47 protein-coding genes, 1 tRNA gene and 3 pseudogenes (2 of these 51 running past the window's edge) are annotated in these 57,124 nt (G+C 71.9%); 24 read left to right on the top strand and 27 right to left on the bottom strand.

Annotated elements, in window-relative coordinates:
• The 3 genes from GHR20_RS23285 to rbsD form a co-directional block, all read left to right on the top strand.
• Positions 1-1,125: the 3' portion of a substrate-binding domain-containing protein gene (locus GHR20_RS23285; RefSeq protein ID WP_153814277.1), read on the top strand. Its footprint begins 825 nt before the window's first position; only the last 1,125 of its 1,950 coding nucleotides appear in the window; its start codon lies beyond the left edge, outside the window; its stop codon occupies positions 1,123-1,125.
• Positions 1,126-1,289: 164 nt separating this feature from the next.
• The gene (locus GHR20_RS23280) at positions 1,290-2,189 is read left to right on the top strand and encodes a ribokinase (RefSeq protein WP_153814276.1); all 900 of its coding nucleotides are present in this window, start codon (positions 1,290-1,292) and stop codon (positions 2,187-2,189) included.
• Positions 2,186-2,566 (top strand): D-ribose pyranase, encoded by a 381-nt coding sequence (gene rbsD, locus GHR20_RS23275; protein WP_111584508.1) that lies wholly within the window; start codon positions 2,186-2,188, stop codon positions 2,564-2,566. The genes GHR20_RS23280 and rbsD overlap by 4 nt, the downstream gene beginning before the upstream one ends.
• Positions 2,567-2,573: 7 nt before the next feature.
• Here the strand turns inward: rbsD and GHR20_RS23270 are convergent, their stop codons facing one another.
• From GHR20_RS23270 to GHR20_RS23260, 3 genes are read right to left on the bottom strand one after another with little or no spacing between them, the layout of a single operon-like run.
• Positions 2,574-2,789 carry a hypothetical protein gene (locus GHR20_RS23270; RefSeq protein ID WP_275549778.1) on the bottom strand — a complete coding sequence of 72 codons (216 nt, stop codon included), beginning with the start codon at positions 2,787-2,789 and terminating at the stop codon, positions 2,574-2,576.
• Positions 2,790-2,829: 40 nt separating this feature from the next.
• Positions 2,830-3,315 (bottom strand): hypothetical protein, encoded by a 486-nt coding sequence (locus GHR20_RS23265; RefSeq protein WP_153814275.1) that lies wholly within the window; start codon positions 3,313-3,315, stop codon positions 2,830-2,832.
• A gap of 4 nt (positions 3,316-3,319) precedes the next feature.
• Positions 3,320-3,616, bottom strand: coding sequence for a hypothetical protein (locus GHR20_RS23260; RefSeq protein WP_111584506.1), 297 nt, complete (start codon positions 3,614-3,616; stop codon positions 3,320-3,322).
• A 137-nt stretch (positions 3,617-3,753) separates the two neighbouring features.
• Between GHR20_RS23260 and GHR20_RS23255 the strand changes: the two genes are divergently transcribed.
• The 3 genes from GHR20_RS23255 (at position 3,754) to GHR20_RS23245 (ending at position 6,133) form a co-directional block, all read left to right on the top strand.
• Positions 3,754-4,578: a helix-turn-helix transcriptional regulator gene (locus GHR20_RS23255; protein ID WP_153814274.1), complete on the top strand. Its 825-nt coding sequence runs from the start codon at positions 3,754-3,756 to the stop codon at positions 4,576-4,578.
• Positions 4,565-4,774: a DUF397 domain-containing protein gene (locus GHR20_RS23250; protein WP_153814273.1), complete on the top strand. Its 210-nt coding sequence runs from the start codon at positions 4,565-4,567 to the stop codon at positions 4,772-4,774. Before GHR20_RS23255 ends, GHR20_RS23250 begins: the two co-directional genes overlap by 14 nt.
• A 144-nt stretch (positions 4,775-4,918) precedes the next feature.
• On the top strand, positions 4,919-6,133 hold the full coding sequence (locus GHR20_RS23245; protein ID WP_153814272.1) for a hypothetical protein: 1,215 nt from the start codon (positions 4,919-4,921) through the stop codon (positions 6,131-6,133).
• 27 nt (positions 6,134-6,160) lie between these two features.
• Here GHR20_RS23245 and GHR20_RS23240 read toward each other — a convergent pair whose 3' ends face one another.
• From GHR20_RS23240 to GHR20_RS23225, 4 genes are all read right to left on the bottom strand, one after another.
• The gene (locus GHR20_RS23240) at positions 6,161-6,850 is read right to left on the bottom strand and encodes an SDR family NAD(P)-dependent oxidoreductase (RefSeq protein ID WP_153814271.1); all 690 of its coding nucleotides are present in this window, start codon (positions 6,848-6,850) and stop codon (positions 6,161-6,163) included.
• Positions 6,851-6,918: 68 nt separating this feature from the next.
• Positions 6,919-7,716: a sugar phosphate isomerase/epimerase family protein gene (locus GHR20_RS23235; protein ID WP_194859135.1), complete on the bottom strand. Its 798-nt coding sequence runs from the start codon at positions 7,714-7,716 to the stop codon at positions 6,919-6,921.
• A 35-nt stretch (positions 7,717-7,751) separates the two neighbouring features.
• Positions 7,752-8,903: a dihydrodipicolinate synthase family protein gene (locus GHR20_RS23230; protein ID WP_153814269.1), complete on the bottom strand. Its 1,152-nt coding sequence runs from the start codon at positions 8,901-8,903 to the stop codon at positions 7,752-7,754.
• The gene (locus GHR20_RS23225; RefSeq protein ID WP_153814268.1) at positions 8,900-10,054 is read right to left on the bottom strand and encodes a Gfo/Idh/MocA family oxidoreductase; all 1,155 of its coding nucleotides are present in this window, start codon (positions 10,052-10,054) and stop codon (positions 8,900-8,902) included. The genes GHR20_RS23230 and GHR20_RS23225 overlap by 4 nt, the downstream gene beginning before the upstream one ends.
• A 280-nt stretch (positions 10,055-10,334) precedes the next feature.
• Between GHR20_RS23225 and GHR20_RS23220 the strand changes: the two genes are divergently transcribed.
• Positions 10,335-11,381: a LacI family DNA-binding transcriptional regulator gene (locus GHR20_RS23220; RefSeq protein ID WP_153814267.1), complete on the top strand. Its 1,047-nt coding sequence runs from the start codon at positions 10,335-10,337 to the stop codon at positions 11,379-11,381.
• Between the two features lie 559 nt (positions 11,382-11,940).
• On the opposite strand, the gene GHR20_RS23215 is transcribed toward GHR20_RS23220, so the two are convergent.
• Positions 11,941-13,368 carry an alkaline phosphatase family protein gene (locus GHR20_RS23215; RefSeq protein WP_148023658.1) on the bottom strand — a complete coding sequence of 476 codons (1,428 nt, stop codon included), beginning with the start codon at positions 13,366-13,368 and terminating at the stop codon, positions 11,941-11,943.
• A 189-nt stretch (positions 13,369-13,557) separates the two neighbouring features.
• On the opposite strand from GHR20_RS23215, the gene GHR20_RS23210 reads away from it, so the two are divergent.
• Positions 13,558-14,352 carry a sugar phosphate isomerase/epimerase family protein gene (locus tag GHR20_RS23210; protein ID WP_111584497.1) on the top strand — a complete coding sequence of 265 codons (795 nt, stop codon included), beginning with the start codon at positions 13,558-13,560 and terminating at the stop codon, positions 14,350-14,352.
• A 63-nt stretch (positions 14,353-14,415) separates the two neighbouring features.
• Here GHR20_RS23210 and GHR20_RS23205 read toward each other — a convergent pair whose 3' ends face one another.
• The 8 genes and pseudogenes from GHR20_RS23205 to speB all read right to left on the bottom strand — a co-directional run bounded on the left by GHR20_RS23205 (position 14,416) and on the right by speB (position 26,558).
• Entirely contained in the window at positions 14,416-16,338 is a 1,923-nt protein-coding gene (locus GHR20_RS23205; RefSeq protein WP_153814266.1) for a glycoside hydrolase family 3 protein, read from the bottom strand.
• Between the two features lie 119 nt (positions 16,339-16,457).
• A complete protein-coding gene (locus GHR20_RS23200) occupies positions 16,458-16,847 on the bottom strand; it encodes a hypothetical protein (protein WP_111584495.1) in 390 nt (129 codons plus the stop codon).
• 114 nt (positions 16,848-16,961) lie between these two features.
• On the bottom strand, positions 16,962-20,732 hold the full coding sequence (locus GHR20_RS23195; RefSeq protein WP_153814265.1) for an ABC transporter ATP-binding protein: 3,771 nt from the start codon (positions 20,730-20,732) through the stop codon (positions 16,962-16,964).
• 83 nt (positions 20,733-20,815) lie between these two features.
• Positions 20,816-21,900, bottom strand: a pseudogene (locus tag GHR20_RS23190) (esterase-like activity of phytase family protein).
• A 72-nt stretch (positions 21,901-21,972) separates the two neighbouring features.
• A complete protein-coding gene (locus tag GHR20_RS23185) occupies positions 21,973-22,893 on the bottom strand; it encodes a serine hydrolase (RefSeq protein ID WP_153814264.1) in 921 nt (306 codons plus the stop codon).
• 197 nt (positions 22,894-23,090) lie between these two features.
• Positions 23,091-23,627: pseudogene (locus GHR20_RS23180) on the bottom strand (UTRA domain-containing protein); the annotation flags it as partial.
• A gap of 262 nt (positions 23,628-23,889) precedes the next feature.
• Positions 23,890-25,581 carry a thiamine pyrophosphate-binding protein gene (locus GHR20_RS23175; protein WP_153814262.1) on the bottom strand — a complete coding sequence of 564 codons (1,692 nt, stop codon included), beginning with the start codon at positions 25,579-25,581 and terminating at the stop codon, positions 23,890-23,892.
• Between the two features lie 5 nt (positions 25,582-25,586).
• Positions 25,587-26,558 (bottom strand): agmatinase, encoded by a 972-nt coding sequence (speB, locus tag GHR20_RS23170; RefSeq protein WP_148023650.1) that lies wholly within the window; start codon positions 26,556-26,558, stop codon positions 25,587-25,589.
• A 147-nt stretch (positions 26,559-26,705) separates the two neighbouring features.
• Here speB and GHR20_RS23165 point away from each other — a divergent pair, with 147 nt between their 5' ends.
• Both GHR20_RS23165 and GHR20_RS23160 read left to right on the top strand, forming a co-directional pair.
• Positions 26,706-28,331: a PucR family transcriptional regulator gene (locus tag GHR20_RS23165; protein ID WP_153814261.1), complete on the top strand. Its 1,626-nt coding sequence runs from the start codon at positions 26,706-26,708 to the stop codon at positions 28,329-28,331.
• Between the two features lie 89 nt (positions 28,332-28,420).
• On the top strand, positions 28,421-29,215 hold the full coding sequence (locus GHR20_RS23160) for a phosphatase (RefSeq protein WP_153814260.1): 795 nt from the start codon (positions 28,421-28,423) through the stop codon (positions 29,213-29,215).
• A gap of 165 nt (positions 29,216-29,380) precedes the next feature.
• On the opposite strand, the gene GHR20_RS36870 is transcribed toward GHR20_RS23160, so the two are convergent.
• The 4 genes from GHR20_RS36870 to GHR20_RS23140 form a co-directional block, all read right to left on the bottom strand.
• Positions 29,381-29,779: a hypothetical protein gene (locus GHR20_RS36870; protein ID WP_194858967.1), complete on the bottom strand. Its 399-nt coding sequence runs from the start codon at positions 29,777-29,779 to the stop codon at positions 29,381-29,383.
• 307 nt (positions 29,780-30,086) lie between these two features.
• Entirely contained in the window at positions 30,087-30,953 is an 867-nt protein-coding gene (gene tesB / locus GHR20_RS23150) for an acyl-CoA thioesterase II (RefSeq protein WP_148023647.1), read from the bottom strand.
• A 36-nt stretch (positions 30,954-30,989) separates the two neighbouring features.
• A complete protein-coding gene (locus tag GHR20_RS23145; RefSeq protein WP_153816103.1) occupies positions 30,990-32,147 on the bottom strand; it encodes an acyl-CoA dehydrogenase family protein in 1,158 nt (385 codons plus the stop codon).
• Between the two features lie 231 nt (positions 32,148-32,378).
• The gene (locus GHR20_RS23140; protein ID WP_111584486.1) at positions 32,379-32,972 is read right to left on the bottom strand and encodes a TetR/AcrR family transcriptional regulator; all 594 of its coding nucleotides are present in this window, start codon (positions 32,970-32,972) and stop codon (positions 32,379-32,381) included.
• A 97-nt stretch (positions 32,973-33,069) separates the two neighbouring features.
• Here GHR20_RS23140 and GHR20_RS23135 point away from each other — a divergent pair, with 97 nt between their 5' ends.
• From GHR20_RS23135 to GHR20_RS23120, 4 genes and pseudogenes are all read left to right on the top strand, one after another.
• Complete coding sequence (locus GHR20_RS23135) at positions 33,070-34,686, top strand: carboxyl transferase domain-containing protein (RefSeq protein WP_153814259.1); 1,617 nt, start codon at positions 33,070-33,072, stop codon at positions 34,684-34,686.
• 11 nt (positions 34,687-34,697) lie between these two features.
• Positions 34,698-36,610: pseudogene (locus GHR20_RS23130) on the top strand (biotin carboxylase N-terminal domain-containing protein).
• 17 nt (positions 36,611-36,627) lie between these two features.
• On the top strand, positions 36,628-37,551 hold the full coding sequence (locus GHR20_RS23125; RefSeq protein WP_194859134.1) for a hydroxymethylglutaryl-CoA lyase: 924 nt from the start codon (positions 36,628-36,630) through the stop codon (positions 37,549-37,551).
• 5 nt (positions 37,552-37,556) lie between these two features.
• Complete coding sequence (locus GHR20_RS23120; RefSeq protein ID WP_111584589.1) at positions 37,557-38,717, top strand: acyl-CoA dehydrogenase family protein; 1,161 nt, start codon at positions 37,557-37,559, stop codon at positions 38,715-38,717.
• A gap of 49 nt (positions 38,718-38,766) precedes the next feature.
• On the opposite strand, the gene GHR20_RS23115 is transcribed toward GHR20_RS23120, so the two are convergent.
• Positions 38,767-39,198, bottom strand: coding sequence for a hypothetical protein (locus GHR20_RS23115; protein ID WP_243878115.1), 432 nt, complete (start codon positions 39,196-39,198; stop codon positions 38,767-38,769).
• 304 nt (positions 39,199-39,502) lie between these two features.
• On the opposite strand from GHR20_RS23115, the gene GHR20_RS23110 reads away from it, so the two are divergent.
• The 6 genes from GHR20_RS23110 to GHR20_RS23085 all read left to right on the top strand — a co-directional run bounded on the left by GHR20_RS23110 (position 39,503) and on the right by GHR20_RS23085 (position 46,541).
• Positions 39,503-40,549, top strand: a complete 1,047-nt coding sequence (locus GHR20_RS23110) for an ABC transporter substrate-binding protein (RefSeq protein WP_148023642.1) — start codon at positions 39,503-39,505, stop codon at positions 40,547-40,549.
• Between the two features lie 32 nt (positions 40,550-40,581).
• The gene (locus GHR20_RS23105; protein WP_153814257.1) at positions 40,582-41,427 is read left to right on the top strand and encodes a siderophore-interacting protein; all 846 of its coding nucleotides are present in this window, start codon (positions 40,582-40,584) and stop codon (positions 41,425-41,427) included.
• A gap of 108 nt (positions 41,428-41,535) precedes the next feature.
• Positions 41,536-42,978 carry a lysine decarboxylase DesA gene (desA, locus tag GHR20_RS23100; protein ID WP_153814256.1) on the top strand — a complete coding sequence of 481 codons (1,443 nt, stop codon included), beginning with the start codon at positions 41,536-41,538 and terminating at the stop codon, positions 42,976-42,978.
• A complete protein-coding gene (locus GHR20_RS23095) occupies positions 42,962-44,245 on the top strand; it encodes a lysine N(6)-hydroxylase/L-ornithine N(5)-oxygenase family protein (RefSeq protein ID WP_153814255.1) in 1,284 nt (427 codons plus the stop codon). The genes desA and GHR20_RS23095 overlap by 17 nt, the downstream gene beginning before the upstream one ends.
• On the top strand, positions 44,242-44,775 hold the full coding sequence (locus tag GHR20_RS23090; protein WP_153814254.1) for a GNAT family N-acetyltransferase: 534 nt from the start codon (positions 44,242-44,244) through the stop codon (positions 44,773-44,775). The genes GHR20_RS23095 and GHR20_RS23090 overlap by 4 nt, the downstream gene beginning before the upstream one ends.
• Positions 44,772-46,541: an IucA/IucC family siderophore biosynthesis protein gene (locus tag GHR20_RS23085; RefSeq protein ID WP_153814253.1), complete on the top strand. Its 1,770-nt coding sequence runs from the start codon at positions 44,772-44,774 to the stop codon at positions 46,539-46,541. The genes GHR20_RS23090 and GHR20_RS23085 overlap by 4 nt, the downstream gene beginning before the upstream one ends.
• Positions 46,542-46,606: 65 nt before the next feature.
• Here the strand turns inward: GHR20_RS23085 and GHR20_RS23080 are convergent, their stop codons facing one another.
• Positions 46,607-48,208, bottom strand: a complete 1,602-nt coding sequence (locus GHR20_RS23080; RefSeq protein ID WP_153814252.1) for a beta-N-acetylhexosaminidase — start codon at positions 48,206-48,208, stop codon at positions 46,607-46,609.
• Positions 48,209-48,381: 173 nt separating this feature from the next.
• Between GHR20_RS23080 and GHR20_RS23075 the strand changes: the two genes are divergently transcribed.
• Positions 48,382-48,639, top strand: a complete 258-nt coding sequence (locus tag GHR20_RS23075) for a hypothetical protein (RefSeq protein ID WP_153814251.1) — start codon at positions 48,382-48,384, stop codon at positions 48,637-48,639.
• Positions 48,640-48,651: 12 nt separating this feature from the next.
• Entirely contained in the window at positions 48,652-50,469 is a 1,818-nt protein-coding gene (gene glmS, locus GHR20_RS23070) for a glutamine--fructose-6-phosphate transaminase (isomerizing) (RefSeq protein ID WP_111584474.1), read from the top strand.
• A gap of 149 nt (positions 50,470-50,618) precedes the next feature.
• On the opposite strand, the gene GHR20_RS23065 is transcribed toward glmS, so the two are convergent.
• From GHR20_RS23065 to GHR20_RS23050, 4 genes are all read right to left on the bottom strand, one after another.
• Positions 50,619-50,691 (bottom strand) — tRNA-His (locus tag GHR20_RS23065).
• Between the two features lie 173 nt (positions 50,692-50,864).
• The gene (gene orn, locus GHR20_RS23060; RefSeq protein ID WP_111584473.1) at positions 50,865-51,470 is read right to left on the bottom strand and encodes an oligoribonuclease; all 606 of its coding nucleotides are present in this window, start codon (positions 51,468-51,470) and stop codon (positions 50,865-50,867) included.
• A gap of 97 nt (positions 51,471-51,567) precedes the next feature.
• Entirely contained in the window at positions 51,568-52,794 is a 1,227-nt protein-coding gene (locus GHR20_RS23055; RefSeq protein WP_153814250.1) for a helix-turn-helix domain-containing protein, read from the bottom strand.
• 380 nt (positions 52,795-53,174) lie between these two features.
• A complete protein-coding gene (locus GHR20_RS23050; protein ID WP_153814249.1) occupies positions 53,175-53,564 on the bottom strand; it encodes a hypothetical protein in 390 nt (129 codons plus the stop codon).
• Between the two features lie 385 nt (positions 53,565-53,949).
• Here GHR20_RS23050 and GHR20_RS23045 point away from each other — a divergent pair, with 385 nt between their 5' ends.
• Positions 53,950-54,477 carry a universal stress protein gene (locus tag GHR20_RS23045; RefSeq protein WP_111584470.1) on the top strand — a complete coding sequence of 176 codons (528 nt, stop codon included), beginning with the start codon at positions 53,950-53,952 and terminating at the stop codon, positions 54,475-54,477.
• 59 nt (positions 54,478-54,536) lie between these two features.
• On the opposite strand, the gene GHR20_RS23040 is transcribed toward GHR20_RS23045, so the two are convergent.
• Positions 54,537-55,592: a LacI family DNA-binding transcriptional regulator gene (locus GHR20_RS23040; RefSeq protein WP_148023629.1), complete on the bottom strand. Its 1,056-nt coding sequence runs from the start codon at positions 55,590-55,592 to the stop codon at positions 54,537-54,539.
• 348 nt (positions 55,593-55,940) lie between these two features.
• Between GHR20_RS23040 and GHR20_RS23035 the strand changes: the two genes are divergently transcribed.
• A protein-coding gene (locus tag GHR20_RS23035) for an ABC transporter substrate-binding protein (protein ID WP_153814248.1) crosses the window boundary here: on the top strand, positions 55,941-57,124 show its 5' portion. The gene runs 142 nt beyond the window's last position; 1,184 of the gene's 1,326 nt are visible here — the first part of the coding sequence; it begins with the start codon at positions 55,941-55,943; its stop codon lies off the right edge, out of view.

The raw sequence follows: 57,124 nt of genomic DNA, 5'->3' as shown, positions 1-57,124 counted from the left end.
AAGGCGTCCGGCACCCTGGTCGGCGCGCTGATCCTCGCGGTGCTGCGCAACGGCCTGAACCTGCTGAACGTCTCCGCGTTCTGGCAGCAGGTCGTGATCGGTGTCGTCATCGCGCTGGCGGTGCTGCTCGACACGGTGCGCCGCAAGGCGGGTGCCACCCCGGTGACCAGCGGGGGCGGCGGCAACAAGGGCAAGCAGGCGGCGACGTACGGGCTCGCGGCCGTGGTGACGGTGGCGGTCGTCGGCGCGACCTCCTTCCTGCACAACGGCTCCGCGGCCTCGGACAAGCCGAAGATGGGGCTGTCGCTGTCCACCCTGAACAACCCGTTCTTCGTGCAGATCCGCTCCGGCGCGCAGGCCGAGGCGAAGAGGCTGGGCGTGGACCTGACGGTCACCGACGCGCAGAACGACGCCTCCCAGCAGGCCAACCAGCTCCAGAACTTCACCAGTTCGAGCCTTGACGCGATCATCGTCAACCCCGTGGACTCGGACGCGGCGAGCAACTCGGTCAAGGCCGCCGACAAGGCGAAGATCCCGGTGATCGCGGTGGACCGCGGGGTCAACAAGGCTGATGTGGATGCCCTGGTGGCCTCGGACAACATCGCCGGCGGCGAGCAGGCGGCGAAGACGATCGCCGGGAAGCTGGGCGGCAAGGGCAGGATCGTGATCCTCCAGGGTCAGGCGGGCACCTCGGCGGCGCGTGAGCGCGCGCAGGGCTTCGCCAACGGGCTCAAGGCGTACCCGGGCATCAAGGTGGTCGCCCAGCAGCCCGCCGACTTCGACCGCACCAAGGGCCTCGACGTGATGTCGAACCTGCTCCAGGCCCACCCGGACGTGCAGGGCGTCATCGCCGCCAACGACGAGATGGCGCTCGGCGCGATCAAGGCGCTGGGTTCCAAGGCCGGCACGTCGGTGCCGGTGGTCGGCTTCGACGGCACCCCCGACGGCCTGACCGCGGTCAAGGCGGGCACGCTGTACGCCTCCGTCGCGCAGCAGCCGACCCAGCTCGGCCGGATCGCCGTGGACAACGCGCTCAAGGCGTCCCAGGGCAAGAAGGTGGAGCAGACGGTGAAGGTGCCGGTGAAGGTGGTCACGAAGAGCAACGTGGCCGGATTCAGCGGCTGACGAAGCGGGCGGGGCAGGCTCGGGCGGGCGGTCGTCCACCATGGGGGCACCATGGTGGCGGCTGTCCGCCCCGGCTCGTTTCCCGGGTTCGCCAAGTCACAGGGTTCCTGTCGAGGGTTCCCGTTCAGAGGGTTCAGGTTCAAAGGGTTCATGGGAGTCAACTGATGTACGACTACGACCTGTTGGTCGTGGGTTCGGCCAACGCCGACCTGGTGATCGGGGTCGAGCGACGGCCGGCCGCCGGTGAGACGGTGCTGGGCGGGGACCTGTCCACGCATCCGGGCGGCAAGGGCGCCAACCAGGCGGTCGCGGCGGCCCGGCTGGGCGCCCGTACGGCCCTGCTGGCGCGCGTCGGCGAGGACGGCCACGGCCGGCTGCTGCTCGACTCCCTGCGCTCGGCCGGCGTCGACCCGTCGGGCGTGCTGGCGGGCGGGGCGCCGACCGGCGTCGCGCTGATCACCGTCGACCCGTCCGGGGACAACAGCATCGTGGTGTCGCCCGGTGCCAACGCCCGTCTCACCCCGGCGGACGTCCGGGAGTCCGCCGCGCTGCTGCGGGCGGCGCGCGTGGTCTCGGCCCAGCTGGAGATTCCGCTGGAGACGGTGGCGGAGGCCGTACGGCAGCTGCCGTCCGGCACCCGTTTCGTGCTCAACCCCTCCCCGCCGCGCCCGCTGCCCGCCGAGGTGCTGGCGGCCTGCGACCCGCTGATCGTCAACGAGCACGAGGCGCGGGTGATCCTCGGCGAGGACGCCGGGGCGGAGCCGGAGGACTGGGCGCGCGGGCTGCTGGCACTGGGCCCCCGCTCGGTGGTGGTGACGCTCGGCGCCGAGGGCGCGCTGGTGGCCGACGGCTCGGGCGCGGCCCGGGTGGCGTCGGTGAAGGTCGACGCGGTGGACACCACGGGCGCGGGCGACGCCTTCACGGCCGCCCTCGCCTGGAAGCTGGGCGCGGGCGCGTCCCTCGCCGAGGCGGCGGGCTACGCGGCCCGGGTCGGCGCGGCGGCCGTGACGAAGGCGGGGGCGCAGGAGTCGTATCCGACGGCCGGGGAGGTCGAGCAGCTGTGAAGAAGTCGGGCATCCTGAACCGCCATCTGGCGGGCGCGCTGGCCGAGTTGGGGCACGGGGACGAGGTGCTGGTCTGCGACGCGGGCATGCCGATCCCGGACGGCCCGCGCGTGGTGGACCTGGCCTTCCGGGCGGGTGTGCCGTCCTTCGCGGAGGTCTTCGCGGGCCTGGTGGACGAGCTGGTACTGGAGGGCGCCACGGTGGCGGAGGAGCTGCGCGGCGGCCATCTCGACCTGGTGGAGCGGCAGTTCGCCAATCTGGACTTCGTCCCGCACGAGCGGCTGAAGAAGCTCTCGGCTTCGGCGCGGCTGATCGTGCGCACCGGTGAGGCGAGCCCGTACGCCAATGTGCTGCTGCGGTGCGGGGTGTTCTTCTAGGAGGGTCCTAGGAGGCGGGGCCGGCGGTGGCCTTCGCGGCGCGCCGGTAGTGGTCGTACGCCCCCTCGGTGTCACCGGCCCGCTCCAGCAGGTGCGCCCGGACGGACAGCAGCCGGTGGTGGCGGGCCATGCGGTCGTCGCCGTCCAGGACCGTCGTCTTCTCGTCGTCGGTCAGCGCGTCCAGCACGGCGGGGTTGATGTGCAGGCAGATCAGGAACCGCATGGGGTACTCCTCGTGGTCCACGGACCCCTGCGAGGGCCCCTCACCTTGTAGTCGGAGCGGGGCCGGACTTCTTGACATCCGTCGGTTCGGGATTCACGAGCACGATTCCCCAGGTGTCGTGCTCGCCGATCCGCACCATGAGTTGCTGGGTGCGGTCGGGGCCCGTGAAGTGCAGGGCGACAACCTGACGCACGGAGCCCTCTTCGTGGAAGTCGGCGGTCACCTCGTCGCGGGCCGCCGCCTTGCCGTACGCCTTGATCCAGGCGCGGGCCGCGGGTCGCGCGTCGCCGCCCTCGGTGTCGAGGGCGGCGAGACCGTCGACGTCTCCGTCGGCGAGCCGCCAGACGACCCTCTGGACCGCCTCCAGGCTGCCCGTGCTCGGGTGGCCGGTGATGCGCAGGGGGCGGTGGTTCGAGTAGTCCGTCTGATAGTCCAGGTGCTTGTCGGCACAGCCGGTCAGGGCGGCACCGAGCACCAGCGGGATCGTGAGTGCGGTGGTGCGGCGGCGGGTCGATACCGTGATCATCCGGTCAAGTCTCCACGATCGGCTGCCCGGCCGTCCCGGTGAGCCGCGCGCCCCTGCTCTCCGCGATGCGCTTGATCTCCCTCAGGGACTCGATCAGGCGCCGGACCAGGTAGTGCAGTTCCTCCTTGGTCAGCCCCTCGCCCGAGAGGAGTTCGGCGGTGTGGTCCAGCAGCGAGCCCGCCATGCCGAGCTGTACGCCCTCGACCTGGTCGGCGATCCGGGAGACGTACCCGTCGCCGTCCCCGATGAGATAGCAGGGCTTGTCGTCGGAGCCGGTCCAGGGAAGCAGACGTTCGTTCATACGGAGCTCTCCACGAGGTCGGGGTAGGGGCGGTGACTGCGGTGTGTGTTGAACTGGTCACAGCGTGGCGCGGAGATGGCTAGGCTTTCTAGAGGTGGGGGGTTGACACAGCCCACGTCAGCAAGGGAGTTGGCCGGATGGACATTGCCCGCAGGCCGAGGACACCGCGCGAGAAATACGGGGAAGAGCTGAGGCTGCGGCGAATCGCGGCCGGGCGCACCCAGGATCAGCTGAGTGAACTCATCGTGTGCTCGCCCACGTTGATCAGCCACTACGAGTCGGGCAGGCGGCTGCCCAAGCCGGACGACGCGCGGCGGATCGACCAGGCGCTCGGAACGGACGGATTCTTCGAGCGGTGGCTGGAGGATCTGGAATCGAAATACAGCGACTACTTCGCCGTCGCGGCCGAGCTTGAGCAAGAGGCGAGACTGATCCAGCTGTTCGGACTCACGCTGGTCCCTGGTGTGCTTCAGACCGAGGACTACGCAAGTGCTGTGTTCCGCGCTTACTGGCCGAACTACACGGCCGAGGAACTTGAAGAGTTCCTCGTCAACCGAACGAAACGCCGTCGCATCTTCGAAGGCTCCGAGCAGCCGGTCGTCTGGACACTGCTCGACGAATCGGCGCTGCGACACCGCGTCGGCGGCCCCAAAATCATGGCCTGTCAGCTGCACAAGATCGCCGACATGGCTGAGGCTGGACGGCTGCGGCTCCACGTGCTTCCGCATTGCGGCGGAGCGCATGCCCTCATGCAAAGCGACCTCACGCTCATGAGCTTCGCGGACTCCGCCCCGGTCGCCTATGCCGAAGGCATTCTCACTGGCAACTTGATGGATGATCCAGCGCTAGTGAAGGCCAGCCAGACCGCCTACGCTCTGGCTCTGAGCGACGCGTTGTCGCAACAGGAATCACATGCCCTCGTCAGAGCGGCCGCGGAGGAACACGCACATGCTGAGCAATGAACACACCGTCTCCGACGCCTCCACCCTCACCGGGTGGTTCAAGTCCAGCTACAGCGGCGGCAACCACGACAGCTGCGTGGAGATCGCCTCCGGCCACTCCACCGTCCCCGTCCGCGACAGCAAGAACAGCGGTGGGCCGGCGCTGGTCTTCTCCGTGGGCTGCTGGGCGGCGTTCGTCGGGGCCGTCAAGGGCTGAACGCACGTGCCGGGCGGATCAAACAGTCCCCCGGCACGTTCCATCCCATCTGATGAACCCGCAGGCCACCCGCCCGGTGCGACCTGAACGCGGCTCCACCATGACGGTGTCTTGCCCTCCGCGACGACACCTAGGAGCACCACCATGTCGCCTCAGGACTCGGCCGAACCGGAACTCGCCGGACTGACCATCAGCGACCCGCTCGACCAGCGGGTGCACCACCCCGTCGACGTACCGGAACCGGACAACGAATGGAGCCTGCCGGAAGGCTTCGCCTGGGTCTTCCACAGCCAGGGGAACCATGCCCTCACCCGGCCCGTGATCATCTCCGACGGCTTCAGCCTGGGGCGGAGCGAACTCGACAAGCTCTACCAGTTCCTGGAGAGCGACTACTCCCTCGTCAGCGAGCTGCGCCGTCGCGGCAAGGACGTCATCCTGCTCGGCTACAACGAGCGGACCGCCGCCATCCAGACCAACGCCCAGGCGGCCACCGCGGCAATCCTGCGCGCCAACGCCGAGAAGCTGGGCGGCGAACGGCTGGTCGTCGGCGGGTTCAGCATGGGCGGCCTCGTCACCCGGTACGCGCTCGCCAGGCTGGAGACGCAGCGGATCGACCACCAGACGGGCATCTACTTCTCGTTCGACACCCCGCATCGGGGCGCCACCATCCCCGTCGGCGTCCAGGCGTTCTCGTACTTCATCCCGGTCCCGGACAACGACTTCGCCCGGCAGATGAACAGCCCGGCCGCCCGCCAGATGCTGTGGCAGCACTACGACAAGGACACCGGCAAGATCGGCGTGGCCCAGGAGCGCAAGGATCTGCTGGACGAGCTGGCGCGGCTGGGCGGCTGGCCCCGCATCCCCCGGCTGCTCGGCGTGGCCAGCGGCCGCGGGGACGGCGTGGGCCTGCCCGAGGTGCGGCCCGGGGAGACCGCGCTGCGCGTGGAGCGGATCTACCCGGGCACCACCTTCTACACCCAGGCCCAGGGCGCCGACGTGACCGCCGCCTATCTGAACCGGCGCTTCCCGAAGGCCGAGAAGACGATCACCACCAACGGTTTCCCGGAACTCGACGGCGCCCCCGGCGGCACGCTCAACACGTACCGCATCCTCGCCAACGCGATGGAGAAGGGCGGCGGCACGGTGGACCTGCGGCACCCGGACATCTGCTTCGTGCCGACGATCAGCGCGGTGTCCGTACGGGACATCGGCCGACAGGAGGACCTCTATGTGAAGGTGGACGACCTCCCGCCGGACGAGAGCGACCTGGACGACTTCATCTGCTCGTCCACGACCACCACGCACACCGCCGTCACCGAGGAACTGGGCGCCTGGCTGATCGACCGACTCGGCTACTGACCAGGCGGCAGGGGCGTCGGGCCCGGCCTACCAGGGCAGCGGGCCCGACGCGTCGAAGTAGCCGCCGGTCGGGCCGTCCGGGCCCACCTGGGCCATCCGGACGATGATCTCGGCGCCCTGCTCGACGGTCTGCATGCCCGCGTGCTGGTTCAGGTCCGTCGCGGTGTAACCGGGCTCCACGGAGTTGATCCGCATCCGCGGGAACGCCTTGGCGAACTGCACGGTGAGCATGTTGACCGTGGTCTTGGAGGCCGGGTAGGCCACCCCCGGATATCCCTTCCCGGCCTGGGCCAGCGAGGCCAGGCTGCTGCTGACGTTGACCACGACCGGGGCGGCGGAGCGCTCCAGCAGCGGCAGGAAGGCGTGGGTCACCCGGACCACGCCGAAGACGTTGGTCTCGAAGACCTCCCGCATCACGTCGGCGGTCAGGTCCGCGGCGCCGATGATCTCGCCCTCCGGGGACCGCACCTCGATGCCGGCGTTGTTGACCAGGACGTCCAGGCCGCCCTCGGCCTCGATGGTGGCCGCCGCCGCGGCGACCGACGCGTCATCGGTGACGTCGAGCCGCACGAACCGGGCACCGAGCCCGGCCGCGGCCTTCGTGCCCCGCTCGATGTCACGCGCTCCCAGGTAGACGGTGTGGCCCGCGGCGATCAGCCGGCGGGCGGTCTCATGGCCGAGGCCCTTGTTGGCCCCAGTGATCAAAGTTGTCGTCATGAGGGACAGCCTCTCTCCGGGACGACGCGATCGCCCAATGGTTTACGGCGTGTCCGGGCCACGACCCCTCAGACGGCGTGTTCCAGGTAGCGCGCCACCGTCTCCCTCAGCACCTCCCGTCCGTCCCGCGCCCACAACTCCTCGTTGAACAGCTCGACTTCGATGGGGCCGGTGTATCCGGCGGCCTCCACGCGGCCCCGCCACTCCCGCATGTCGATCGCGCCGTCCCCGAGCTGCCCCCGGCCGTCGAGGACGCCCGCGGGCAGCGGTGTCGTCCAGTCGGCGAGCTGGAAGGCGTGGATACGGCCCCCCGCGCCCGCGCGGGCGATCTGTGCCGCAGCCCGGTCGTCCCACCAGACGTGGTACGTGTCCACGGCCACCCCGACCTGGTGCGCGGGGAAGCGTTCGGCGAGGTCCAGGGCCTGGGCCAGGGTCGACACCACGCAGCGGTCGGCGGCGAACATCGGGTGCAGGGGCTCGACGGCGAGGCGGACGCCGTGGGTCTCGGCGTAGGGGGCCAGTTCGGCGAGGGCGTCGGCGACGCGGTCGCGGGCCGCGCCCAGGTCCCTGCCGCCCGCCGGGAGTCCGCCGGAGACCAGGACCAGCGTGTCGGTGCCGAGTGCCGCCGCCTCGTCCACCGCGCGCCGGTTGTCGGCCAGGGCGGCGGCCCGCTCGCGGGGGTCGGCGGCGGTGAGGAACCCGCCCCGGCACAGCGTGCTCACCGCCAGCCCCGCCGCCCGGACCAGCGCGGCCGCCTCCCGGACGCCGTACGCCTGGACCGGCGCGCGCCACAGGCCGACCGTGCCGATGCCGGACTCGGCGCAGGCGGCGACCAGTTCGGGCAGGGACAGCTGCCGCACCGTCATCTGGTTGATGGAGAAGCGGTCGAGGGCACCACCGGTCACTGCTGCACTCCGTACAGGGTGAGAAGGGTCTTCATGCGGTCCTCGGCGAGCCCGGGATCGGGGAACAGGCCCAGTGTGTCGGCGAGTTCGTAGGCGCGGGCCAGGTGCGGGAGCGAGCGGGCCGACTGGAGACCGCCCAGCATCGTGAAGTGCGACTGGTGGCCGGCCAGCCAGGCGAGGAGGACGACCCCGGTCTTGTAGAAGCGGGTGGGGGGCTGGAACAGATGACGGGACAACTCGACCGTGGGATCGAGGAGTTCGCGGAACCCGGTCACGTCGCCGGTGTCGAGGTGGCGTACCGCCCGGGCCGCCAGCGGGGCGAGCGGGTCGAAGACGCCGAGCAGGGCATGGCTGAAGCCCCGCTCGTCGCCCGCGATCAGCTCGGGGTAGTGGAAGTCGTCGCCGGTGTAGCAGCGCACACCCTCCGGGAGCCGGCGGCGCAGCTCGACCTCCCGGCGCGCGTCCAGGAGGGAGATCTTGACGCCGTCGACCTTGTCCGGGTGGGCGGCGACGACCTGGAGGAACACCTCGGTGGCGGTGTCCAGGTCGGCCGAGCCCCAGTAGCCGTCGAGCGCCGGGTCGAACATCGGGCCCAGCCAGTGCAGGACGACCGGCCCGGCGCACTGGCGGAGCAGGCGGCCGTAGATCTCCTGGTAGTCCTCGGGCCCGGCGGCCGTCGCGGCCAGGGCGCGCGAGGCCATCAGGACGGGCTGGGCGCCCGCCTCCTCGGCGACGGCGAGCTGCTCCTCGTACGCGGCCCGGATGTCGCCGAGGGTGCCGCCGGTGATCTGGTCGGTGCCTACCCCGCAGGCGAGGCGCCCGCCGACCGATCGCGCCTCGGCCGCGCCGCGCCGGATCAGCTCGGCGGCCCCCGCCCAGTCCAGGCCCATCCCGCGCTGGGCGGTGTCCATCGCCTCGGCGACCCCGAGGCCGTGCGCCCACAGATGGCGGCGGAAGGCGAGGGTCGCGTCCCAGTCGACGGCGGCGGGCGAGCCGGGCGAGACGTCGGCGTACGGGTCGGCGACGACATGGGCCGCGGCGAAGACCGTACGGGAGGTGAGGGCCGTACCGGGGGCGGCCCGGAAGGGCTCGGGGCGCGGCTCGTAGGTCCGCAAGGCGCCGTCACAGGACGGGAGTCGGATGGTCACAGCGCGATCTCCGGCACCGCGATACGGCGGCCCTGTGCCGCCGACCTCAGCCCCAGCTCGGCGAGTTGGACGCCCCGGGCGCCGGCCAGCAGGTCCCAGCGGTACGGCGCGTCCGCGTACACATGCCGGAGGAACAGCTCCCACTGCGCCTTGAAGCCGTTGCCGAACTCCCCGTTGTCCGGGACCTCCTGCCACTGCGCGCGGAACGCCTCGGTGGCGGGGAGGTCCGGGTTCCAGACCGGCCTGGGGGTCGTGGCGCGGTGCTGGACACGGCAGTCGCGCAGGCCCGCCACCGCCGAGCCCTCCGTGCCGTCGACCTGGAACTCGACCAGTTCGTCGCGGTGGACGCGCACCGCCCAGGAGGAGTTGATCTGCGCGATCGCGCCGCCGTCGAGCTCGAAGATGCCGTACGCGGCGTCGTCGGCCGTCGCCTCGTACGGCTCGCCGCGTTCGTCCCGGCGCCGCGGGATGTGGGTGGCGGTCAGGGCCTGCACGGAGGTGACACGGCCGAACAGTTCGTGCAGCACGTACTCCCAGTGCGGGAACATGTCGGCGACGATGCCGCCGCCGTCCTCGGCGCGGTAGTTCCAGGAGGGGCGCTGGGCCCGCTGCCCGTCGCCCTCGAAGACCCAGTAGCCGAACTCGCCGCGCACGGACAGGACGCGGCCGAAGAAGCCGTCGTCGATCAGCCGCTTCAGCTTCAGCAGGCCCGGCAGGAACAGCTTGTCCTGGACGACGCCGTGCCGGACGCCCTTCTCCCGGGCCAGCCGGGCGAGTTCGAGGGCGGCGTCGAGGCCGGTGGCGGTGGGCTTCTCGGTGTAGACGTGCTTGCCCGCGGCGATCGCCTTCCGGATCGCCGCCGGGCGGGCGGCGGTGATCTGCGCGTCGAAGTAGATGTCCACGGACGGGTCGGCGAGCACGGCGTCCAGGTCGGTGGCGATGTGCTCCAGGCCGTGCCGTTCCGCGATCTGTCTGAGCGCGTGCTCGCGGCGGCCGAGCAGGATCGGCTCCGGCCGCAGCACGGTGCCGTCGCCGAGGTCGAGGCCGCCCTGGTCGCGCAGGGCGAGGATCGAGCGGAGCAGGTGCTGGCGGTAGCCCATGCGCCCGGTCACGCCGTTCATGGCGATGCGCACCGTCGTCTCGCGTGTCACGTCGGTCCCCTCCACGGGCCCGCGCCGGGCCCTCTGCCGTGGCGCCGTGCGCCGTACGTCCCTGCGACAATCGTCATAGCAAGCGCTTTCTACAGGAGAGGAAGCTAGCCTCGGCACGGCGGGCGGCACAAGACCTCTCCGGGTCCCGGGCCCCTTTCGGCCGGGCGGCGCACCGGCGGGGCGCGGGCGGGGCACCGGCGGGACGCGGGAACCGCAGCCCTGTTCAGGCCGTCTACCAGCCCTGACGAGACCACGAGCCGCGCGACCGGAGGACGACGAGATGACCGTGACCCTGGCGGACGTGGCCGCGCGCGCCCAGGTCTCCCCCGCGACGGTGTCGCGGGTGCTGAACGGCAACTACCCGGTGGCGGCGCCGACCCGCGATCGGGTGCTGCGGGCGGTGGACGAGTTGGACTACGTCCTCAACGGGCCCGCGAGCGCGCTGGCCGCCGCCACGTCCGACCTGGTCGGCATCCTCGTCAACGACATCGCCGACCCCTTCTTCGGGATCATGGCGAGCGCGATCCAGGCGGAGATCGGCGGCACCGGGGGGCGGGCGGGCGGTGAGCGGCTCGCGGTGGTCTGCAACACGGGGGGCTCGCCGGAGCAGGAGCTGAAGTACCTGACGCTGCTGCAACGGCAGCGGGCGGCGGCGGTCGTGCTCACCGGCGGCGCGGTCGTGGACGCGCCGCACGCGGCGGCGGTCGCGGCGAAGCTGCGCAAGCTCGGGGAGGGCGGCACGCGGGTGGTGCTGTGCGGCCGGCCCCCGGTGCCGGAGGCGCGGGCGGTCGCGCTCACCTTCGACAACCTCGGCGGTGCGCGGGCGGTGACGGAGCATCTGGTGGGGCTCGGGCACCGGCGGCTCGGACATCTCGCCGGGCCCGAGGAGCGCTCCACGACCCGGCACCGGCTGGAGGGGCATCGCGCCGCGCTGGCCGCGGCGGGCATCGAGGACGATCCGCGGTGGACCGTCCACGGCCGGTTCGACCGGCGCTCCGGGTACGAGGGCGCGCGCGAACTCCTGCGCCGGGAACCGGCGTTGACGGCGCTGGTCGCCGCGAACGACTCCGTCGCGGCGGGTGCGTGCGCCGCCCTGCGGGACGCCGGCCTGCGCGTCCCCGAGGACGTGTCCGTCACCGGCTTCGACGATCTCCCGGTGGCCGTGGACGTCGTCCCCGGCCTGACGACGATCCGCCTGCCCCTGACCGAGGCGGGAGCCCGGGCCGGACGCATCGCCATGGCCCGCGAGGAGGCCCCGGCCGGCGGAATCGGTGCGGTACGGGGCGAACTGGTGGTCCGGGGGTCGACGGGGGTGGCACGGGGCTGAGGGGCGGGACCGAGAGGGCGCGAGGCCGAGAGGCTGAGGGGGCGCGTGACGGAGAGGCGCGAGGCCGAGGGAGCCCGGGACCGAGAGAGCACGGGGCTGAGGGGGCGCGGGGCTGAGGGAGCGCGGGACCGACAGGGCGCGGACCGACGGAGCGCGGGACCAACAGGGCAAGGGACCGACAGGCGCGAGGCCGAGAGAGCGCGGGCCGACAGGCGCGAGGCCGACAGGGCGCGGGACCGACGGAGCGCGGGGCCGACAGGGCGCGGGGCTGAGGGGGCTTGGGTGGCCGGGGAGGGGCGTCGAGGGGGTGGAAGGGCGTCTGGCGGGCGGACCTGCCCTGCCGGTGCGGGCACAGACCCGGCATGCCGGTCCGGCATGGCAAGGCCCGGCACGCGGGCACACCAGCGGCCGGCGGACTGCGGAGACGCCGGGGCGGGACGGTGGGCGAAGGGCGGCGCCGGATGTCCGTGGCGGTGGGTCGCGCCTCCTCATGCGGGCGTGGGAAGCGGGGCGGGCCGGGGCGGGGGACGAGTCCGGCCGTCCCGGGCCGCCTCCGTTCTCAGACCTGCGGGCGGTGGCCCCGTTCCTGGTGGGGGAATGTCTGGTCGGCGTCGGGCAGGCGCGGCGCGGGCAGCGTCGCCACCTCCTCCTTCGCCTTCTCCAGCTGCTCCGCCGTGTCATCGGGCAGCCGGGGTGCGCGCGGGACGGTCCGGGAGAAGCGGAAGGCACTGGCGAGGTCGCCGAAGGTGTCGCGCCGCCAGTCGCTCACGTTCGGCTCCTCGACCCCGGTGAAGCGCTCCAGGAACTGGAGGGCCGAGGTGTGGTCGAAGGCTTCGGTGGCGACCCAGCCGCCCACGGTCCAGGGCGAGATGATGATCGCCGGGACCCGGAAGCCGCCGCCGATCGGCAGCCCGCCGATGAACTCGTCCTCGGTCCCGGCGGGCGGGGTGGGCGGCACGACATGGTCGAACAGGCCGTCGTTCTCGTCGTAGTTGAGGATGAAGGCCGTCTTGCGCCACACCTTCGGGTTGGCGGCGATCGCCTCGATCTTCGACGCCACGAAGTCCGCGCCCGCGGCGGGCAGATAGTCCGGGTGCTCCGACTGGTAGCTGGTCGGCATGATCCAGCTCACCGCCGGCAGCCGGTCGTTGCGGGCGTCGTCCTCGAAGGTGCCCTCGGGCTGCGGACGCACCCCGCGCTCGTAGAGGTCGGAGCCGGGCTGGGCGTTCTTGAAGGTGGCGAACTGCTCCAGCAGGTTGCAGCCGTAGTCGTCGTCCTGCTGGTAGACCTTCCAGCTGACCCCGGCCGCCTGGAGGCGCTCCGCGTACGTCGTCCAGCGGTACGGCGTCGGGGCCGAGTTGCTGATGATCGGGCCGCCCTGGGTGCCGCCCGGGTCGATCGAACCGGTCATCCACATCAGGCGGTTGGGCCAGGTGGGGCCGAGGACCGAGCAGAAGTAGTTGTCGCAGATGGTGAAGGTCTCCGCGAGCGCGAACTGGAACGGGATGTCCTCGCGCGTGTAGTACCCCATGACATAGGGGCCGTTGACCCCGTCGGCCTTGCGGTGGGCGGGCAGCCACTGGTCCATCTTGCCGCCGTTCAGCGCCTGGTGCTGCACCGACCAGGCGTGGCTGGTGGACGGGATGGCCTGGGCGCTGGACTTGTGGGTGTCCAGGTGGAAGGGGAGCAGATAGCCCTTCGGGTTCTCGGCGTCCGGCTGGTAGAAGACGCTGCGTCCGGTGTCGAGCCGCCGCGCGCGCGGGTCGGCGAAGCCGCGTACGCCGGAGAGCGTGCCGAAGTAGTGGTCGAAGGACCGGTTCTCCTGCATCAGCAGGACGACGTGCTCGATGTCCCGCAGCGAGCTGTGCCTGGGCGCGTCGGCGGCGACCGCCTTCTGGACGCTCGGCGGGAGGAGCGAGAGGGCCGCCGCGCCGCCCAGCGCGCCGGCGCCCGAGCCGATGAGTCTGCGTCGAGTCAACTCTGCCATGAATTGCCCTTCTTGAGGGGTTCTCGTGGACCAGACCAGCAGACACTCTCTACCCAAGCCGATCGGTACGGCAGAGCTCGGTGGTGAAAACACGGCCAACACCTGGGGTCCCTTTAGGGAAGTCATGACATTGCGGCTTATGCCGAGACGGGGCGGGCGGCGCGGGCCCGTCGAGTAGGGTGCCGAGGCATGAAGCTGGCGTTCTCCACTCTCGGTGTCCCCGGCCTGCCCGTCCCGGACGTCCTGGCGCTCGCGTCCGAGCACGGCTACCACGGCGTCGAACTGCGCGCCCACCCCGAGGAACCGGTCCACCCCGGCCTCTCCCCCGCCGAACGCGCCGACACCGCCGCCCTGTTCAGGAATTCGGGCATCGAACCGCTGTGCGTGGCCGGGTACGCGCGGGTCGCCGCGCCCGGTGACGACGCGCCCGTGCTCGGCGAGCTGCGGGAGCTGCTCCGGCTCGCCCACGATCTCGGCGCGCCCTTCGTCCGCGTCTTCCCCGGCGGGGAGGGCGGTCACGAGGAGGCCGACGCGATCGCCGCCCGGCGGCTCGGGACCGCCGCCGAGGACGCGTCCGCGCTCGGGGTGCGCATCCTGCTGGAGACCCATGACTCGCACCGCACCGGCGCCGACGCCATCCGGGTGCTCGGCCCGGTGGGGCATCGGCGGGTGGGGGCGCTGTGGGATGTGATGCACACCTGGCTGGGCGGCGAGCAGCCCGCGCAGACATACGCGGCGCTCGCCCCGCAGCTGGGATATGTGCAGGTCAAGGACATCGCCTCGGCCGAGGACAGCACCCCGCTGCCGCTCGGCGCGGGCGTGCTGCCGCTCACCGAGTGCGTGGAGGTGCTCAGCCGGGGCGGCTGGGACGGCTGGCTGTGCTGGGAGTACGAGAAGCGGTGGTACGAGCGGGCCGCCCCGCTGCCCGGCCTGCTCGCCGCGGGCCGCGAGCACCTCGTACGACTGCTCGGCGAGGCGGCGTAGCCGGCGGGCCGGCGGGTGCGGCCCGGCGGGGCGCACCCCGGTGGAGGCCCGCCCCCGTCCGTCCTAGTACGTCAGGCCGTGGCCGATCGGGTACAGGATCTTCGTCGGGTCGTCGGCCCGCTGCACCGGCACCGGGAGCTTGCCGCGCGGTGCGACACGGCCCGCGATCACCCGTGCGGCGGCCCGGAGTTCGACGTCGGTCCAGCAGTACGACGCCAGGAAGGCCCGGACCGACGGGAGTTGGGCCACGTCGTACGGATTGCGCACGGCGAGCGCCACCACCGGCCTGCCGGTCGCCAGCAGGCGTTCCACCAGGGTCCGCTGGGAGCTGCCCGCGCTCACGTTGTAGGTGCCGACCACCACCGCGTCCGCGTCCTGGGCGGCGGCCACCGCCTGGTCGATGACCGCCGCGGAGGGGCTCGTACCGGTCGGCAGCGCGGTGGCGGTGAAGCCCGCCTCCGTGAGGGCGGCGGCCAGAACGCGGGTCGGCGGGCCCGTGGTGCCGGACGGGGAGTCCGGGTCGGCGCCGACCACCAGCAGGCGGGGTTCCCGGTGCCGGTCGAGGGGCAGGATCGCGCCCTCGTTGACCAGCAGGGTCGTCGTGCGCTCGGCGATCCGGTCGGCCGCGGCCAGATGGGACTTGGCGCCGACCAGGCGGTCCACGCCCCTGCGGTCCACGAAGGCCCGGTCGAACAGGCCCAGCCGGGACTTCAGCCGCAGGATGCGCAGGATGGACTCATCGAGGCGGGCCTCGGTCAGCTCGCCGTCCTGGACGGCCTTCAGGACCGCGTTCCAGGCCGTGTCGATGGACGGCGGGTTGAGCAGCTGGTCCACGCCGGCCTTCAGCGCGAGCACCGGCACCCGGTCGTCGCCGTACTTGGTGCGCACGCCCTCCATGCCGAGGGAGTCGGTGATCACCACGCCGTCGTAGCCGAGTTCGCCGCGCAGGATGCCGGTGAGGATGGGCTTGGAGAGGGTGGCCGGGTCGCCGGAGTCGTCCAGGGCCGGGAACTCGATGTGCGCGGTCATGACCGAGTCGATGCCCGCCGCGATCGCCGACCGGAACGGCACCGCGTCCAGCTTCTCCCACAGCTCCCGGCTGTGGGTGATGACCGGGAAGCCGTAGTGGCTGTCGACGGCGGTGTCCCCGTGCCCCGGGAAGTGCTTGGCGGTGGCGGCGACCCCGGCGGACCGGTAGCCCTCCACCTCGGCCGCGACCAGCTCCGCTACCGCCGCCGGGTCGGCGCCGAAGGAGCGGACCCCGATCACCGGGTTGGCCGGGTTCACGTTCACGTCGGCATCGGGCGAGTAGTCCTGGTTGATGCCGAGGGCGCGCAGTTCGGTGCCGGAGATCCGGCCCAGGGTGCGCGCGTCGGCGGCCGGACCGCCCACCCCTCTCCCGCCGCCACCCTGCCGGGCAAGCGCTTCGCGCCCTTTCGCTCCCGCGCCGATCGCCATGGCGCCGGGGAACAGCGTGGCGGGTTCGCCCACCCGGCACACCGCGCCGTGCTCCTGGTCGGTGGCGATCAGCATCGGCAGGCCGCGCGGCTGGTCCAGGGACGCCTTCTGGATGCCGTTGGAGAGGTCCGCGATCTGGTGCGGGTTCTGGGTGTTGTGGGCCCAGGTGAAGTAGATGATCCCGCCGACCCGGTACTTCCGGATCAGCTCGGCCGCGGTGCGCACGCCCAGCTCGCCGAGGTTGGCGTCGATGTCGGCCTGGTCGGGGGCGGTGGCGGAGGCGCCGTAGACCCGCATCACGAAGAGCTGGCCGACCTTCTCCGGCAGCGACATCCTGGAGATCAGGGCCTTGAGGCGGCGCTCGTCGGGGGTGGCGGCGCGGGCCGTGGCCGGCACGGTCAGCGCGGCGGTGAGGCCGGCCCCCGCGGCGAGGACGGTACGCCGGGACAGCCGGGCCCCGCCGCCCTCGCCCCCGGTGTTTCCTGTGCCTCTCTTGCTGGTGTCGCTTCCCGTGCTGGTGTCGGGCACGTGCGCTCCTTCCCAGAGGAGAACTGCTGAAGGAAACTTCCAAGGAGTCACCAATATCCGGGAAGTTTCTTTCCGTCAAGGGAACGCACAGCGGTCAGCGTGTCGACGCGGGCGGCGGTTCAGCAGAGGATCCAGCCCGAGCTGACGCTGTTCTGGCCGACCGTGCCGCGGATCCAGACGCAGCGGTGCCCGGCGTGCACGGTCACCGGCCCGGCGTGGCTCAGGAAGTGGCCGGCGTCCCTGGCCGGACGGCTGCCGCGGGCCTGGACGCTGACCGACATCGCACGGACGGTGCCGGGGCTGCGGGCGAGGGTCATGGCGCAGACGTAGTCGCCCTGCCGGTAGACGCGGGTGACACCGGAGCCGAAGGAGAGGGTTCTGACCTGGTCCCCCGAGCAACTGCTGGGCGCCGCCTGCGCGGTGCCGGAGGCCGCGAAGGCCAGCAGTCCGGCCGCGGCCAGCAGGGCCGGGCCGAGCGTGAGACGCCGGCGTATCGCACCACTATCCACGTGTTCGTCCTCCCCGAAAATGCGTCCAGGCCGTCCCCCGGCGGCCGTACGCATGTACGACGCAGGGGGTATGCCGGATGGTTGCACGATCGTCATCTTCACGGACCGGCGGGCTCAGCGGACCGCGCCGACCGGCTCCTCCGGCTCGGCGCGCCCGGCGAAGGTTCGCCACAGCTCGGCGTAGCGGCCGCCCAGGGCGAGCAGTTCCTCGTGGGTGCCGTCCTCGGCGACCCGGCCGCGGTCCATCACCACCACCCGGTCGGCGCGGGCGGCGGTGGTCAGCCGGTGGGCGACCACCAGCGTGGTACGACGGCCCGCCAGACGGTCGGTGGCCTGGTTGACCTGGGCCTCCGTGGCCAGGTCCAGCGCGGCCGTGGCCTCGTCCAGGAGCAGGATGTCCGGGTCGACCAGTTCGGCGCGGGCGAGCGCGATCAGCTGGCGCTGGCCCGCCGAGAGGTTGCGGCCGCGCTCGGCGACCTCGTGCAGATAGCCGCCGTCGAGGGTGGCGATCATCTCGTGCGCGCCGACCGCCCGCGCGGCCGCCTCCACCTCGGCGTCGGTGGCGCCGGGGCGGCCGTAGGCGATGGCGTCGCGGACGGTGCCCGGGAACAGGTACGCCTCCTGCGGCACCACGCCGAGCCGGTGCCGGTAGGCGGTCAGGTCCAGGTCGCGCAGATCGGTGCCGTCGACCGTGACCCGCCCGTCCGTCGGGTCGTAGAACCGGGCCACCAGCTTGACCAGCGTGGACTTTCCGGCGCCGGTCTCGCCGACGAAGGCGACCGTCTGGCCCGCGGGGATCGTCAACTCGACGTCGGCGAGGGCGGCTTCGTCGTCGCCGTACGCGAAGCGCACGCCCTCGAAGGCGATGTCACCGCGCAACGACGTGACGGCACGCGGCTGTTCGGCCTCCTTCGTGGACGTCGGCTCGCGCAGCAGTTCCTGGATGCGGCCGAGGGAGACGGTGGCCTGCTGGTAGCCGTCGAAGACCTGGGACAGCTGCTGCACGGGGGCGAAGAAGAGGTCGATGTAGAGGAGGTAGGCGACCAGCGCGCCGGTGGTGAGGGTGGCGGCCTCCACCCGGCCCGCGCCCGCGATCAGCACGGCGGCCGCGGCGAGGGAGGACAGCAGCTGCACGAACGGGAAGTAGACCGATATCAGCCACTGGCCGCGCAGCCGGGCGGCACGGTAGCCGTCGCTGCGCCCGGCGAACCGCCGCCCGCCGTCCCGCTCGCGGCGGAACGCCTGCACGATCCGCAGCCCGGACACCGACTCCTGGAGGTCGGCGTTGACCGCCGAGACCCGCTCACGGGCGAGCTCGTACGCCTTCACGCTGGCCCGGCGGAAGAAGAAGGTGGCGATGATCAGCGGGGGCAGCGTGATGAAGACGACCAGGGCGAGCTGCACGTCGATCACCAGCAGGACGACCATGATGCCGAAGAAGGTGACGACCGAGACGAACGCGGTGACCAGGCCGGTTTGCAGGAAGGTGCTCAGCGCGTCGACGTCGGTGGTCATGCGGGTCATCACCCGGCCGGTCAGCTCGCGCTCGTAGTAGTCGAGGCCGAGCCGCTGGAGGTGCGCGAAGATCTTGAGCCGGAGCGTGTAGAGGACGCGTTCGCCGGTACGGCCGGTCATCCGGGTCTCGCCGATCTGCGCGGCCCACTGCACCAGCACCACCAGCAGGGCGAGCAGCGAGGCCGACCAGACGGCGCCGATGGCCAGCTGGGTGACGCCCGCGTCGATGCCGTGCCGGATCAGCACCGGCAGCACCAGGCTCGCGCCCGCGTCGACGGCGACCAGCGCCAGGCTGACCAGCAGCGGCAGCCCGAAGCCGTGCAGCAGCCGGCGCAGTCCGTAGGAGTCCTCGGGGCGCACCGCCTTGTCCTCGTCGACATCGGGGGTGTCGGTGGCCGGGGGCAGGGCGTCGACCTGGGCGAGGAGTGCGGGGGTGGCGGGGGTCCCGGCCAGCGCCATGTCCTTCGGCGCGCGGTCGCCGGTCCACAGATGGGGGGTGACGCCGCGCTCGGCGTCGTACTCCGCGTCCAGCTCGGCGCGCAGGCTGTCGTCCTCGACCGGCTCGTCCGGGAGCGTGTGGCCCGGGGAGACGCCGCCCAGTTCGTCCGGGTCGGTCAGCAGCCTGCGGTAGAGGGCGGAGCGCCGCTGGAGCTCCTCGTGGGTGCCGAGGTCGGCGAGCCGGCCACGGTCGAGGACGGCGATGCGGTCCGCGAGGTTCAGGGTGGAGCGGCGGTGGGCGATCAACAAGGTGGTGCGCGCGCCGGCGCTCGTTGAGGGGTGGTGGTCGGGCGAGGGGCCGGCCGTGCGGCCGCGCATGACCTCCCTCAGCGCCTCGTGGATCTCGTGTTCCACGCGGGCGTCCACGGCGGAGGTGGCGTCGTCCAGGACCAGCAGGCGGGGGTCGGTGAGCAGGGCGCGGGCGAGCGCGACGCGCTGGCGCTGGCCGCCGGAGAGGGTGAGGCCGTGCTCGCCGACCTTGGTGTCGTAGCCCTCGGGAAGTTCCCGGATGAAGCGGTCGGCCTGGGCGGCGCGGGCGGCGGCCTCGATCTCGTCCTGGGTGGCGTCGGGGCGGCCGTACGCGATGTTCGAACGGACCGTGTCGGAGAAGAGGAACGAGTCCTCCGGGACCAGTCCGATCGCGGCGCGCAGCGAGGAGTGGGTCAGCTCGCGGACGTCGTGGCCGCCGATCAGGACGGCGCCGTGGGTGACGTCGTAGAAGCGCGGCAGGAGCAGGGAGAGGGTGGACTTGCCGGAGCCGGAGGAGCCGACCACGGCCAGCGTCTCACCCTCGCGTATCTCGAAGCTGAGCCCGTCCAGGACCTTGGTGTCCTCGGCGTACCCGAAGGACACGTCGTCGAACTCGACGGTGGCGGGCGCGTCGGCGGGCAGCTCCCGGGTGCCGTCCTTCATGGTCGGCTCGGTGTCGATCAGTTCCAGGACGCGCTCGGTGCCGGCGCGGGCCTGCTGGCCGACGGTGAGGACCATCGCGAGCATGCGGACCGGGCCGACCAGCTGGGCGAGGTAGGTGGAGAAGGCGACGAAGGTGCCCAGCGTGATGTGCCCGCGCACCGCGAGCCAGCCGCCGAGGGCGAGCATGGCGACCTGGCCGAGCGCCGGGACGGACTGGAGGGCGGGGGTGTACCTGCTGTTCAGGCGGATGGTGCGCAGCCGGCCCGCGAACAGCTTGCGGCCGACCTCGCGCAGCTTGCCGGTCTCCTGCGCCTCCTGGCCGAAGCCCTTGACCACGCGGACGCCGCTCACCGCGCCGTCGACCACGCCCGCGACGGCGGCGGCCTGGGCCTGGGCGTACCAGGTGGCGGGGTGCAGTTTGCTGCGGCTGCGCCGGGCGATCCAGCCGAGCGCGGGGGCGACGGCGAGGGCGACCAGGGTCAGCGGCAGCGACAGCCAGGCCATGATCACCAGGGAGACCAGGAAGAGCAGCACGTTCCCGATGGTCATCGGGAGCATGAAGAGCAGGCCCTGGATCAGCTGGAGGTCGCTGGTGGCGCGGCCCACGACCTGTCCGGTCGACAGCTCGTCCTGGCGGCGGCCGTCGAGGCGGGTGATCGTGTCGTACATCTCGGTCCGCAGGTCGTGCTGGACGTCGAGGGCGAGCCGGCCGCCGTAGAAGCGGCGGACGTAGGTGGCGGCGTACACCAGCACCGCGGCGACGACGAGGGCGCCGGCCCAGGGGGCCATGGAGCGGGTGTGGGCGCCGATCACATCGTCGATGATCACCTTGGTGATCAGGGGGACGACGGCGGTGACGGCCATACCGGCGAGCGAGGAGCCGAGGGCCAGGACGACGTCCTTCGGATACCGCCAGGCGTAGCCCGCGAGCCGCCGTGCCCATCCCCTTTGTGGTCCCACGCCGGTGCCTCCCGTTCGTCGTACTTTTCCGGAAGGCACCAACACGGGCGGGGGTGATTTCATCCCGCCGTAACAATCGGCTGTCAGGCGCGCACCCGCAGGTAGTAGAAACGCGTCGTCTGGACCGGGTTCTGGTTGTCGTCGCTGACCAGGAGGACCTTCAGGCGGCCGGTGTGGTCGCGGCCCGTGATGACCATGCCCTCGATGTTGTCGAGGAGGGGGTTGGGCTGCGGCTGCCTGGCGGTGGCGCCGAGGGAGGGGCAGGCGGCGATGTCGGCCAGCAGCGTCTTCCTGATCGGCCGGACGCCGCTCTGGCCGGTGAGGTTCTCGATGCCGCTGGTGTCCGTGGCGTGGCGCGGGTCGGCCAGGTAGAGGCGGACGGTGTTGCCGACGCCGGCGGTGAAGCCGCGCTCCAGGACGAGGAGCCGGCCGTCGGGGGTGGCCTGCACCTCGGGGACGCCGAGCCCGGCGTCGATGCGGTACGCGTACTGCGCGGCAAGGCGGAAGTGGTCGCCCTTGGTCCGGGTCCAGGTCTGGAAGCGGACGAGGTCGGCGGCGTCGCCCGCGATCGGGTCCTCCATGGACGCGAGGAGGGTGTGGCCGCCGGGCAGCAGGGTCAGGCCCTCGAAGGTCTGGTTGAAGGTGGCGCGGCCGGCGGGGGCGACGAGCAGGGAGGACGGTACGGGGAGCCGGTCGAGGATCTTGCCGTCCCGGGAGTAGCGCCGGATGGAGGGCTCGGTCTCGGAGGTGACGAGGAGGGTGCCGGTGGGGGTCCCCCGCGCGAGCGAAGCCGAGCGTGGGGGAGGTCGATGGCGAGGCCCTCGGAGTCGAGATCGGCGCCGTTCTCGTCCGCGAGGTGCACGGCGGACCTGGGAGCGAGGGTCTTCGCGTCCAGGTCGAACAGCTGGGACCGGTCCTCCAGGGCGACGAGCGATCCGTCGCGGTCCACGGCGAGGGCGGAGAAGTTGCCGACGAACGTGCCGTCGTACGTCGTCTTGTCGAGCGCGTCGGAGAAGCGGTCGATGGAGACGGTGGACGAACAGGCGTGGCCCGCGCGCGGGTTGGAGCCGAGGGCGGCGGGCCGGGCCGCGGCGGGCCCGGCGGCGGTCAGTGTGGTGGCGGCCGCCAGGCCGGCGGTGACGGTGGCGATGACATGTCTCAGGCGCATGGTCGATCACCGTAGCCGCGAGTCAACTCCGCGCGGGAGACTTTGTGTTGACTTCGTGATGAAGGTTCGCGGCTACCGTGCGGGCGTGGCGACGAACGCCTCGCTGGGCCTGCTGGTGGGGACGTAGCGCGTCGTCTTGGCGGTGGCCGGCACCAGGTCCTTGTGGATGGCCTGGGCGACGTCCTGGATGGTGGTGACGCCGTAGTCCATGGTGCTGTCGTCCTGGGTCAGCACGGACATCATGTAGTCGTGGCCGGCGCCGTTGAAGGTGCCGAGGCTGTGCACGCGCCAGCCGTGCGTGGAGCGCTCCAGCCAGCCGTTCTTGACGTGCACGGAGACGGTGGACGGCGCGCCGGCGGGCGTGCCCCAGCGCTGGTCGGCTTCGACGTTCCCCATCAACTGCTGGATGTACGCGCGCGCGTTGTCGCTGAGCACGCTGTTCTTGGCGGTGATCAGCTGGAGCAGCTTCTGCTCGTCGGTGACGTTCTCCTGGGTCAGGCCCCAGTAACCGTCCGGCCCCGGCACGGTCTTGGTCATCTGGGCGGCGGCCAGGAAGCCCTTGATCTTCGCGAGGCCCAGCTGCTTCCACAGCGCGCTGGTGGCGTCGTTGTCCGACTGGGTGATCATGGCAGTGGCGAGCGCGGCCTCGTCGTCCGTCAGGTACCGGTTGTTCTTCTTGGCGTCCCACAGCAGGGCGGCGAGCACGGTGACCTTGACGGTGCTGGCCGAGTCGAACGCGGTGGTGCCGCCCAGGGTGCAGGTGGTCTTGGTGCTGCGGTCGTACAGGCCGATGGCGACGGTGCTCTTGCGGTCGGCGAGCGCCGCGGTGATGTCCTTGGTCAGCTGGGCGGCGAGGCCGGCCTTGCCCGATGTGCAGCTCACGGCGGGCGGCGTCGCGGCGGCCGGGGTGGCCGCCGCGACGGTGGGTATGAGCAGCGCGGCACCGAGCGCCGCGGCCGACGCCTTGGCGCGCCGGCTGAAGCGGTGGGTCATATCGGGGTCCCCCTGGGAACGACGTGTGGACGCACCCCTGGTGGGCACGTAAGTCCCTTTGACGCGCAGGGGTGATCGGAAGTTGCACACATGTTCTCAAGACGAGTGTTCAAACTGACCAACATCCGGTCATGCTTCGTCCATGCCTGAGCAGAACGAGTCCCATGTCGACCGGCTGAGGCGGAGGCGGGGCCGGTTCACGCCTCGAAGTCGTACTCCAGGACGTACGCGGCGGAGTCGAGGACCATCTCGTTGACCTCGACGACCCGCCCCGCCGCGTCGAAGGCGGTGCGGGCGAGCTGGATCACGGGGACGCCGGGCGGCAGGGAGAGCCTGTCGCTCTCGTCCTGGCTCGGCATCCGGGAGCGGAGTTCCTCGCGGAAGCGGGCGGGGGCGTGGCCGAGGTCGGCGAGGCGGGCGTAGACGCCGCCGGGCCCGGTGTCCGGCTGGGTGATCGGGGTGCCCGTGACGAGGTCGGCGGGCAGGTAGGACGTGGACAGCAGGACCGGCTTGCCGTCGAGGACGAAACGGCGGCGGCGGACACAGAGGATCGCGGCCTCGTCCAGGCCCATGACCCCGGCGACGGCATCGGGCGCGGGCTCGTGCGTCACCTCGACGGAGTCGACGGCGAGTTCACGTTCCCCGATGTCCGCCGCCCAGACGGACCGCCCCTCACCCCACCCCGCCCGCGCGAGCCGCTCGACACCGCGTCGCCGGATCGGCCGGAAGTCCTTTGTCGGCGACGTCCGTTGCCCGTCCTGACCGTTCACACGACTCACCCCGCATGTGCCCATGGCCGGTGCTGACCACACGACGATACGGCGTGGGCCGTGGACACGGCCCACGCTGTGGAAAGGGGTGTGTGACCGTCTTCCACTGCTCCAGGTGCGGGGCCGAGCCCACCGGGAATCTGGTGGCTCTGCCCGCCGTCCCCCCATGAACTCCACCTCGACCCCGTCCGCGTCTACGCCGGGTGAGCGGGAGTCGACGCGCGTCCTAGCCCAAGTGCGTCGGCGCGAACATCCTGAGTACCGCAGGCAGTACGACCACCGAAGGGCCCGGAGTCGACAGGGCCCGGGTCAGGTCGGATTCCAGGGATTCCGGGGTCGTCCGTACCGCCGGGACGCCGAAGGATTCCGACAGGGCCACGTAGTCGGGGCGGGTCAGTTCCGTTGCCGTCGCCGCCGGCTCGCCGAAGGCGTCCGTCATGTATGCGCGCAGGATGCCGTAGCCGCCGTCGTCGATGATCAGCCAGGTGACGGGCAGGTCGTGCTGGCGGGCCGTGGCCAGTTCGGCGACGGAGTAGAGGGCGCCGCCGTCGCCGGAGACCGCGAGGACCGGGTGGGTCGGGTCGGCGACCGCCGCGCCCAGGGCCGCCGGGAAGGCGTAGCCGAGGCCGCCCGAGCCCTGCGCGGAGTGCATCAGGTTCGCGCCCCGGGGGTCGAAGCCGCACCAGGCCCAGTAGGACAGGATCGTCATGTCCCAGAAGGACGGGGAGCGGGCCGGCAGCGCGCGGCGGACGGCGGTCAACAGCGACTGCTCCAGGGTGAGTTCCTGGGACGCGATGCGGTCCGAGACGCGCGAGAGCACCGCGCGCACCCGCTCGGCCGCCCCGGGATCGCGCCGCTCCGTCGCCGTCTCCAGGAGGGCCTGAAGCGCCAGGCGGGCGTCCGCGTGGATGCCCAGCGCGGGGTGGTTCGACTCCAGTTTGCCGAGGTCCGCCTCGATCTGGACGACTTGGCCGCGAGGCTTGAACGTGTGGTAGTTCGAGGAGAGTTCGCCGAGACCCGAGCCCACGACCAGCAGGACATCGGCGTCCTCCAGGAAGTCCGTGGTGTGGCGGTCCTCCAGCCAGGACTGGAGGGACAGCGGGTGCCCCCAGGGGAACGCGCCCTTGCCGCCGTACGTCGTCACCACCGGGGCGTCCAGCAGTTCCGCCAGCCGGCGCAGCTTGCCCGAGGCGTCCGAGCGTACGACGCCGCCGCCCGCGATGATCGCCGGGCGGGCGGCATGCGACAGCAACTCGGCCGCCACAGCGGTGAGTTCCGGGCGGGGCGCCAGATCCTCCGGTGTCGCGTCCACCGCCGTCACCACCGGCAGCGAGGTCGGGGCCAGGAGGACGTCCTGGGGGATCTCGACCCACACCGGGCCGTGCGGGGCCGCCAGCGCGGACTTCCACGCCTCGGCGATCGCCGAGGGGATCTGGGACTGGGTGCGGGCCGTGTGCACCGACTTCACCACTCCCCGGAACGACGCGGCCTGGTCGGGGAGTTCATGCAGATAGCCGTGGCGCCCGCCGCCCAGGCCCGCCGACGGGATCTGGCTGCTGATCGCGAGGACGGGCGCGGAGGCCGAGGCCGCCTCCTGGAGCGCGGCCAGCGAGGTCAGCGCCCCGGGGCCGGTGGACAGCAGCAGCGGGGCCGCCTCGCCGGTGATCCGGCCGTACGCGTCCGCCGCGAAGCCCGCGTTGTTCTCCACCCGCAGACCGACGTAGCGCAGAGCGGACCTGCGCAGGGCGTCGAACACGCCCAGCGCGTGCTGGCCCGGCAGGCCGAAGACGGTCGTCGCGCCCAGCCCGGCCAGGGTCTCCACGACCAGGTCTCCGCCGTTGCGGCCGGGGGGAGGGTTCAGCGCGGCCTCCCGCTGGGCGGCGGTCGGGCGGAGTACCAGGTCGTGGTCGTGGGTCACGTCGGTTACGCGTCCTTCCGGGCCGCCGCGATCTGGCGGGACATGAGGGTGGTCAGTTCGTACGCCGTGTGGGAGGCCGCCACGGACGTGATCTCGGCGTGGTCGTAGGCCGGGGCGACCTCGACCACGTCCGCCGAGACCAGGTTGCAGGACGCCAGGCCGCGCAGGATCTCCAGCAGCTCGCGCGAGGTCATGCCGCCCGCCTCCGGCGTGCCGGTGCCGGGGGCGTGCGCCGGGTCGAGGCAGTCGATGTCGATGGAGATGTACAGCGGGCGGTCGCCGATGCGCTGGCGGAGCTGGTCGGCCACCTCGTCGGCGCCCCGGCGGTAGACGTCCGCCGAGGTGACGATGCCGAAGCCCATCTTCTCGTCGTCGGTGAGGTCCTGCTTGCCGTACAGCGGGCCGCGGGTGCCCACGTGCGAGAGGGCGGAGGTGTCGAGGATGCCCTCCTCCACCGCGCGGCGGAACGGCGTGCCGTGCGTGTACTCGGCGCCGAAGTACGTGTCCCAGGTGTCCAGGTGGGCGTCGAAGTGCAGCAGCGCGACCGGGCCGTGCTTCTTCGCCACCGAGCGCAGCAGCGGCAGCGCGATGGTGTGGTCGCCGCCCAGGGTCATCAGGCGGGCGCCGGTGCCCAGCAGGTCGTCCGCCGCGGCCTCGATCGTCTCGACGGCCTCGTTGATGTTGAACGGGTTCACCGCGATGTCGCCGCCGTCCGCGACCTGCGCGAGCGCGAAGGGGGAGGCGTCCTGCGCGGGGTTGTAGGGGCGCAGCAGCCGGGACGCCTCGCGGATCGCGTTGCCGCCGAAGCGGGCGCCGGGCCGGTAGGAGACACCGGAGTCGAAGGGCACGCCCACCACGGCGACGTCGGCGGTGCCGACCTCGTCCAGGCGGGGCAGTCGGGCGAAGGTCGCGGGGCCGGCGTACCGGGGGACGCGGGAGGAGTCGACGGGGCCGCGGGGCGTCTCGTTGCTGCTCATCGGGGGTGCCTTCTTTCCTGCGTCCTGGCTGCGTCTCGTCGCGCTCTCGGCGCGCGTTCCTGTGCATCGACAGTAGGTGGCCGCGCAGCCACTACGAAGTGTACGTTTTATCCACACAGGGGACCTGGAGTGGAGGAAGTGCACACCATGGCCGACATCAGGGCCGATACGGGCCCGAGCTCCAAGGCCCCGGGCCCGGCCGCCGCCGCCCCGCCGACCCCGCCGACCCCGCCGGTCCCCCTCTCCGCCCTCCTCGCCCGCGAGGACCTCGCGCTGCGCCAGCTCGCCGGGCCCGTCGGCCCGGACGTCGTCGTCCACTGGGCGCACACCTCCGAGATGGCCGACCCCTTCCCCTACCTCCTCGGCGGCGAACTGCTCCTCACGGCCGGGGTCCAGATCCCCGACACGCCGTCGCCGGACACCTTCTTCGACGCCTACGTGGCCCGGGTCGTCGCCGCCGGCGGTGCCGCCCTCGGCTTCGGGCTCGCCCCGGTGCACGACACGGTGCCGGACGCCCTGGTCACCGCCTGCGACGCCCATGGGCTGCCGCTGCTGGAGGTCCCGCCGGGCACCACCTTCTCGGGCGTGGCCCGCGCGGTGTGGCAGCTGATGGCGCAGGCCCGCCTCGCCGAGCTGCGGCGGGTCACCGAGGCCCAGCAGAGCCTCGCCGCCGCCGCGGCCCAGCCCGACCCGGTCCCGTCCGTGCTGCGCCGCCTCGCCCAGCGGCTCGGCGGGCACGCGGTGCTCTACGGCCCCGACGGCACCGGGATCGCGACGGCCGGCCGGCATCCCGCGCCCGCCGTCGCCGAGGCCCTGCGGAACCTCGCGGCGGTGGTCCGCCCGATCCCCCCGGCCGGCCCCGCGCCCGCCGCACCGACCGGCCCCGCCGCGGCCGGCCCGGCCGACCCGGGCTCGCCCCCTGCCCCCACCACCCCGCCAAGACCCGCCTCCGCCACCGACACCGCCTACGGCATCCACCTGTCCGCCTACGCCCTCGGCTCCGGTGAGGGCTTCGTGCTCGGGGTCGCCGCCGGGCGACGCGAGGGCGGGGACCACACCATCGCCTCCGTCGGCGCGGTGCTGCTGTCGCTGCTCACCGGGGAGCATCACAGCGGGGCCGGGGCCGCCCGCTCCTCCGCGCTGGTACGGCTGCTGCTCGGGGCCGCGCCGCAGGAGGTCGCGCCGCTGCTCGGCACGGGCGCGGGCACCGGCGAGGACGACGGCGAGCGGATCGTCGTCCACGCGCGCCCCGAACGGCAGACCCCGGACACCGTGGCCGCCGCCGCCCTCGGCACCGCCCTGGGCTCGCCCCTGGTCGACCTCGACGGGGAGGTCGTACGGGTCCTGGTGCCCGCCGGCCAGGAACCCGCCCCGGTGCCCGGCTGGACCCTCGGGGTCAGCGCGCCCGCGGGACCCGGCGGATGGCCGGCCGCCGACACCCAGGCGGCCCGCGCCCTGGCCCGCGCCCGCGCCACCCGCGTCCCGCTGGTCCGGCACGGCGCCCGCGCCGGGCTGTCCGGGCTGGTGCCCGAGGCGGAGGCCCGGGCCCGGGCCCGGGACCTGCTCGCACCGCTCGCCGCGCGGCCCGCGCTGGTGGACACCCTGCGCACCTGGCTCTCCCTGCACGGCAGTTGGGACCGCACCGCGGTCGCCCTCGGGGTGCACCGCAACACCGTGCGCCAACGCGTCGCCCGCGGCGCCCGGCTGCTCGGCGCCGACCTGGACGACCCGGACGTACGGATGGAGTTGTGGTTCGCGCTGCGGCACTGCTGACACCGCGCACCGCCCGCGCGAAGGTGACGCCCGTCCCAGCGGGCGAAACCCCTGGGACGCCCGCGCCGGGCTGCCCCACAATGGATGCCATGCCGATATCCGGGACACCCAGCCGCGCCCAGCTCGTCGACCACCTGGTGAGGACCCGTATCGCGGGGGACGTCGCCACCCCCCGCGAGAACAACCTCTCCCACTACCGGCTGCTGGCCAACGGCGACCGCAACTTCTGGCTCGGTCTGGAGCTGGGCGACCGCTGGGCGGACGAGCAGGACGTGCTCGCGGTGATGGCCGAGCGGGTGGGGGTCAACGACGACCCGGAGTACCGGTTCGGCCAGGACACCATCGACCCGGAGCTGACCGTGGACGGCCTGGAGCGGCTCGCGGCGCGGCTGCGCAAGGCTGCCGAGGGGCGCGAGCGGGTGCTGTTCGCGACCGGTCACCCGGGCGGGCTGCTGGACGTGCACCGGGCCACGGCCGCCGCGCTGCGCGCCGCCGGCTGCGAGATCGTCGTCATCCCGGACGGGCTCCAGACGGACGAGGGGTACGTCATGCAGTTCGCGGACGTGGCCGTCCTGGAGCACGGGGCGACGCTGTGGCACACCCACTCCGGGGCCCCGATGCGGGCCATCCTCACCGGATTCGAGCGGGCCGGGCGGCCGCTGCCGGACCTGGTCGTCGCCGATCACGGCTGGGCCGGGTACGCCGCGCAGCACGGCCTGGACTCGGTGGGCTACGCCGACTGCAACGACCCCGCGCTGTTCCTCGCGGAGGCGGAGGGCACCCTCCAGGTCGCCGTGCCGCTGGACGACCATGTGGTCAGCCCGCGCCACTACGACCCGATGACCGCGTATCTGCTGGCCGCGGCGGGTCTGACCGACGCCTGACCCGGGTCCGGCCGGCGCCTGACCCGACTCTCACCGAGGTCTGAACCAGATCTCACCGAGCCCTCGGACGAGGGACCCGGCACCGGTCAAATCGCCTGGGGACAAAGGGATGTGCGGCCCCGCGTACGGAGCCGCACATCGTGTCACATCGGGTCGGGACCCGGCTCAGCGACCGTGGCCTCCGCCACCGCCACCGTGGCCGCCACCGCCGTGGCCACCGCCACCGTAGCCGCCGCCACCGTGACCACCGCCGCCGTAGCCACCATGACCGCCGTAGCCGCCGTAGCCGCCGTGACCGCCATAGCCGCCGTGACCGCCGTAGCCCCAGCCGCCGTAGCCGCCGTAGCCCCAGTCGTCATCGTCGTTGCCCCACCAGCCGCCGTGTCCTCCGCGGCCGTGGTCGCCGTGACCGCCGTGGCCGCCGCCCCAGCCACTGCTGTAGGAGCTGTGAACGTTGGACGGGGTGGCCGATGCGGTGCCCGCCGCGCCGATCGCGGCTCCGCCTGCCAGCAGCAGGCCAGTGGCGGACAGCGCGACGAGGCGCCGCGCGCGTGTTGCTCGCATGGGAATTACCTTCCATCGTCTCTCGCGGCCCCCAGGGGAACGGCGAGGTGGATGGCCGCCGCCGCGCTCAACGACGCGCGGCGCGGTCTTCGGATGTCACCGCGAGATCAATGTGGGGCACGATACGTCTGTACGGTCGACGCCTGCGGTCCACCCGGACGCTGGCGCGCCATCAGGTGCCGCGGCTGAGGTCAGAGGTTGTCCCGAAACCTCGCCGGCCGCTCATACCGTGCACTCGCGGCTTTCACTCAGAGAGCCTAGTACCCCACACGTCACTTGGCACCTCAGGAAACCAGTCCGCGTCCGGCTAGCGCGGGACGCGGACGACACCCTCCTGGATGACGGTGATGGCCAGCTGCCCGTCCTGGGTGTATATCCGGGCCTGGCCGAGGCCGCGGCCGCCGTGCGCGGAGGGCGACTCCTGGTCGTACAGCAGCCATTCGTCGGCGCGGAAGGGGCGGTGGAACCACATCGCGTGGTCCAGGGAGGCGCCCACCACGTCGCCGACCGCCCAGCCGCCGCGGCCGTGCGCGAGCAGCACGGAGTCGAGGAGGGTCATGTCGGACACGTAGGTGGCGAGGACGACGTGCAGCAGGGGGTCGTCGTCCAGCTTGCCGTTGGTGCGGAACCACACCTGGCTGTGCGGCTCGCGCGGCTCGCCGTAGCGGCCGTAGGGCGGCTCGTCCACGTAGCGCAGGTCGACCGCCTCGCGTGCCTCCAGGAAGCGTGCCACCACGTCGGGGGCGAGATGGCCGTAGCCGCGCAGCCGCTCGTGGGAGGTCGGCAGGGTCGCCGGGTCGGGCGCCGAGGGCATCGGCGCCTGGTGTTCGAGTCCCTCCTCGTACGTCTGGAAGGACGCCGAGAGATGGAAGATCGGCTTGCCGTGCTGGACGGCGACCACGCGGCGGGTGGTGAAGGACCGGCCGTCGCGGATGCGGTCGACGGTGTAGACGATGGGCGCGCCGGGGTCGCCGGGGCGCAGGAAGTACGCGTGCAGGGAGTGGGCGGGACGGTCCGCGGGGACCGTGCGCCCGGCGGCGACCAGCGCCTGCGCCGCGACCTGCCCGCCGAAGACGCGGGGGACGACGGCGGAGCGGGACCGGCCGCGGAAGATGTCCTCCTCGATCTGTTCGAGGTCGAGCAGATCGAGGAGGTCCTGGAGTGCCTGGCTCATGGCGATCAGTTGTACCGGGCCGTGAGGGCCGGGTCCTTACAGGCCCATGTCCTTGGCGATGATCGTCTTCATGATCTCGCTGGTGCCGCCGTAGATGCGGTTGACGCGGTTGTCCGCGTACAGGCGGGCGATCGGGTACTCGTTCATGTACCCGTAGCCGCCGTGCAGCTGGAGGCAGCGGTCGATGACGCGGTGCGCGACCTCGGTGCAGAACAGCTTGGCGGAGGCGGCCTCGGCCGGGGTCAGCTCGCCGGCGTCCAGGGCCTCGGTGGCGCGGTCGGCGACGGCCTCGGCGGCGTCCACCTCGGCCTGGCAGGCGGCCAGCTCGAACTTGGTGTTCTGGAAGTGGGCGACCGGCTTGCCGAAGACGGTGCGCTCCTGCACGTACTGCTTGGCGAACCGGACGGCGGCCTTGGCCTGCGCGTAGGCGCCGAACGCGATGCCCCAGCGCTCGGAGGCGAGGTTGTGGCCGAGGTAGGAGAAGCCCTTGTTCTCCTCGCCCAGCAGGTCCTCGACGGGGACCTTGACGTCCACGAAGGCCAGCTCGGCGGTGTCGGAGGTCTTCAGGCCCAGCTTGTCCAGCTTGCGGCCGACGGAGTAGCCCTCGGACTTGGTGTCCACCGCGAACAGGGAGATGCCGTGGCGGCGGTCCTCGGCGGTGGGCGCGGCGGTGCGGGCGCACACGATCACGCGGTCGGCGTGCACACCGCCGGTGATGAAGGTCTTGGCGCCGTTGAGGACGTAGTGGGTGCCGTCCTCGCTGAGCTTGGCGGTGGACTTCATGCCCGCGAGGTCGGAACCGGTGCCCGGCTCCGTCATCGCGATGGCCCACATCTCCTCGCCGGAGACGAACTTCGGCAGGTAGCGCTTCTTCTGCTCGTCCGTGGCCAGCATCTTGATGTACGGCAGGGCGAGCAGCACATGCACGCCGGAGCCGCCGAACTGGACGCCCGCGCGGGCGGTCTCCTCGTAGAGGACGGCCTCGAACTTGTGGCTGTCCAGGCCCGCGCCGCCGAACTCCTCGGGCACGTTGATGCCGAAGATGCCCAGCTCACCGAGCTTGTAGTAGAAGTCGCGGGGCGCCTGGCCCGCCGCGAACCACTCGTCGTACACCGGTACGACCTCGGCCTCGATGAAGGCGCGCAGGGTCTCCCGGAACGCCTCGTGATCCTCGTTGAACACCGTACGGCGCACGCCGTCCACCTCCACGTACCTCGGGCATGCCGGACCGGGCATGTCTAAGCGCTTGCTCAGCTTCGAAGATACCGGTGGGTACGGGAGGCGTCCAGGGTGAGTTGCGCCACGAGGCGGGCGGCACTCGGACAGACGGGCCGGTTCCGGCCAGTTCCGGTGCGGGGGTCGACGATCAGGCAGTGCGCGATACCCATGGCCGGGTAGTCCACGACCCGATCCCAGTGGCCCACGTCACTCCCCCGCCGCCGCGAACGCCCCCCTCGCCATCCGGTGCAGCAGCTCCGAGGTCGCCCCCCGGCCGGGGAGGGTGCCCGCGCGGCCCAGGTGGGGGGTGGAGTTGAGGAGGCCGAAGACGGAGTGGACGGCGGAGCGGGCGGTGGGTTCGGTCAGGGCCGGGTAGACCTCGCGGACCACGCCCACCCAGAGCTCCACGTACTGCCGCTGGAGCTGGCGCACCAGCTTGCGGTCGCTGTCGCGCAGCCGGTCCAGCTCGCGGTCGTGCAGGGTGATCAGCGGCCGGTCGTCCAGGGCGAAGTCGATATGGCCCTCGATCAGGGAGTCCAGGACCGCGGTGGCGCGGGCGTCCCCGTCGGCCTCCGCGAGCCGCCGCCTGGCCCCGGTGAGCAGCTGGCCGCTGATGCCGACGAGCAGCTCGGCGAGCATCGCGTCCTTGCCCGGGAAGTGCCGGTAGAGGCCGGGGCCGCTGATGCCGACGGCCGCCCCTATCTCGTCCACACCGACGCCGTGGAAGCCGCGCTCGGCGAAGAGGCGGGCGGCCTCCTTGAGGATCTGCTCGCGGCGGGTCGGGGCGTCGGTTCTGGCCATGAGGACGATTCTAGACAGCGCGGTTAGCGGTCGTTAACCTGAGGGAAATGGTTAACGCTCATTAACCGGTTCGAGCACCGGGTGAGGGGACCGCAGGATGCAGGAGGCACCGGAGCTCCGGAGCGCGGCAGAGCCCGCGTCGGAAGCCTGGCGGGCCAATGAAGGGGCCCATCTCGCGCTGGTCGAGGAGCTGCGCGGCAAGCTCGCCGCGGCGGCGCTCGGCGGCGGGGAGCGGGCGCGGGCCCGGCACACCGCGCGCGGCAAGCTGCTGCCGAGGGACAGGGTCGACACACTCCTCGATCCGGGCTCGCCGTTCCTGGAACTGGCCCCCCTCGCGGCCGACGGGCTGTACGAGGGGCAGGCGCCGGCCGCCGGCGTGATCGCCGGGATCGGCCGGGTCAGCGGGCGCGAGTGCGTGATCGTCGCCAATGACGCGACCGTCAAGGGCGGCACGTACTACCCGATGACGGTGAAGAAGCACCTGCGCGCCCAGGAGGTGGCCCTCGACAACCGGCTGCCCTGCGTCTACCTGGTCGACTCCGGCGGCGCCTTCCTGCCGATGCAGGACGAGGTCTTCCCGGACCGCGAGCACTTCGGGCGGATCTTCTACAACCAGGCCCGGATGTCCGGCGCGGGCATCCCGCAGATCGCGGCCGTCCTCGGCTCCTGCACGGCGGGCGGCGCGTACGTCCCGGCGATGAGCGACGAAGCGGTCATCGTCCGCAACCAGGGCACCATCTTCCTGGGCGGCCCCCCGCTGGTGAAGGCGGCCACCGGCGAGGTGGTCACCGCGGAGGAGCTGGGCGGCGGCGAGGTCCACTCCCGGATCTCCGGCGTCACCGACCATCTCGCGGAGGACGACGCGCACGCCCTGCGCATCGTCCGGAACATCGTCGCCACCCTCCCGGCCCGCCGGCCGCTGCCCTGGGAGGTCACCGCGGCCGTCGAGCCGAAGGTCGACCCGGCGGGGCTGTACGGCGCGGTGCCGGTCGACCCCCGCACGCCGTACGACGTCCGGGAGATCATCGCCCGCGTGGTCGACGGCTCCCGGTTCGCCGAGTTCAAGAGCGAGTACGGCCAGACGCTCGTCACCGGCTTCGCGCGCATCCACGGCCACCCGGTCGGGATCGTCGCCAACAACGGCATCCTGTTCGCCGAGTCCGCTCAGAAGGGCGCGCACTTCATCGAGCTGTGCGACCAGCGCGGCATCCCGCTGGTGTTTCTCCAGAACATCTCCGGCTTCATGGTGGGCAAGGACTACGAGGCGGGCGGCATCGCCAAGCACGGCGCCAAGATGGTGACCGCGGTGGCCTGCACCCGGGTGCCCAAGCTGACGGTCGTGGTCGGCGGTTCGTACGGCGCGGGCAACTACTCGATGTGCGGCCGGGCCTACTCCCCCCGCTTCCTGTGGATGTGGCCCAACGCCAAGATCTCCGTCATGGGCGGCGAGCAGGCCGCCAGCGTCCTCGCCACGGTCAAGCGCGACCAGCTGGAGGGCCGCGGCGAGAGCTGGTCCGCCGAGGACGAGGAGACGTTCAAGGCGCCGGTCCGCGCGCAGTACGAGACCCAGGGCAGCGCCTACTACGCGACCGCCCGGCTGTGGGACGACGGCGTGATCGACCCGATGGAGACCCGTCAGGTGCTCGGACTCGCCCTGACGGCCTGCGCCAACGCGCCACTGGGAGAGCCCCAGTTCGGCGTCTTCCGGATGTGAGGAGGGGAACCGTGTTCGACACAGTGCTGGTCGCCAACCGGGGCGAGATCGCCGTACGGGTCATCCGTACGCTCCGCGAGCTGGGCGTGCGCTCGGTGGCGGTCTTCTCCGACGCCGACGCGGGAGCGCGGCACGTCCGGGAGGCCGACACGGCGGTCCGGATCGGCCCGGCGCCCGCGGCGGAGAGCTATCTGTCGGTGGAGCGGCTGCTGGAGGCCGCGGCCCGCACCGGCGCGCAGGCCGTCCACCCGGGCTACGGCTTCCTCGCCGAGAACGCCGCCTTCGCGCGCGCCTGCGAGGAGGCGGGCCTGGTCTTCATCGGCCCCTCGGCCGACGCCATCGCGCTGATGGGCGACAAGATCCGCGCCAAGGAGACGGTGGCGGCCGCCGGCGTGCCGGTGGTCCCCGGCGGCCGCGACCCCGAACTCGCCGACGCCGCCCGCACGCTGGGCCCGCCGGTGCTGCTGAAGCCGTCGGCCGGCGGTGGCGGCAAGGGCATGCGCCTGGTGCGGGACCTCGCCGTGCTGGACGAGGAGATCGCCGCCGCCCGCCGCGAGGCCCGCGCCTCCTTCGGCGACGACACCCTGCTGGTGGAGCGGTGGATCGACCGCCCCCGGCACATCGAGATCCAGGTGCTGGCCGACGGCCACGGCAATGTCGTGCACCTCGGCGAGCGCGAGTGCTCCCTCCAGCGCCGCCACCAGAAGATCATCGAGGAGGCGCCGAGCGTCCTCCTGGACGAGGCCACGCGCGCGGCGATGGGCGAGGCGGCCGTGCAGGCGGCCCGCTCCTGCGGCTACCGGGGCGCGGGCACGGTCGAGTTCATCGTGCCGGGCAGCGACCCCGCGCAGTACTACTTCATGGAGATGAACACCCGGCTCCAGGTGGAGCACCCGGTCACCGAGCTGGTGACCGGCCTGGACCTGGTCGAGTGGCAGCTGCGGGTGGCCGCCGGCGAGCCGCTGGGCTTCACCCAGGACGACGTGACGCTGACCGGGCACGCGGTCGAGGCCCGGATCTGCGCCGAGGACCCGGCCCGCGGCTTCCTGCCCTCCGGCGGCACGGTCCTGCTGCTGGACGAGCCGCGGGGCGACGGCGTGCGCACCGACTCCGGGCTCAGCGAGGGCACCGAGGTCGGCAGCCTGTACGACCCGATGCTCGCCAAGGTGATCGCGTACGGCCCCGACCGCGCGACCGCGCTGCGCAGGCTCCGGGCGGCGCTCGCGGAGACGGTCACGCTGGGCGTGCAGACGAACGCGGGCTTCCTGCGCCGGCTCCTCGCCCACCCGGACGTGGTGGCGGGCGAGCTGGACACCGGTCTGGTGGAGCGGGCGGTGGACGACCTGGTCACGACGGACGTGCCGGAGGAGGTGTACGAGGCGGCGGCGGCCGTACGCCTGGAGGAGCTGAGGCCCGCGGGCGGGGCTGGACCGACCCCTTCTCGGTGCCGAGCGGCTGGCGGCTCGGCGGCACCCCGAAGCCGCCCGCCTTCCACCTGCGGGCCCAGGACCCGGTGTCGTACACCCCGCGCGGCACCGCCACCGTCACCGGCGACACGGTCGCCGTCACCCTCGACGGGCTGCGGCACACCTTCCGCCGCGCCGGTGACTGGATCGGCCGGGACGGCGACGCCTGGCAGGTGCGCGACCACGACCCGGTGGCCGAGTCGCTGTCCCAGGCGGCGCACGCGGGCGCCGACTCGCTGACCGCGCCGATGCCCGGCACGGTGACCGTCGTCAAGGTCGCCGTCGGGGACGACGTGGCCGCCGGGCAGAGCCTGCTGGTGGTGGAGGCGATGAAGATGGAGCACGTCATCTCCGCCCCGCACGCGGGCACGGTCGCCGAGCTGGACGTCACACCGGGCACCACGGTCGCCATGGACCAGGTGCTGGCCGTCATCGCGCCGACGGAGGAGACCCCGTGAGCACCGAGCGACTGCCCATGGTCGTACCGGCCTCGGACCTGCCCGCCCGGGTGCGGATCTACGAGGTCGGCGCGCGCGACGGGCTGCAGAACGAGAAGGGTGCCGTACCGACCGAGGTGAAGGCGGAGTTCATCCGCCGCCTCGCCGAGGCGGGCCTGACGACCATCGAGGCGACGAGCTTCGTGCACCCCAAGTGGGTGCCCCAACTCGCGGACGCGGAAGAGCTGTTCCCGCGGGTGCGCGAGCTGCCCGGCGTCGAGCTGCCCGTCCTGGTGCCCAACCGGCGCGGCCTGGACCGGGCGCTGGCCCTCGGCGCGGACCGGATCGCGGTGTTCGCCAGCGCCACCGAGTCCTTCGCCAAGGCCAACCTCAACCGCACGGTGGACGAGTCCCTCGCGGTGTTCGAGCCCGTGGTGCGCCAGGCCAGGGACGCGGGCGCGCGGGTGCGCGGCTATGTCTCCATGTGCTTCGGCGACCCGTGGGAGGGCGCGGTCCCGCTGCACCAGGTCGCCCGCGTGTGCACCGCCCTGCGGGACATGGGCTGCGACGAGCTGAGCCTCGGCGACACCATCGGCGTGGCCACCCCCGGGCATGTCCAGGAACTCCTGAACCTGCTCAACGAGGAGGGCGTGCCGACCAACGAGATCGGCGTGCACTTCCACGACACCTACGGACAGGCGCTCGCGAACACCTACGCGGCCCTGGAGCACGGCGTGACGACGGTCGACGCGTCCGCCGGCGGGCTCGGCGGCTGCCCGTACGCCAAGTCCGCCACCGGCAACCTCGCCACCGAGGACCTGGTCTGGATGCTGCACGGCCTCGGCATCGAGACCGGCGTCGACCTCGGCCGGCTGACCGCCACCAGCGTGTGGATGGCCGCCCACCTGGACCGGCCCAGCCCCTCGCGTACCGTCCGCGCCCTCTCCCACAAGGACCAGTGATCAGCATGGACCACCGCCTCAGCCCCGAGCTGGAGGAACTCCGCCGTACGGTCGAGGAGTTCGCGCACGACGTCGTGGCGCCGAAGATCGGCGACTTCTACGAGCGGCACGAATTCCCGTACGAGATCGTGCGCGAGATGGGCCGGATGGGACTGTTCGGGCTGCCGTTCCCGGAGGAGTACGGCGGCATGGGCGGCGACTACCTGGCGCTCGGCATCGCCCTGGAGGAGCTGGCCCGGGTGGACTCCTCGGTGGCGATCACCCTGGAGGCCGGTGTCTCGCTGGGCGCGATGCCGATCCATCTCTTCGGCACCGAGGAGCAGAAGCGCGAGTGGCTGCCCCGGCTGTGCGCGGGCGAGATCCTCGGCGGCTTCGGCCTGACCGAACCGGACTGCGGCTCGGACGCGGGTGGTACGCGGACGACGGCCCGGCTCGACCCCGACACCGACGAATGGGTGATCAACGGCACCAAGTGCTTCATCACCAACTCGGGCACGGACATCACCGGGCTGGTCACGGTCACCGCGGTCACCGGCCGCAAGCCCGACGGCAAGCCGCTGATCTCCTCGATCCTCGTGCCGTCCGGCACCCCGGGCTTCACGGTCGCGGCGCCGTACTCCAAGGTCGGCTGGAACGCCTCGGACACCCGTGAACTCTCCTTCGTGGACGTCCGCGTGCCCGCCGCCAACCTGGTCGGCCAGGAGGGCCGGGGCTACGCCCAGTTCCTGCGCATCCTGGACGAGGGCCGCATCGCCATCGCCGCGCTCGCGACGGGTCTGGCGCAGGGCTGTGTGGACGAGTCGGTGAAGTACGCCAAGGAGCGGCACGCCTTCGGCCGCCCGATCGGCGCCAACCAGGCGATCCAGTTCAAGATCGCCGACATGGAGATGAAGGCGTACACCGCCCGTCTCGCCTGGCGCGACGCCGCCTACCGGCTGGTCGCGGGCGAGCCCTTCAAGAAGGAGGCGGCGATGGCCAAGCTGTACTCGTCGACGATCGCGGTCGACAACGCCCGCGAGGCCACCCAGGTCCACGGCGGCTACGGCTTCATGAACGAGTACCCGGTGGCCCGCATGTGGCGCGACTCCAAGATCCTGGAGATCGGCGAGGGCACGAGCGAGGTCCAGCGGATGCTGATCGCCCGGGAGTTGGGCCTGGCGGGCTGATCCTGCCGGGAGGCCGACCGAGGGGGCGCGTCCACGGGGGCGCGCCCTCTCACCCGCGGCGGCGGTCCGCCGGTTCGGCGTACGGGCCAGAGCGGCGCCCGCGCGTCGACGGCACGGACGCCCACAGCTCCACCCCGGCCGTGAGCAGGTCCAGCGCCGCGCGCCGCTCGTCGGGGGTCCAGTCGGCGCACTCGTCCGCGCAGAGCCTCTCGTACGCGCTGTCGTGCGCCGCGCCCTGCCGGGGCAGCCGACGGGTCGCGCCGAGGCCGCGCGCCAGGTCCTCGAAGAAGTTCCACGCCTCCAGCGCCGCCCCCGCGGGCACCCGGCGGCGCACCGGGTCCGCCAGCCAGCGCTCCACCCGGACGAGCTCCAGCGTGTCCGGGCCGGACGCGGCCAGGCTCCAGCCCCGCCGCGCCGCGAACGCCCGCGCCTGCCGCCCCGTCACGAAGACCGGCACCCGGCGACGCCCGCCCTCTGCCACCGCCAGCACCCGATCGGGTTCGTCCCCCGCCCGCCGGCCCACAGCACCACCCCGCCGCGCCCGGCCCCGCGCACCCGGTACGCGTAGAGCTTCCCGCCCCCGGCCACTCCCATGAACCCCGCCTCTCCCGAGTGAGCTTCACAGTCAACGCAGTTGAGCGGGTGGGCGCAATGGCGTTCCGCGCCGCGGGGGCCCCCGCCGCCGGGAATCCGGGCCGCCCCCTGGACAGAGGGAAAGGTTAGGCTAACCTAAGCCTCGCACTTGTCCGGCGGGCGCTGCGCCCCGTTCGAAAGCGGTCCTCCCCATGTCCCATGCCCGTGCCATCCACCTCTCCCGCCGCGGTCTGCTCGCCGCGGGCGGCGCCGCAGGGCTCGGCGTCGCGCTCGCGGCCTGCGGGGACGACAAGGGCAAAGCCAAGGACTCCGGCAACGGGTCGACCGCGGCGAAGTCGGGCCCCTGGTCCTTCAAGGACGACCGCGGCAAGACCGTGAAGCTCGACAAGGTGCCCGCGAACATCGTCGCCTTCACCGGCGTCGGCGCCGCCCTCTTCGACTACGGCGTCCAGGTCAAGGGCGTCTTCGGCCCCACCACGACCACCGGCGGCAAGCCCGACGTCCAGGCCGGCGACATGGACGTCAGCAAGGTGACCGTCCTCGGCAACGCCTGGGGCCAGTTCAACGTGGAGAAGTACGCCGCCCTCGCCCCCGACGTGCTGATCACCACGATGTTCGACGGCGCCGGCACCCTCTGGTACGTCCCCGAGCAGTCCACCAAGCAGATCGCCGAACTCGCGCCCAGCGTCGGCATCTCCGTGTACGACCGCCAGATCACCCAGCCGCTCCAGCGGATGTGGGACCTCGCCGAGTCGCTCGGCGCCGACATGAAGGCCGCCAAGGTCACCGACGCGAAGAAGCGGTTCGAGGCGGCCGCCGCCCGGCTGCGGGCCGCCGCCAAGGCCAAGCCGCACCTCAAGGTGATGGCCGGCAGCGCGAGCGACCAGCTCTTCTACGTCTCGGGCACGCATCTGTCCATCGACCTGGAGTACTTCAAGGCCCTCGGCGTGAACTTCGTGGAGCCGCCGGAGAGCGCCAAGAAGCAGGGCGGCGGCTGGTACGAGTCGCTGAGCTGGGAGAACGTCGACAAGTACCAGGCCGACATCATCATGATGGACGACCGGTCCTCCGCGATCCAGCCCGCGGACATCACCAAGCCGACCTGGAAGAAGCTGCCGGCCGTCAAGGCGGGACAGGTCATCGCCCGCTCCCCCGAGCCGATCCTGTCCTACGACAAGTGCGTTCCGCTCCTGACGAGCCTCGCCGAGGCGCTGGAGAAGGCGAAGAAGGTCAGCTAACCCCCCCACCCCGTCCGACAGGAGGAGCCCCCATGACCACGGTCGCCGTCGAACCCTTCACGCTGTTCTCCCTCCAGGTCGCCCGCACCAGAAGGCTCGGGCCCTCCCTGGTGCGGGTCACCTTCGACGGGGCCGCGCTGAGGGGCTTCCACTCCGACGGACGGGACCAGTCCCTCTCCCTGTTCCTGCCGCACCCCGGGCAGAAGGAGCCCGTCGTGCCGCTCGACCTGGGCGAGAACTGGTGGCAGGAGTACCGCGAACTCCCGGAGGACGTACGGGCCGTGATGCGCTCGTACACCCTGCGGGAGCTGCGGCGCGAGCCGGACGAGATCGACATCGACTTCGCGCTGCACGGGGTCGAGCCGGGCGCCGCCGCCCCCGCGGGGCCCGCCTCCCAGTGGGCCGCGCGGGCCGTTCCCGGGGACCGGGTGCTGGTCCTCGGGCCCGTGCTCGCCGACAACCGGGCCATCCGGTTCCGCCCGCCCGAGGACACCGACCTCGTGGTGATGTGGGGCGACGAGACCGCCGTCCCCGCCGCGACCGCGATCCTCGAATCGCTCCCGGCGGGCACCCGGGTAAGCGCCTGGCTCCAGGTGCCGCACGCCGCCGACATCCAGGACGTGCGCACGGACGCCGACGCGGAGATCACCTGGCTGGTGCGCGGCGAGGGCGCCCCCGAGCCCCTCGCCGCCCTGCGGGACGCCCGGCTTCCCGGCGCGGCGCACCCGTACGTCTGGATCGCCGGCGAGTCCGGCCAGGTGAAGGCGCTGCGGCGGCACTTCGTGGGGGAACGCGGGGTGGACCGGCGCCGGGTGACCTTCGTCGGGTACTGGCGGCGCGGACTGACCGAGGAACAGCTCCGGGCGACCGGCGAATAGCCGCCTCCCGTTCCGCGGGAGTTCCCCGCACACGTGTGTCTTGACCCAGAAAACTTAGGTTAGGCTAACCTAAGTTAATCCCCACGGACTTCCCCCGGAGGACCCCCCATGCGCTCCCACCTGCTCAATGGCCTCACCGCGGAGCACTACCGCCGCTCCGTGACCGAAGGAGTCGAGCGGGTGGCGGCCAAACTCGTCGCCACCGAGCGCCCGTTCACCGGTGTCGCCGTGGACGACCTGTCCCCCCGCGTCGACGCCATCGACCTCGACCGCCCGCTCGGCGACACCGCCGCCGTCCTCGACGAGCTGGAGGACGTCTACCTGAAGGACGCGGTCTACTTCCACCACCCGCGCTACCTCGCCCACCTCAACTGCCCGGTCGTCATCCCGGCCCTGCTCGGCGAGGCCGTGCTCACCGCGGTCAACTCCTCGCTGGACACCTGGGACCAGTCGGCCGGCGGCACGCTCATCGAGCGCAAGCTGATCGACTGGACCACCGCGCGGATCGGCCTCGGGCCCGCCGCCGACGGCGTGTTCACCTCCGGCGGCAGCCAGTCCAACCTCCAGGCGATGCTGCTGGCCCGCGAGGAGGCCAAGAGCGACGACCCCGCGAAACTGCGGATCTTCGCCTCCGCGGCCGGCCACTTCAGCGTGCAGAAGTCGGCGAAACTGCTCGGGCTCGGCCCGGACGCGGTTGTCACCGTCCCCGTCGACCGCGACAAGCGGATGCAGACCGTGACCCTCGCCCACGAGCTGGAGCGCTGCCTCGCCGAGGGCCTGGTGCCCATGGCCGTCGTCGCCACCGCCGGGACCACCGACTTCGGCTCCATCGACCCGCTGCCCGAGATCGCCGAACTCTGCGACCGCTACGGCGCCTGGATGCACGTGGACGCGGCCTACGGCTGCGGGCTGCTCGCCTCGCGCAAGTACCGGCACCGCATCGACGGCATCGAGCGCGCCGACTCGGTCACCGTCGACTACCACAAGTCCTTCTTCCAGCCGGTGAGTTCGTCCGCCGTGCTGGTGCGCGACGGGGCCACGCTGCGGCACGCCACCTACTACGCGGAGTACCTCAACCCGCGCCGGGCGGTGCGCGAGCGCATCCCCAACCAGGTCGACAAGTCCCTCCAGACCACCCGCCGCTTCGATGCCCTCAAGCTGTGGCTGACGCTGCGCGTGATGGGCGCCGACGGCATCGGCGAACTCTTCGACGAGGTCTGCGACCTGGCCGTCCAGGGCTGGGACCTGATCGCCGCCGACCCGCGCTACGACGTCGTGGTGGAGCCGTCGCTGTCCACCCTCGTCTTCCGCTACATACCGGCCGCCGTCACCGACCCGGCCGAGATCGACCGCGCCAACCTCCACGCCCGCAAGGCCCTGTTCGCCTCCGGCGACGCCGTGGTCGCGGGCACCAAGGTGGACGGCCGCCACTACCTGAAGTTCACCCTGCTCAACCCCGAGACGACGCCGTCCGACATCGCCGCCGTCCTCGATCTCATCGCCGGCCACGCCGAGCAGTACCTGGGAGAGTCCCTTGACCGCGCTTCCTGAATCCAGCCGTATCCACGACCTCGTGGGGATCGGGCTCGGCCCCTTCAACCTCGGCCTCGCCTGCCTGGCCGAGCCGATCGCCGAACTGGACGCCGTCTTCCTGGAGTCGAAGCCCGACTTCGAGTGGCACGCCGGGATGTTCCTGGACGGCGCCCACCTCCAGACCCCGTTCATGTCGGACCTGGTCACCCTCGCCGACCCGACCTCCCCGTACTCCTTCCTCAACTACCTGAAGGAGAAGGGCCGGCTGTACTCCTTCTACATCCGCGAGAACTTCTATCCGCTGCGGGTGGAGTACGACGACTACTGCCGCTGGGCCGCCGGCAAGCTGAGCAGCGTCCGCTTCGGCACGACGGTCACCGAGGTGTCGTACGAGGACGACCTGTACGTGGTGCGGACCGAGGCCGGTGACACCCTCCGCGCCCGGCACCTCGTCCTCGGCACGGGCACGGTGCCCTACCTCCCCGAGTCCTGCCGGGAGCTGGGCGGGGACCTCCTGCACACCTCCCAGTACATGCACCGCAAGGCGGAGCTCCAGCGGAAGAAGTCCGTCACGGTCGTCGGCAGCGGGCAGAGCGCGGCCGAGATCTACTACGAGCTGCTGTCCGAGATCGACGTCCACGGCTACCAGCTCAACTGGGTCACCCGCTCCCCCAGGTTCTTCCCGCTGGAGTACACCAAGCTGACCCTGGAGATGACCTCCCCGGACTACATCGACTACTTCCGCGCGCTGCCCGAGGAGACCCGCTACCGGCTGGAGAAGCAGCAGAAGGGGCTGTTCAAGGGCATCAACTCGGAGCTCATCGACGCGATCTTCGACCTGCTGTACCAGAAGAACGTGACGAGCGGCGGCCGCCCGGTGCCCACCCGGCTGCTCACCAACTCCTCGCTCAACAGCGCCGGTTACGAGGACGGCGCGTACACCCTCGGCTTCCGCCAGGACGAGCAGGGCAAGGACTACGAGATCCGCACCGAGGGCCTGGTGCTGGCCACCGGCTACCACTACGCGCCCCCGGCCTTCCTCGCCCCGCTGCGCGAGCGGCTGCGCTTCGACGGCAGCGGCCGCTTCGACGTCGCCCGCAACTACGCCATCGACGTCACCGGGCGCGGTGTCTTCCTCCAGAACGCCGGAGTCCACACCCACAGCATCACCAGCCCCGACCTCGGCATGGGCCCGTACCGCAACGCGAGCATCATCCGCGAAGTGCTCGGCAGCGAGTACTACCCGGTCGAGAAGTCCATCGCCTTCCAGGAGTTCGCCGTATGACCGACCCGACCTTCACCTTCCGGCCCGTCGACCCGCTCGCGGACGCCGAGCTGCTGCACTCCTGGATCACCCATCCGAAGGCCGCCTTCTGGATGATGCAGGACGCCAGGCTGGAGGACATCGAGCGGGCGTACATGGAGATAGCCGCCGACGAGCACCAGCACGCACTGCTCGGGCTCCGGGACGGCGTCCCCGCCTTCCTCCTGGAGAAGTACGACCCCGCCCACCGGGAACTGGTCGGCCTCTACGAGCCCCGGCCGGGCGATGTCGGGATGCACTTCCTGACCCCCGCGACCGACACCCCCGAGCACGGGTTCACCAAGGCCGTGATCACCGCCGTCATGGCCCACCTCTTCGAGGACCCGGCCGTGGAGCGCGTCGTCGTGGAGCCGGACGTGCGCAACAAGGCGGTGCACGCCCTGAACGCGGCCGTCGGGTTCGTGCCCGAACGCGAGATACAGAAGCCGGAGAAAGAGGCGCTGCTGAGCTTCTGCACCCGCGAGCAGTTCACGAAGGCGGTGTCCGCATGACCCCCGCCGAGTCCGTGGCGCACCTCTCCCCCGAGCGCTGGGCGCAGGCCAACCGGCTGCTGATCCGCAAGGCGCTCGCCGAGTTCGCGCACGAGCGCCTGCTCACCCCCGAGCGGGACGGCGAGGGCTACGTCGTCCGCGGCGACGACGGGCTCACCGCCTACCGGTTCACCGCCGTGCGCCGCGCCCTCGACCACTGGGAGGTCGACGCCGGCTCGATCACCCGGCATCGCGACGGCGCGGAACTCCCGCTCGCCGCACTGGACTTCTTCATCGAGCTGAAGGAATCCCTGGGCCTGAGCGACGCCATCCTGCCCGTGTACCTGGAGGAGATCTCCTCCACCCTGTCCGGCACCTGCTACAAGCTGGCCAAACACCAGGTCACCTCGGCCGATTTGGTGTCCGCCGGCTTCCAGGCGATCGAGACCGGGATGACCGAGGGCCACCCCTGCTTCGTCGCGAACAACGGGCGGCTCGGCTTCGGGGTCCACGAGTACCTGTCGTACGCCCCGGAGACCGCGCACCCCGTCCGGCTGGTGTGGCTGGCCGCGCACCGCTCCCGCGCCGCCTTCACGGCGGGCACCGGCATCGAGTACGAGGGCTTCATCCGGGCCGAGCTGGGCGAGGAGACCGTCGAGCGGTTCGGCCGGACGCTGACCGCGCAGGGCCTCGACCCGGCCGACTACCTCCTCATCCCCGTCCACCCCTGGCAGTGGTGGAACAAGCTGTCCGTCACCTTCGCGGCGGAAGTGGCCCGCAGGAATCTCGTGCCGCTCGGCGAGGGCGACGACGAATACCTCGCCCAGCAGTCCATCCGGACCTTCTTCAACACCAGCGCCCCGCACAAGCACTATGTGAAGACGGCCCTGTCCGTGCTCAACATGGGCTTCATGCGCGGCCTCTCGGCCGCCTACATGGAGGCCACCCCCGCCATCAACGACTGGCTCGCCCAGCTGATCGAGGGCGACCCGGTGCTCAAGGACAGCGGTCTGACGATCATCCGCGAGCGCGCCGCCGTCGGCTACCGGCACCTGGAGTACGAGCGGGCCACCGACCGCTACTCCCCCTACCGCAAGATGCTGGCCGCGCTGTGGCGGGAGAGCCCGGTGCCCTCGCTGGAGGACGGCGAGACGCTCGCCACCATGGCCTCCCTGCTCCATGTCGACCACGAGGGCGCGTCGTTCGCGGGCGCCCTGATCGAGCGGTCGGGGCTCGCGCCCGCCGCGTGGCTGCGCCGGTACCTGCGGGCGTACTACACCCCGCTGCTGCACAGCCTCTACGCCTACGACCTGGCGTTCATGCCGCACGGCGAGAACACCATCCTGGTGCTGCGGGACGGGGTCGTGCAGCGGGCGGTCTACAAGGACATCGCCGAGGAGATCGTGGTGATGGACCCGGACGCCGTGCTGCCGCCGGAGGTCGCCCGCATCCGGGCCGACATCCCGGAGGACCAGAAGCTGCTGTCGATCTTCACCGACGTCTTCGACTGCTTCTTCCGCTTCCTCGCCGCGAACCTCGCCGCCGACGGCGTCCTCACCGAGGACGAGTTCTGGCGGACGGTCGCGGAGGTCTCCCGCGAGTACCAGGAGGCGAACCCGCAGCTCGCCGACCGGTTCGGGCAGTACGACCTCTTCGCGCCCGAGTTCGCGCTGTCCTGCCTCAACCGGCTCCAGCTGCGCGACAACCGGCAGATGGTGGACCTCGCCGATCCCTCCGCGGCGCTCCAGCTGGTGGGCACGCTGCGCAATCCGCTGGCCGGCCACTGACGCCGGCCCCCGACGACGGGCGCCCCGGAGTACGGTCCTCCGGAGCGCCCGTTCTCCTCTCCCGCTCAGCCGCTCGGCCAGGGCACCTGCGGCGACCGGTAGTACCCGATGCCGAGGGCGTCCCAGCGCGGGCCCTGGGCGGCCAGCCGTACCTTGTAGGTGTCCCAGTCGTGGGTGGCGGCGGGCGACCAGCCCAGTTCGGCCGCGCCGGGCAGCCGCGGGAACGCCATGTAGTCGATGTCGGCCGACGTCTTCAGCGTCTCCGACCACAGGGGCGCCTCCACCCCCCGCACCGCGGCGGCGGGCACGCCCGCCAGATAGGCGCCCGGGTCCCAGTCGTACGACCGCCGGACCTCGACCAGCCCGGCCCAGGTGAGCCCGAGCGGGGTGTCCTTCGTGTACTTCATGTCGAGGTAGACCCGGTCGGCCGGGGACAGGATCAGCCCCGTGCCGTTCCGTGCGGCCTGCGCCACCTGCTCCTTCTCGGCCGCGCTGGTGCTGTCCAGACCCCAGTACTGGGCGAGCGCGCCCTTCGCGGGGTGGGCGCCGGTGAGCTGGTGCCAGCCGATGACCTTCTTGCCGTACTTGGCGACGATCGGCTGCACGCGGTCCATGAAGGTCACGTAGTCGGCGTGGCTGGTGGAGTGCGCCTCGTCGCCGCCGATGTGCAGATAGCGGCCCGGGGTGAGCGCGGCCAGCTCCCTGATGACGTCGTCCGCGAAGGTGTACGTGACGTCCTTGGAGACGCACAGCGAGCTGAAGCCGACCTGGGTGCCGGTGTAGCGCGGGGGTGCCACGCCGTCGCAGTTGAGCTTCGCGTAGGAGGCGAGGGCCGCGTTGGTGTGGCCGGGCATGTCGATCTCGGGCACGACCTCCATGTAGCGGGAGGCCGCGTAGGCGACCAGGCGCCGGTACTCGGCCTGGGTGTAGAAGCCGCCCTTGCCGCCGCCGACCTCGCTCGCGCCGCCGTACCGCGCGAGCCTCGGCCAGGAGTCGACGGCGATGCGCCAGCCCTGGTCGTCGCTGAGGTGCAGATGCAGCTCGTTGACCTTGTACAGCGCGAGTTCGTCGATGTACCGCTCCACCTGGGCGACGGTGAAGAAGTGCCGGGAGACGTCCAGCATGGCGCCGCGGTAGGCGTAGCGGGGACGGTCCTGGACGGTGCCGCCGGCGATCCGCCAGCTCTCGTGCTGGACGGTCCTCTTCTCGACGGCGGCCGGGAGGAGTTGGCGCAGTGTCTGCACACCGTGGAAGAGCCCGGCCGGGGCGCTCGCGGTGAGCGTGACACCCGAGGGGCCGCTGCGCAGCCGGTAGCCCTCGGCGCCGTAGCCGCCCTTCGCCAGGTGCAGCCGGATGCCCCCGCCGCCGTGCTCGGTGAGCGGCAGCGGATAGCCGGTGGAGGGCCGCAGGATGCCGGCGAGGTAGGCGCCGACGCGGCGGACCCCGGCCGAGCCGTCCACCCGGATGACGGTGGCACGGGTGAGGCGGTACGGCGCGCCGCCCGGGGTGACGGAGGCGGGGGCCGGGATCACCTGGGTCAAGGGGGTGACGGGGGCCCCGGGCGGGGCGGGCGCGGCGCCGAGGGTGAAGCCGCCGGCCGCCAGGACGAGCAGCAGCGAACCAAGGACGCGGGCGGTTCGGGGAGTCGTACGGTCGTTCCGAGTCACATGCGCTCCCTTCGGATCTGGTCGGGACCACTGTCCCACCGGGGACCCCAAGAGGGATGAAGTGACGTAGAACACAGTGGGCGAACAGGAGTTCAGCACGTCGCCCAGCACCCCGGTGCCCGATATCGGGCAGGTATCTTGCGAAACCCGCGCCGGTACCCGAGGATCTACGGGTGCACGACGAACTCGTAGATCATCTGACGCGGTCCACGCCCCTCGGCAGGGGCGAGGCGCTGCGGGTGGTCCAGGACGTGCTCGCCTATTTCGACGAGTCGACGGAGGAATTCGTCCGTCGCCGCCACCGCGAGCTCCAGACCCAGGGTCTGGTGAACGCGGAGATCTTCGAACGGATCGGGGCGGATCTCAGATATCGAGCGGTGGCACCGCCCGAGCTGACGCTCAGGCAGCTGCGCCGCATCGTCTACGGCTAGGAATACCTGCATATGTGCGGAATTGTCGGTTACATCGGGAAGCGTGACGTCGCCCCCCTCCTCCTGGAGGGCCTCCAGCGGCTCGAGTACCGCGGGTACGACTCCGCGGGCATCGTGGTCACCTCCCCGAAGGCGTCCGGCCTGAAGATGGTCAAGGCCAAGGGCCGGGTGCGCGATCTGGAGGCCAAGGTCCCGGCGCGCTTCAAGGGCACCACCGGCATCGCCCACACCCGCTGGGCCACCCACGGCGCCCCCTCCGACGTGAACGCCCACCCGCACATGTCGGCCGACAACAAGGTCGCGGTCGTCCACAACGGCATCATCGACAACGCCGCCGACCTGCGCCGCAAGCTGGAGGCGGACGGCGTCGAGTTCCTCTCCGAGACCGACACCGAGGTCCTCACCCACCTCATCGCCCGCGCCACCGCCGACAAGCTGGAGGACAAGGTCCGCCAGGCCGTCCGGCTGATCGAGGGCACGTACGGCATCGCCGTGCTGCACGCCGACTTCCCGGACCGGATCGTGGTGGCCCGCAACGGCTCCCCGGTCGTGCTCGGCATCGGCGAGAAGGAGATGTTCGTCGCCTCGGACATCGCCGCGCTGGTCATGCACACCCGCCAGATAGTGACGCTGGACGACGGCGAGATGGCCACCCTCAAGGCCGACGACTTCCGCACCTACACCACCGAGGGCACGCGCACCACCGCCGAGCCCACCACGGTGGAGTGGGAGGCCGAGTCGTACGACATGGGCGGCCACGACACCTACATGCACAAGGAGATCTTCGAGCAGGCCGACGCGGTCGACCGCGTGCTGCGCGGCCGGATCGACGACCGCTTCTCCACCGTGCACCTCGGCGGGCTCAACCTGGACGCCCGTGAGGCCCGGCAGATCCGCCGGGTGAAGATCCTCGGCTGCGGCACCTCGTACCACGCGGGCCTGATCGGCGCCCAGATGATCGAGGAGCTGGCCCGCATCCCCGCGGACGCCGAGCCGGCCTCCGAGTTCCGCTACCGCAACGCGGTCGTGGACCCCGACACGCTGTACGTCGCGGTCTCCCAGTCCGGTGAGACGTACGACGTGCTCGCCGCCGTGCAGGAGCTCAAGCGCAAGGGCGCGCGGGTCTTCGGCGTCGTCAACGTGGTGGGTTCCGCGATCGCCCGGGAGGCGGACGCCGGGATCTACGTCCACGCGGGCCCCGAGGTCTGCGTCGTCTCGACCAAGTGCTTCACCAACACCACGGTGGCCTTCGCGCTGCTCGCGCTGCACCTGGGCCGCACCCGCGACCTCTCGGTGCGCGACGGCAAGCGGATCATCGAGGGCCTGCGCAAGCTCCCCGACCAGATCACCGAGATCCTCAAGCAGGAGGAGCAGATCCGGGAGCTGGCCGAGCTGTACGCCGACGCCCGCTCGATGCTCTTCATCGGCCGGGTCCGCGGCTACCCGGTCGCCCGCGAGGCGTCCCTCAAGCTCAAGGAGGTCTCGTACATCCACGCCGAGGCGTACCCGGCCTCCGAGCTGAAGCACGGACCGCTGGCCCTGATCGAGCCCGCGCTGCCGACGGTCGCGATCATCCCGGACGACGACCTGCTGGAGAAGAACCGCGCCGCGCTGGAGGAGATCAAGGCGCGCGAGGGCAAGATCCTCGCCGTGGCCCACCAGCACCAGGAGAAGGCCGACCAGACGATCATCGTCCCGAAGAACGAGGACGAGCTCGACCCGATCCTGATGGGCATCCCCCTCCAGCTCCTCGCCTACCACACGGCGAAGGCCCTGGGCCGCGACATCGACAAGCCGAGGAACCTGGCGAAGTCGGTGACGGTCGAGTAGGACGAGCAGGAGACGTGGCGTAGGCGCCCCTGTCCCCCGGTGATCCCCGGGGACAGGGGCGCCGCTCGTCCGCCTGCCGCCATCGGATACGCGGATACGCGAAGAGGCCGGTGACCGCATTTCTGCGATCACCGGCCTCTTCCGATGAGGGTGAGTGACGGGACTCGAACCCGCGGCATCCTGGACCACAACCAGGTGCTCTACCAGCTGAGCTACACCCACCATGACCGGCGCTTGGAAACTTGTCGTTTCCCCGACCGGCCGAGAAGAAGTCTACAGGGTCCGAGGGGGTGCTCGCGCACACGTTTTCGCGCGGACCCCCAGCGGACCTCGAACGGACCCCGAACGGACTCGGGGCGATCCCGGGCGGACCCGGGACGGCCCTGCCGCGTCGGCTACTTCGCCGCCGGCAGCACGTGCTTCGCCGCGATGGTCCGCGCCGTCTCCGAGTCGGGTCCCGGCTGCGGGACGAAGACGGCCTCGCGGTAGTAGCGCAGCTCGGCGATGGACTCGCGGATGTCGGCGAGCGCCCGGTGGTTGCCGTTCTTCTCGGGGCTGTTGAAGTACGCCCTCGGGTACCAGCGGCGGGCCAGCTCCTTGACCGAGGAGACGTCCACGATCCGGTAGTGCAGCCAGCCCTCCAGCGTCGGCATGTCGCGCAGCAGGAAGCCGCGGTCGGTGCCGACCGAGTTGCCGCACAGCGGAGCCTTGCCGGGCTCCTTCACATGCTCCTTGATGTACGCCAGGACCTGCTCCTCGGCGTCCTCCAAGGTCGTACCGTTCGGGAGCTCGGCGAGCAGCCCGGACGCGGTGTGCATCTGACGCACCACCTCCGGCATCGTCTCCAGCGCCCGCTCCGGCGGGCGGATGACGATGTCCACCCCCTCGCCGAGTACGTTCAGCTCGGAGTCGGTGACGAGGGCGGCCACCTCGATGAGAGCGTCGTCGGACAGCGAGAGGCCGGTCATCTCGCAGTCGATCCACACCATGCGATCGTTCATGCGACCACCCTAAGGCGGACCTCGCCTTTTGGATGCCCCGCGGACGAAGAGAGGGGGTGCGGAGCCTGGACTCCGCACCCCCTCCCCCGCCTTCCGCTCAGCTCCCGGAGCGCGGCCCCGGCAGCAGCGTCATCGCCCCGGCCCCGGCGGTGCGCCTGCTCTGCATCGGCACCCCGTCGTTACGCTCGGCGTGCAGCACCGAGGGCATGGCGCCCAGCGGTCCCGGACCCGGCAGCCCCGCGGGCGGCAACGGCTGCCCGGCCGACGGCTGGAGCGCGGCTTCCGCCTCACCCGGCCTGTCGGCACCGGGCCTGCGGGCCCGGTACGCGGCCCGGTACGCGGCGGGAGAGGAGCCGAGCTGGCGGCGGAAGTGCCCGCGCAGCGCGACCGGCGAGCGGAACCCGCACCGGCCGGCCACCTCGTCCACCGAGTAGTCCGACGTCTCCAGCAGCCGCTGCGCCTGGAGCACCCGCTGGGTGATCAGCCACTGCAACGGCGCGCTCCCGGTGAGCGAACGGAACCTGCGGTCGAACGTACGGCGGCTCATGTACGCGCGAGCCGCCAGCGTCTCCACGTCGAACTGCTCGTGGAGGTGCTCCAGCGCCCAGGCGACGACCTCGGCGAGCGGGTCGGCGCCGATCTCTTCGGGTAAAGACCGGTCGAGGTAGCGCTCCTGACCGCCCGAGCGGCGCGGCGGGACCACCAGCCGGCGGGCCAGCGCACCGGCCGCCTCGTTGCCGTGGTCCGTCCGCACGATATGCAGACAGAGATCGATTCCGGCCGCCGTCCCCGCGGAGGTGAGCACGTCGCCGTCGTCGACGAACAGCTCCCGCGGATCGACGTGCACCGACGGATAGCGCTTGGCCAGCGTCGGCGCGTACATCCAGTGGGTGGTCGCCGGGCGGCCGTCGAGCAGTCCGGCGGCCGCGAGCACGAACGCGCCGGTGCACAGCCCTACGATGCGGGCGCCCTCTTCGTGCGCCCGGCGCAGCGCGTCGAGCGCCTCCTCGGGCGGTGGCGCGGTGATCGAGCGCCAGGCCGGTACGACGACCGTTCCGGCGCGGGCGATCGCCTCCAGCCCATGCGGTGCGGTGAGTTCGAGACCGCCGGTGGTCCGCAGCGGACCTTCCTCGCCGCCGCACACCAGCAGTCGGTAACGCGGCACCCCGGCGTCCTGGCGGTCGATGCCGAACACCGACAGCGGTATGGAACTCTCGAAGATGGGGCCGCCGCTGAACAGCAGCACCGCGACGATCTCCTTGCGGCGACGCCCGGACAGTTTCCGGACAGCGGCTTCCGGCGCGGCAGTGGAGTCGTGGCTCATACTGCTAAGCCCCCCTCGGTGGTCGCGGCTCCTCGGTTGTGTCGCTCCTGCACGTTTCCCCTCGGTCCTGCACGAGTCCCCCGCCGTAAAGACAGTCAAGATCGAAATCTACTGGCTCCCGCGGACGCACGGTGACCAGTTCCAAATGCGGCACATTGTCGACATGACAACTTGGCGTGAAGCATTCGATCACGAAGCGTTGCACTCGTGGGCCGTGCAGGGAAGTGCGCCTCCGGGCAGTGGCCAAACCGCGTAGGGTGCGCAGCGCCCCGTGGACCCTTTCCGTGCAGGTGGAACGGGGGTTGGGGGGGAGTGGGGACCCCCCTTGGGCGATATCCAGAAGTTGGCTGAAAAGAAGCGCTTGGAAGCGCGGAAACCGGTCAGTCGACCGGTGTCCGCTCCCGGGTGTGACGTCCACCTCTTTGCACGCCGCAACGCCCGCCGCCCCGGGCGCCGTTACGGCCCTCGCCCCGGCCGCCGTCCCGCCCGGCACCCCGTGCCCCCGCGCGCCGTGATCCACGCCCCCGGCCCCTGCCCGCACCCCGGCGTGCGCCGCGCCGCGCCCCGCGCTCCGAGCGCCGCAGCAGAAGCCGGCACGCGCTCGTGACGGCGGCCAGGCCCAGCGCGGTGCCCATGGCGCCGGCGAGCGAGGTGCCGTACCAGAGCAGGACCACCGGGACGAGGACGCAGGTGAAGGCGGCCCAGCGGATCAGCTCGCCCGTGCTGTCCTGCGCGCCGGGCTCCTCCTGGCGGGACCGGGGTCCGGACATCTCGTACTCCCTGTGGCGGGCCGGGGCGGCCGGGCGGCGTCCGGTGGCGCCTGGTGGCTCCCCGTGGCGGTGGCTCACCCCCTTCAACGCCCGGCCGACCGGTCGGTCACCGGGCGTGCGTCCGCGAACGCCGTGCAAAGCGCCTGTACGGGGCAGCGAGCATTGCGTAACGGGCGCGGCTCGTGCATGCTCCGGTGAACCCCTGCGGACACCGGGGGACCGCTACGGATGTCGGGGGACCGCTTACGGAGCGTGCAAGGGATCTGAGCCCGGGAGGCGTGCCGCCGTACCCTTGGGGGTATGGGGTGGGGAAGATGTTTCCCGGACACAGCTCCGCCGCACACTGTCATCCCATCCCATAAAGGATCACAACGCCGAGACAGCCATGGCCGGTCACGAATTCTTCGAACCCGCGGACCGCAAGCGACCGGTCGCCGATCCCACGGCGGCCGATCCCCAGGCGGCCGAAGAGTCACGTCATTCCTGCGACCCCGCCTTCCGGCACGGAGTCGTCGTCGGCTTCGACGGCTCCACCTCCAGTGAGCGCGCCCTCGCGTACGCGATCGGCATGGCGCACCGTTCCCACTCCGGGCTGATCATCGTGCATGTGGCCAACCGGTTGCCCACCACGGTGTGGGCGGGCTGCGAGCCACCGGTCTTCGTGGACGTGCCGGATCACCGTACGGAGGTGCTCGGCCTCGAGCTCGCCTGCGCGGACTACCTGTCCGAGGTGCCCTGGATCCTCGTCGAGCGCGGCGGCGACATCTGCCACGAGCTCGAGGAGGTGGGGCGCGAGTACGAGGCGGACGCGATCGTCGTCGGCTCCACGCACGGGATCGTGGGCCGCATCTTCGGCTCCGTCGCGGGCCGCCTCGCCCGCCGGGCACGACGGCCGGTGATCGTCATTCCCTGAGCGGTTCTCCCGCTGAGGGGAGACCCCCATCCCACCCGCCCGGAGCCCGGCCCGGAGCCCTACGACGAGGCCCGCACCACCAGTTCCGTCGGCAGGACCGCGTGGCGCCGTTCGCCGCGGCTAAGGCCCGAGGGGCGTTTGGCGGATATCTCGGTCAGCAGGAGGTCGATCATGGCGCGGCCCATGTGGTCGATGGGCTGGCGGACGCTGGTCAGGGGCGGGTCCATGTGGCGGGCGATGGCGGAGTCGTCGTAGCCGACGAGGGCGACGTCGTCGGGTATGCGCAGTCCGGACTCGCGCAGGACTTGGCGGGCGCCGGCGGCCATGACGTCGGAGCCGGCGAAGACGGCGTCCAGGTCGGGGCGGCGGGCCAGCAGGGCGGACATCGCCTTGCGGCCGCCCTCCTCGGTGAAGTCGCCGGATTCGATGAGGAGTTCGTCCGCCGCGTGGCCCGCGGCGCGCAGCGCGTCGCGGTAGCCGTCGACGCGGCGGCGGGCGCCGTAGACGTCCAGCCGGCCGGTGATGTGGGCGATGCGGGTGCGGCCGCGCGCGAGCAGGTGCTCCACGGCCGCGCGGGCGCCGCCGTAGTTGTCCGAGTCGACCGAGGTGAGCGTCTCCGCGGCCGAGCGCGGGCCGCTGACCACGGCCGGGATCTCCAGCTGGGACAGCAGCTCGGGCAGCGGGTCGTCGGCGTGCACCGAGACCAGCAGGACGCCGTCCACCCGGTGGGCCGCCAAGTACTCGGCGAGGCGCCGCCGTTCGCGGTCGTTGCCCGCGAAGATCAGCAGCAACTGCCATTCCGTGTCGGCGAGTTCGGCGCCGACCCCGCGCAGCATGTCGGAGAAGTACGGCTCCGCGAAGAAGCGGGTCTCCGGCTCGGGGACGACGAGCGCGATGGCGTCGGTGCGGTTGGCGGCCAGTGCGCGGGCCGCCGTGTTGGGGACGTAGCCCAGCTCCGCGACGGCCGCCTCCACCGCGGCGCGGGTCGCGTCGCTGACCCGGGGCGAGCCGTTGATCACGCGCGAGACCGTGCCCCGGCCGACCCCCGCGCGCGCGGCGACCTCCTCCAGCGTGGGTCGGCCCCCGCTCCGGCCCCGCACTCCGTGGCTCGCCATGCGCTCCGCCTCCCTCGCTTCCTCCGGCTGGCCGCTTCCTCCGGTTGGCTGGAATCTAACAGTCCCGTCCGGCACCCCATCGGCCCCGTATGCCCCCGGCGCCCCGAACGCCCCACCCGTCCGGGCCAGTTAACGCTCCGATAACTGAACTCAACCCCCCGCGTCGGGTCCCTTGACACCCCGCTCCGAACCGACGACTCTTCAAGCCATCACTTGTGGGAGCGCTCCCACAGTACCTGACACCTACACAACCCGCACGTTCCCCGCCCGAGCCGCAGCGCGTGACGAACGGGCCCGATTCCATGCAGTCGGCCGGGGGGTCGGCACGTCAGGCAACAGGAGGACGCAATGCGCACGAACTTCCGCCGGTCCAGGCGGATGATGGCCCTGGCGGCCGTCGCCGCGCTGACCACGAGTTTGCTGGCCGGCTGCGCCAAGGACGCCAAGGACGGCTCCTCGGACGACGCGGGCGGCGGCAACGGCAAAGGCAAGATCACGCTGACCGTCGGGACCTACGGCGTCTTCGGCTACAAGCAGGCCGGCCTCTACGACGAGTACATGAAGCTGCACCCGGACATCAACATCAAGGAGAACGTCACCACCCGCACCGACGTCTACTGGCCGAAGGTGCTCACCCGCCTCCAGGCCGGCTCCGGCACCGATGACATTCAGGCCATCGAGATCGGCAACATCACCGAGGCCGTGCAGACCCAGGCCGACAAGTTCGTCGACATGAGCAAGTACGTCGACAAGTCCCAGTGGCTGGACTGGAAGAACGCCCAGGCCACGACCAAGGACGGCAAGCTGATCGGGCTCGGCACCGACATCGGCCCGATGGCGATCTGCTACCGCAAGGACCTGCTCCAGAAGGCCGGCCTGCCCACCGACCGGGACAAGCTCGCCCAGATGTGGAAGGGCGACTGGGCCAAGTACGTCGACGTCGGCAAGCAGTACATGAAGAAGGCGCCCAAGGGCACCAAGTTCGTGGACTCGGCGGCCTCCGTGTACAACGCGGCCCTCGGTGGCGGCGCGGACCGCTACTACGACAAGGACGGCAACGTCATCTGGGACAAGTCGCAGGGCGTGAAGAAGTCCTGGGACGTGGCGATGACGGTCGCCACCAGCGACATGTCGGCGAAGCTCAAGCAGTTCGACCCGACCTGGGACCAGGGCTACGCCAACGCCTCCTTCGCCACCGTCGCCTGCCCGGCCTGGATGATCGGCTACATCGAGCAGAAGTCCGGTGACTCCGGCAAGGGCAACTGGGACGTGGCGGCGGCGCCCACCGCGTCCAACTGGGGCGGCTCCTGGATCGGTGTGCCGAACGCGGGCAAGCACCAGAAGGAGGCGATCGCGCTGGCCAAGTGGCTGACCGACCCCGCGCAGCAGGAGAAGGTGTTCTCCAAGCAGGCGAGCTTCCCGTCGACCCCGTCGGCCTATCCGAACCTGAAGCCGGCCGCGGACACCACCGCCTACTTCTCGAACGCGCCGCTCACCCAGATCTTCTCCGACTCCGCGAAGACGATCCCGAC

It is taken from the genome of Streptomyces sp. SUK 48 (genome assembly GCF_009650765.1).
Lineage (GTDB): Bacteria > Actinomycetota > Actinomycetes > Streptomycetales > Streptomycetaceae > Streptomyces.
The sequence above is the reverse complement of the archived record's forward strand: the minus strand, read 5'-3'. Positions and strand labels throughout refer to the sequence as shown.

Excerpts from the sequence above, each read along its gene's own strand:
- desA (WP_153814256.1), top strand. The coding sequence starts at position 41,536 with ATGCGCTCCCACCTGCTCAATGGCCTCACCGCGGAGCACTACCGCCGC.
- GHR20_RS23160 (WP_153814260.1), top strand. The coding sequence starts at position 28,421 with ATGCCGATATCCGGGACACCCAGCCGCGCCCAGCTCGTCGACCACCTG.
- GHR20_RS23220 (WP_153814267.1), top strand. The coding sequence starts at position 10,335 with ATGACCGTGACCCTGGCGGACGTGGCCGCGCGCGCCCAGGTCTCCCCC.
- GHR20_RS23110 (WP_148023642.1), top strand. The coding sequence starts at position 39,503 with ATGTCCCATGCCCGTGCCATCCACCTCTCCCGCCGCGGTCTGCTCGCC.
- GHR20_RS23280 (WP_153814276.1), top strand. The coding sequence starts at position 1,290 with ATGTACGACTACGACCTGTTGGTCGTGGGTTCGGCCAACGCCGACCTG.
- GHR20_RS23050 (WP_153814249.1), bottom strand. The coding sequence starts at position 53,564 with ATGTCCGGACCCCGGTCCCGCCAGGAGGAGCCCGGCGCGCAGGACAGC.
- GHR20_RS23245 (WP_153814272.1), top strand. The coding sequence starts at position 4,919 with ATGTCGCCTCAGGACTCGGCCGAACCGGAACTCGCCGGACTGACCATC.
- GHR20_RS23125 (WP_194859134.1), top strand. The coding sequence starts at position 36,628 with ATGGTCGTACCGGCCTCGGACCTGCCCGCCCGGGTGCGGATCTACGAG.
- tesB (WP_148023647.1), bottom strand. The coding sequence starts at position 30,953 with ATGAGCCAGGCACTCCAGGACCTCCTCGATCTGCTCGACCTCGAACAG.
- GHR20_RS23105 (WP_153814257.1), top strand. The coding sequence starts at position 40,582 with ATGACCACGGTCGCCGTCGAACCCTTCACGCTGTTCTCCCTCCAGGTC.
- GHR20_RS36870 (WP_194858967.1), bottom strand. The coding sequence starts at position 29,779 with ATGCGAGCAACACGCGCGCGGCGCCTCGTCGCGCTGTCCGCCACTGGC.
- speB (WP_148023650.1), bottom strand. The coding sequence starts at position 26,558 with ATGAGCAGCAACGAGACGCCCCGCGGCCCCGTCGACTCCTCCCGCGTC.
- GHR20_RS23085 (WP_153814253.1), top strand. The coding sequence starts at position 44,772 with ATGACCCCCGCCGAGTCCGTGGCGCACCTCTCCCCCGAGCGCTGGGCG.
- glmS (WP_111584474.1), top strand. The coding sequence starts at position 48,652 with ATGTGCGGAATTGTCGGTTACATCGGGAAGCGTGACGTCGCCCCCCTC.
- GHR20_RS23265 (WP_153814275.1), bottom strand. The coding sequence starts at position 3,315 with ATGATCACGGTATCGACCCGCCGCCGCACCACCGCACTCACGATCCCG.
- GHR20_RS23270 (WP_275549778.1), bottom strand. The coding sequence starts at position 2,789 with ATGCGGTTCCTGATCTGCCTGCACATCAACCCCGCCGTGCTGGACGCG.
- GHR20_RS23250 (WP_153814273.1), top strand. The coding sequence starts at position 4,565 with ATGCTGAGCAATGAACACACCGTCTCCGACGCCTCCACCCTCACCGGG.
- GHR20_RS23040 (WP_148023629.1), bottom strand. The coding sequence starts at position 55,592 with ATGGCGAGCCACGGAGTGCGGGGCCGGAGCGGGGGCCGACCCACGCTG.
- GHR20_RS23215 (WP_148023658.1), bottom strand. The coding sequence starts at position 13,368 with ATGGCAGAGTTGACTCGACGCAGACTCATCGGCTCGGGCGCCGGCGCG.
- orn (WP_111584473.1), bottom strand. The coding sequence starts at position 51,470 with ATGAACGATCGCATGGTGTGGATCGACTGCGAGATGACCGGCCTCTCG.
- GHR20_RS23235 (WP_194859135.1), bottom strand. The coding sequence starts at position 7,716 with ATGACGGTGCGGCAGCTGTCCCTGCCCGAACTGGTCGCCGCCTGCGCC.
- GHR20_RS23135 (WP_153814259.1), top strand. The coding sequence starts at position 33,070 with ATGCAGGAGGCACCGGAGCTCCGGAGCGCGGCAGAGCCCGCGTCGGAA.
- GHR20_RS23260 (WP_111584506.1), bottom strand. The coding sequence starts at position 3,616 with ATGAACGAACGTCTGCTTCCCTGGACCGGCTCCGACGACAAGCCCTGC.
- GHR20_RS23055 (WP_153814250.1), bottom strand. The coding sequence starts at position 52,794 with ATGAGCCACGACTCCACTGCCGCGCCGGAAGCCGCTGTCCGGAAACTG.
- GHR20_RS23120 (WP_111584589.1), top strand. The coding sequence starts at position 37,557 with ATGGACCACCGCCTCAGCCCCGAGCTGGAGGAACTCCGCCGTACGGTC.
- GHR20_RS23240 (WP_153814271.1), bottom strand. The coding sequence starts at position 6,850 with ATGACGACAACTTTGATCACTGGGGCCAACAAGGGCCTCGGCCATGAG.
- GHR20_RS23185 (WP_153814264.1), bottom strand. The coding sequence starts at position 22,893 with ATGACCCACCGCTTCAGCCGGCGCGCCAAGGCGTCGGCCGCGGCGCTC.
- GHR20_RS23045 (WP_111584470.1), top strand. The coding sequence starts at position 53,950 with ATGGCCGGTCACGAATTCTTCGAACCCGCGGACCGCAAGCGACCGGTC.
- GHR20_RS23255 (WP_153814274.1), top strand. The coding sequence starts at position 3,754 with ATGGACATTGCCCGCAGGCCGAGGACACCGCGCGAGAAATACGGGGAA.
- GHR20_RS23090 (WP_153814254.1), top strand. The coding sequence starts at position 44,242 with ATGACCGACCCGACCTTCACCTTCCGGCCCGTCGACCCGCTCGCGGAC.
- GHR20_RS23165 (WP_153814261.1), top strand. The coding sequence starts at position 26,706 with ATGGCCGACATCAGGGCCGATACGGGCCCGAGCTCCAAGGCCCCGGGC.
- GHR20_RS23140 (WP_111584486.1), bottom strand. The coding sequence starts at position 32,972 with ATGGCCAGAACCGACGCCCCGACCCGCCGCGAGCAGATCCTCAAGGAG.
- GHR20_RS23210 (WP_111584497.1), top strand. The coding sequence starts at position 13,558 with ATGAAGCTGGCGTTCTCCACTCTCGGTGTCCCCGGCCTGCCCGTCCCG.